This is a genomic window from Burkholderia sp. Tr-20390 (assembly GCF_017104595.1).
Lineage (GTDB): Bacteria > Pseudomonadota > Gammaproteobacteria > Burkholderiales > Burkholderiaceae > Burkholderia.
Map to the genome: position 1 here is coordinate 1 of NZ_JAAGPC010000013.1, position 57,671 is coordinate 57,671.

At 65.7% G+C, this 57,671-nt stretch carries 45 protein-coding genes (1 of these 45 running past the window's edge); 24 read left to right on the plus strand and 21 right to left on the minus strand.

All coding sequences use genetic code 11. The features are described from left to right. Positions 1–84: 84 nt before the first annotated feature. The gene (locus G3N98_RS05995; protein WP_241025776.1) at positions 85–1,419 is read left to right on the plus strand and encodes an MFS transporter; all 1,335 of its coding nucleotides are present in this window, start codon (positions 85–87) and stop codon (positions 1,417–1,419) included. A gap of 161 nt (positions 1,420–1,580) precedes the next feature. Here the strand turns inward: G3N98_RS05995 and G3N98_RS06000 are convergent, their stop codons facing one another. Then, positions 1,581–1,880, minus strand: coding sequence for a type II toxin-antitoxin system RelE/ParE family toxin (locus tag G3N98_RS06000; RefSeq protein ID WP_089475599.1), 300 nt, complete (start codon positions 1,878–1,880; stop codon positions 1,581–1,583). Then, positions 1,877–2,134 (minus strand): type II toxin-antitoxin system ParD family antitoxin, encoded by a 258-nt coding sequence (locus G3N98_RS06005; RefSeq protein ID WP_206147656.1) that lies wholly within the window; start codon positions 2,132–2,134, stop codon positions 1,877–1,879. Before G3N98_RS06005 ends, G3N98_RS06000 begins: the two co-directional genes overlap by 4 nt. A gap of 230 nt (positions 2,135–2,364) precedes the next feature. On the opposite strand from G3N98_RS06005, the gene G3N98_RS06010 reads away from it, so the two are divergent. The 3 genes from G3N98_RS06010 (at position 2,365) to G3N98_RS06020 (ending at position 4,268) form a co-directional block, all read left to right on the plus strand. After that, complete coding sequence (locus G3N98_RS06010) at positions 2,365–3,084, plus strand: hypothetical protein (RefSeq protein WP_206147579.1); 720 nt, start codon at positions 2,365–2,367, stop codon at positions 3,082–3,084. A gap of 75 nt (positions 3,085–3,159) precedes the next feature. Continuing rightward, entirely contained in the window at positions 3,160–3,918 is a 759-nt protein-coding gene (locus G3N98_RS06015) for a hypothetical protein (protein WP_241025770.1), read from the plus strand. Next, on the plus strand, positions 3,915–4,268 hold the full coding sequence (locus G3N98_RS06020; RefSeq protein WP_206147580.1) for a hypothetical protein: 354 nt from the start codon (positions 3,915–3,917) through the stop codon (positions 4,266–4,268). The genes G3N98_RS06015 and G3N98_RS06020 overlap by 4 nt, the downstream gene beginning before the upstream one ends. 169 nt (positions 4,269–4,437) lie before the next feature. On the opposite strand, the gene G3N98_RS06025 is transcribed toward G3N98_RS06020, so the two are convergent. After that, on the minus strand, positions 4,438–5,313 hold the full coding sequence (locus G3N98_RS06025) for a LysR substrate-binding domain-containing protein (RefSeq protein WP_206147581.1): 876 nt from the start codon (positions 5,311–5,313) through the stop codon (positions 4,438–4,440). A 213-nt stretch (positions 5,314–5,526) separates the two neighbouring features. Between G3N98_RS06025 and G3N98_RS06030 the strand changes: the two genes are divergently transcribed. The 8 genes from G3N98_RS06030 (at position 5,527) to G3N98_RS06065 (ending at position 14,538) form a co-directional block, all read left to right on the plus strand. Continuing rightward, positions 5,527–6,465 (plus strand): LysR substrate-binding domain-containing protein, encoded by a 939-nt coding sequence (locus tag G3N98_RS06030; protein WP_175016719.1) that lies wholly within the window; start codon positions 5,527–5,529, stop codon positions 6,463–6,465. 313 nt (positions 6,466–6,778) lie between these two features. Next, positions 6,779–8,203, plus strand: a complete 1,425-nt coding sequence (gene aldA, locus G3N98_RS06035) for an aldehyde dehydrogenase (protein WP_206147582.1) — start codon at positions 6,779–6,781, stop codon at positions 8,201–8,203. Positions 8,204–8,336: 133 nt separating this feature from the next. After that, positions 8,337–9,668 carry an MFS transporter gene (locus G3N98_RS06040; RefSeq protein WP_241025771.1) on the plus strand — a complete coding sequence of 444 codons (1,332 nt, stop codon included), beginning with the start codon at positions 8,337–8,339 and terminating at the stop codon, positions 9,666–9,668. Continuing rightward, complete coding sequence (locus G3N98_RS06045) at positions 9,665–10,882, plus strand: mandelate racemase/muconate lactonizing enzyme family protein (RefSeq protein ID WP_206147584.1); 1,218 nt, start codon at positions 9,665–9,667, stop codon at positions 10,880–10,882. Before G3N98_RS06040 ends, G3N98_RS06045 begins: the two co-directional genes overlap by 4 nt. A gap of 15 nt (positions 10,883–10,897) precedes the next feature. Further along, the gene (locus G3N98_RS06050; protein WP_206147585.1) at positions 10,898–12,565 is read left to right on the plus strand and encodes a GMC family oxidoreductase N-terminal domain-containing protein; all 1,668 of its coding nucleotides are present in this window, start codon (positions 10,898–10,900) and stop codon (positions 12,563–12,565) included. Positions 12,566–12,644: 79 nt separating this feature from the next. Next, positions 12,645–13,043, plus strand: coding sequence for a methyltransferase domain-containing protein (locus G3N98_RS06055; protein WP_206147586.1), 399 nt, complete (start codon positions 12,645–12,647; stop codon positions 13,041–13,043). A gap of 1 nt (position 13,044) precedes the next feature. After that, positions 13,045–13,233, plus strand: a complete 189-nt coding sequence (locus G3N98_RS06060) for a hypothetical protein (RefSeq protein WP_206147587.1) — start codon at positions 13,045–13,047, stop codon at positions 13,231–13,233. A 372-nt stretch (positions 13,234–13,605) separates the two neighbouring features. Then, complete coding sequence (locus G3N98_RS06065) at positions 13,606–14,538, plus strand: MBL fold metallo-hydrolase (protein WP_206147588.1); 933 nt, start codon at positions 13,606–13,608, stop codon at positions 14,536–14,538. 154 nt (positions 14,539–14,692) lie between these two features. On the opposite strand, the gene G3N98_RS06070 is transcribed toward G3N98_RS06065, so the two are convergent. The 3 genes from G3N98_RS06070 to G3N98_RS06080 all read right to left on the minus strand — a co-directional run bounded on the left by G3N98_RS06070 (position 14,693) and on the right by G3N98_RS06080 (position 17,602). Next, positions 14,693–15,514, minus strand: a complete 822-nt coding sequence (locus G3N98_RS06070) for a betaine/proline/choline family ABC transporter ATP-binding protein (RefSeq protein ID WP_206147589.1) — start codon at positions 15,512–15,514, stop codon at positions 14,693–14,695. 14 nt (positions 15,515–15,528) lie between these two features. Continuing rightward, positions 15,529–16,494 carry a proline/glycine betaine ABC transporter permease gene (locus G3N98_RS06075; RefSeq protein ID WP_206147590.1) on the minus strand — a complete coding sequence of 322 codons (966 nt, stop codon included), beginning with the start codon at positions 16,492–16,494 and terminating at the stop codon, positions 15,529–15,531. Between the two features lie 70 nt (positions 16,495–16,564). Further along, positions 16,565–17,602: an ABC transporter substrate-binding protein gene (locus G3N98_RS06080; protein WP_206147591.1), complete on the minus strand. Its 1,038-nt coding sequence runs from the start codon at positions 17,600–17,602 to the stop codon at positions 16,565–16,567. 571 nt (positions 17,603–18,173) lie between these two features. Here G3N98_RS06080 and G3N98_RS06085 point away from each other — a divergent pair. From G3N98_RS06085 to G3N98_RS06095, 3 genes are all read left to right on the plus strand, one after another. Then, a complete protein-coding gene (locus G3N98_RS06085; protein ID WP_089473999.1) occupies positions 18,174–19,325 on the plus strand; it encodes a porin in 1,152 nt (383 codons plus the stop codon). Between the two features lie 327 nt (positions 19,326–19,652). After that, positions 19,653–20,462, plus strand: coding sequence for an OXA-1043 family class D beta-lactamase (gene blaOXA / locus G3N98_RS06090; RefSeq protein ID WP_206147592.1), 810 nt, complete (start codon positions 19,653–19,655; stop codon positions 20,460–20,462). Further along, entirely contained in the window at positions 20,459–21,598 is a 1,140-nt protein-coding gene (locus G3N98_RS06095) for an acyltransferase (RefSeq protein WP_206147593.1), read from the plus strand. The genes blaOXA and G3N98_RS06095 overlap by 4 nt, the downstream gene beginning before the upstream one ends. A gap of 121 nt (positions 21,599–21,719) precedes the next feature. Here the strand turns inward: G3N98_RS06095 and G3N98_RS06100 are convergent, their stop codons facing one another. From G3N98_RS06100 to G3N98_RS06125, 6 genes are all read right to left on the minus strand, one after another. Beyond that, a complete protein-coding gene (locus G3N98_RS06100; protein WP_206147594.1) occupies positions 21,720–22,460 on the minus strand; it encodes a hypothetical protein in 741 nt (246 codons plus the stop codon). 33 nt (positions 22,461–22,493) lie between these two features. Then, a complete protein-coding gene (locus G3N98_RS06105) occupies positions 22,494–23,885 on the minus strand; it encodes an alkaline phosphatase (protein ID WP_089497877.1) in 1,392 nt (463 codons plus the stop codon). A gap of 32 nt (positions 23,886–23,917) precedes the next feature. Then, the gene (locus tag G3N98_RS06110; RefSeq protein WP_206147595.1) at positions 23,918–25,351 is read right to left on the minus strand and encodes an alkaline phosphatase; all 1,434 of its coding nucleotides are present in this window, start codon (positions 25,349–25,351) and stop codon (positions 23,918–23,920) included. A gap of 154 nt (positions 25,352–25,505) precedes the next feature. Continuing rightward, positions 25,506–26,096 carry a methyltransferase domain-containing protein gene (locus tag G3N98_RS06115; RefSeq protein WP_206147596.1) on the minus strand — a complete coding sequence of 197 codons (591 nt, stop codon included), beginning with the start codon at positions 26,094–26,096 and terminating at the stop codon, positions 25,506–25,508. Between the two features lie 510 nt (positions 26,097–26,606). Then, complete coding sequence (gene poxB / locus G3N98_RS06120) at positions 26,607–28,328, minus strand: ubiquinone-dependent pyruvate dehydrogenase (protein WP_206147597.1); 1,722 nt, start codon at positions 28,326–28,328, stop codon at positions 26,607–26,609. 244 nt (positions 28,329–28,572) lie between these two features. Then, entirely contained in the window at positions 28,573–29,073 is a 501-nt protein-coding gene (locus tag G3N98_RS06125) for an Lrp/AsnC family transcriptional regulator (RefSeq protein WP_206147598.1), read from the minus strand. A 197-nt stretch (positions 29,074–29,270) separates the two neighbouring features. On the opposite strand from G3N98_RS06125, the gene G3N98_RS06130 reads away from it, so the two are divergent. Continuing rightward, complete coding sequence (locus G3N98_RS06130; protein ID WP_206147599.1) at positions 29,271–30,287, plus strand: 1-aminocyclopropane-1-carboxylate deaminase; 1,017 nt, start codon at positions 29,271–29,273, stop codon at positions 30,285–30,287. A gap of 76 nt (positions 30,288–30,363) precedes the next feature. Here G3N98_RS06130 and G3N98_RS06135 read toward each other — a convergent pair whose 3' ends face one another. The 8 genes from G3N98_RS06135 to G3N98_RS06170 all read right to left on the minus strand — a co-directional run bounded on the left by G3N98_RS06135 (position 30,364) and on the right by G3N98_RS06170 (position 41,338). Further along, complete coding sequence (locus tag G3N98_RS06135) at positions 30,364–31,503, minus strand: polysaccharide pyruvyl transferase family protein (protein ID WP_206147600.1); 1,140 nt, start codon at positions 31,501–31,503, stop codon at positions 30,364–30,366. After that, positions 31,500–32,630, minus strand: coding sequence for a glycosyltransferase (locus G3N98_RS06140; RefSeq protein WP_179257704.1), 1,131 nt, complete (start codon positions 32,628–32,630; stop codon positions 31,500–31,502). Before G3N98_RS06140 ends, G3N98_RS06135 begins: the two co-directional genes overlap by 4 nt. Before the next feature lie 46 nt (positions 32,631–32,676). Further along, positions 32,677–33,720: an EpsG family protein gene (locus G3N98_RS06145; RefSeq protein ID WP_206147601.1), complete on the minus strand. Its 1,044-nt coding sequence runs from the start codon at positions 33,718–33,720 to the stop codon at positions 32,677–32,679. A gap of 31 nt (positions 33,721–33,751) precedes the next feature. Further along, positions 33,752–35,908 (minus strand): glycosyltransferase, encoded by a 2,157-nt coding sequence (locus G3N98_RS06150; protein WP_206147602.1) that lies wholly within the window; start codon positions 35,906–35,908, stop codon positions 33,752–33,754. Continuing rightward, positions 35,905–38,130 carry a polysaccharide biosynthesis tyrosine autokinase gene (locus tag G3N98_RS06155; RefSeq protein WP_206147603.1) on the minus strand — a complete coding sequence of 742 codons (2,226 nt, stop codon included), beginning with the start codon at positions 38,128–38,130 and terminating at the stop codon, positions 35,905–35,907. The genes G3N98_RS06150 and G3N98_RS06155 overlap by 4 nt, the downstream gene beginning before the upstream one ends. Next, on the minus strand, positions 38,127–38,588 hold the full coding sequence (locus G3N98_RS06160; RefSeq protein WP_206147604.1) for a low molecular weight phosphotyrosine protein phosphatase: 462 nt from the start codon (positions 38,586–38,588) through the stop codon (positions 38,127–38,129). The genes G3N98_RS06155 and G3N98_RS06160 overlap by 4 nt, the downstream gene beginning before the upstream one ends. 52 nt (positions 38,589–38,640) lie before the next feature. Then, on the minus strand, positions 38,641–39,708 hold the full coding sequence (locus tag G3N98_RS06165; protein ID WP_241025772.1) for a polysaccharide biosynthesis/export family protein: 1,068 nt from the start codon (positions 39,706–39,708) through the stop codon (positions 38,641–38,643). Positions 39,709–39,826: 118 nt separating this feature from the next. Continuing rightward, on the minus strand, positions 39,827–41,338 hold the full coding sequence (locus tag G3N98_RS06170; protein ID WP_346779069.1) for an undecaprenyl-phosphate glucose phosphotransferase: 1,512 nt from the start codon (positions 41,336–41,338) through the stop codon (positions 39,827–39,829). Between the two features lie 771 nt (positions 41,339–42,109). Between G3N98_RS06170 and G3N98_RS06175 the strand changes: the two genes are divergently transcribed. From G3N98_RS06175 to G3N98_RS06210, 8 genes are all read left to right on the plus strand, one after another. Next, positions 42,110–43,804: a ShlB/FhaC/HecB family hemolysin secretion/activation protein gene (locus G3N98_RS06175; RefSeq protein ID WP_241025773.1), complete on the plus strand. Its 1,695-nt coding sequence runs from the start codon at positions 42,110–42,112 to the stop codon at positions 43,802–43,804. Between the two features lie 172 nt (positions 43,805–43,976). Beyond that, positions 43,977–47,381, plus strand: a complete 3,405-nt coding sequence (locus tag G3N98_RS06180; protein WP_206147614.1) for a filamentous hemagglutinin N-terminal domain-containing protein — start codon at positions 43,977–43,979, stop codon at positions 47,379–47,381. Between the two features lie 911 nt (positions 47,382–48,292). Continuing rightward, complete coding sequence (locus G3N98_RS06185) at positions 48,293–49,303, plus strand: fimbrial protein (protein WP_206147615.1); 1,011 nt, start codon at positions 48,293–48,295, stop codon at positions 49,301–49,303. Between the two features lie 253 nt (positions 49,304–49,556). Then, positions 49,557–50,252 (plus strand): POTRA domain-containing protein, encoded by a 696-nt coding sequence (locus tag G3N98_RS06190; protein ID WP_206147616.1) that lies wholly within the window; start codon positions 49,557–49,559, stop codon positions 50,250–50,252. Between the two features lie 341 nt (positions 50,253–50,593). After that, the gene (locus G3N98_RS06195; RefSeq protein WP_346779070.1) at positions 50,594–51,190 is read left to right on the plus strand and encodes a fimbrial protein; all 597 of its coding nucleotides are present in this window, start codon (positions 50,594–50,596) and stop codon (positions 51,188–51,190) included. A 60-nt stretch (positions 51,191–51,250) separates the two neighbouring features. Then, positions 51,251–51,970, plus strand: coding sequence for a molecular chaperone (locus G3N98_RS06200; protein WP_089473975.1), 720 nt, complete (start codon positions 51,251–51,253; stop codon positions 51,968–51,970). Between the two features lie 115 nt (positions 51,971–52,085). Then, on the plus strand, positions 52,086–54,575 hold the full coding sequence (locus tag G3N98_RS06205; protein ID WP_206147618.1) for a fimbria/pilus outer membrane usher protein: 2,490 nt from the start codon (positions 52,086–52,088) through the stop codon (positions 54,573–54,575). A gap of 75 nt (positions 54,576–54,650) precedes the next feature. Continuing rightward, complete coding sequence (locus G3N98_RS06210; protein WP_206147619.1) at positions 54,651–55,664, plus strand: fimbrial protein; 1,014 nt, start codon at positions 54,651–54,653, stop codon at positions 55,662–55,664. Between the two features lie 197 nt (positions 55,665–55,861). Here the strand turns inward: G3N98_RS06210 and G3N98_RS06215 are convergent, their stop codons facing one another. Next, on the minus strand, positions 55,862–57,671 hold the 3' portion of the coding sequence (locus tag G3N98_RS06215; protein WP_206147621.1) for an ATP-binding protein. 1,205 nt of this gene lie beyond the right edge of the window; only the last 1,810 of its 3,015 coding nucleotides appear in the window; the start codon falls outside the window, past its right edge — the gene reads right to left on this strand; it ends in the stop codon at positions 55,862–55,864.

The following is a 57,671-nucleotide window of genomic DNA, read 5'->3' on the forward strand; positions in this document are numbered from 1 at the left end:
TCCCGCGCGCGCCGCGGCGTGCCCGATAACAATCCAGGAGGCAGCTTGACTCAAGCCAACGTTCAATCCGGCACCGCACGCGCGTTGCCGCTGTCGCGTGGCGCCGATGCGCCGCACCGCCCCGTCGCGCTCGACGACGTGCCGCTCAACCGCTTCCACGTGAAGATCGCCGGCCTGACGTTCGGCGCGCATTTCACCGAGGGCTACACGCTCGGCACGATCGGCTACGCGCTCGCCGCGCTCGGCAGGCAGATGCCGATCGACGCGTTCTGGATGGGGATGATCGGCAGCTCGGCGCTGATCGGCATCTTCTTCGGCAGCCTCGTGTTCGGCTGGCTGTCCGACCGGATGGGCCGGCAGAAGATCTTCCTGACGAGCTTCGTGATCATCACGGCGGCCGCGTTCGCACAATGCTTCGTCACGTCGCCGCTCGAACTGTGCGTGCTGCGCGTGCTGATCGGCTTCGGGATGGGCGGCGACTTCACGGTCGGCCACGCGATCCTCGCCGAATTCTCGCCGCGCAAGCATCGCGGTGCGCTGCTCGGTTCGTTCAGCGTGATCTGGACGATCGGCTATGTCGCCGCGAACGTGCTCGGCCTCGCGTACAGCGACGTCACGCCCGACGCGTGGCGCTGGCTGCTCGCGTCGGCGGCGTTGCCCGCGCTGATCGTGCTGGTGCTGCGGATCGGCACGCCCGAATCGCCGCGCTGGCTGCTCGGCAAGGGCCGGGAGAAGGAAGCACGTGCGATCGTCGCGAAGCATTTCGGGCCGCACGTGATGCTCGATGGTTCGACCGAGCCGCATGCGCATGGCGGCTTCGCGCGGCTGTTCCGGCGTGACCTGATCCGCCGCACGATGTTCAACTGCGCGTTCTTCGTGTGCCTCGTGATTCCGTATTTCGCGATCTACACGTTCCTGCCGACGATCCTGAAGACGATCGGCCTCGCTGAAGGTTTCGGCGCCGACCTGCTGCTGAACGGCTTCCTGGTGCTGGGCGCGCTGATCGGCATCTGGCTGACGATCCGGCTGTCGCGGCGCGGCTTCCTGATCGGCTCGTTCGCGGTGACGTGCGCGTCGCTCGTCGCGCTGGCGGTGCTGCCGTCGTCGGCGGCCCTCGCGATGATCGTCGCGTTCGCGATCTTCACGCTGACGATGTCGGCGTTCAGCAACCTCGTCGGCGTGTTTCCGCCCGAGTGCTTCCCGACCGAAGTGCGCGCGAGCGGCGTGGGGCTCGCGATCGCGTGCAGCCGGCTCGGTTCGGCGATCGGCACGTTCCTGCTGCCGGTCGGCATCGCCACGCTCGGCTTTCACGCGACGATGTTCGCGTTGGCGGGCGTGCTGCTGGTGGGGATGATCGTGTCGATCGCGTGGGCGCCGGAGACGAAGCACCTGACGCTGGAGGAGGCGTCGGGGCATTGATGAGGGCGGCGGGCTGCGTGGCCGCCTGCTTCATCGCGCTCGATCGAGGCTTTCGTATCGACACGCCGCTGATACGCTGCGGCGATGCTGCGCTCGATTCGAACGAACCCGGCCGTGGCCGGGTTCGTTCATTTGAGACGCGATGCGATGCGCACGTTCGTTCAGAACAGGATCGATGCGTAGTCCCGCGCGCCGTGCAGGACGTGAAGAATGTCGATCCGCGCAGGCGAATCGCCGACGACCCGATAGAAGATCTGGTAGTTGCCGTACGCGCGGTGCCGCACGCCGTGACGCTCGTAGCGCGGCACCAGCGGAAACGCCAGCGGCATCGCGGCCAGGCTCAGGCATTTATCGCGAACCTCCCGCACGAACGTTACGGCGCGTTGCGGGTTGTCGCGTGCAATGTAATCGGCGATCGCTTCGAGTTCGGCAATCGCAAAGTCGGACAGGCGCACGGTCAGGCCTGCCGATCCGCCTGGGCCCGATACTTCACCTCGAGACGATCGAAGACTTCCGCCGCATCGGCGCCGCGTCCGGCTTCCACATCGGACAGGCTGCGCGCGATCACAGCGTCCAGCGCGTTCAGCTGTGCCTCGCGATCCTGGATGAGGCGTACACCTTCGCGAAGCACTTCGCTCTTGGATCCGTAGCGGCCTGATTCGACCAGCTTCGCGACGTAAGCCTCCAGTTGCTGCCCGAGTTCCGCACTGATCATGTCGACCTCCCGACCGGATTGAATTCGATCCATCGAGCGTATCGCGCCTATCAACTATTATCAAGAAGAGGGTCTCCCAAAGATCGGCGCGAATGCTTTCGACGTGCCGATCGGGGCGGATGGACGGAACCGGACACGCTTCAGGCAGGCTGCTCTGGCGCCGGACCTTCATCCGGTTTTCGTGCGCACTCGTGTAGCCTTACCGGACCCTCACCGTGCGAGCAGCGATCATGATTGAAGACATCGTCACGCCACAACCTGGCCTGAAGGTCTACCCGCCAGACGCCGACGTCTTTGCCGAGCCGCATGCCGCACTCGCGCGCCACCTGCATCCGCTGATATCGATCGACCTGTCGACGGTCAATCCGTCGTGGGAGGGCTGGATCCACCTGCTCAGCCCCGTCGAGCCGTACGACGGGCTCGTCGGGCAGGACACGGCCGCGTATCACAACGACTATCTGCGCGCGAACTGGATCGGGTTCCGGCTCGACGAGAACGACCGCTACACGCTGCTCGGCGACCCGCGCTACTTCTATCTGGAAAACCCGCCGGGCGCGCATGACGCGGGCTATCGCGCGGAACTGGAGGCGCACTACGCCGAGCAGCAGGCCAGCATCGAAACCGCGCGCCAGCGGTTCGCCGAATACGGCGTGCTCTACTCGTCCAACCAGTACGCGCCCGACGAGCGCGATTTCAGCCAGGAAAAGCCGTGCAACCTGATCGACCAGCTCGGCGGAACAGTCGGTTGGGGCAACTGGGCGGGCACGTCGGATTTTCCGGTCGACGACCGCAATCCCGACGATATCCGGCCGCTCGGCCCCGACGGTGCGCGCTTTCGCTTCGTCGCCCGCGTCACCGGCTGGGAATACCGCGCGATGGGCGCGGACTCGATTCTGCTGTTTTACGAGCCGGCCAGCCGCGTGGCGCTGCTGACGTTCGACTGGTCGTAGGGCGGGCGGGACGGGCGGGCGCTCCGTCTCGTGATTGGCCGTTTGGCGGACTCTGTCTGCCGGATTCGCGCCGATATGCTGGGTGCTTTCCATTCATTGCCGGAAGCCATGCCCGCTCAACCTGTCGATCTCGGTCATGTCCTGCCGTACGAGACGACGTACTTCGACGATCGGCTCACGGTCGATCGAAACGACCTCGATATTTCCGCGTTGCTTGGGGTGAGCGGCAGCGTCTCCGACGAACTGCTCGTTTCGTTGTGCGGCGCGCCGGCCGGGTCGGACATTCAAGCCTATCTCGACAGCGCGGACAGGCTGACGTTCGCCGTCACGCACCCGACATTGATCCGATCGGAGAATCGCGTCTCCGTGCTTCAAACCCGGGACTCGTCCGTACTCGAATTGGGATCCATCGATCTTGTCGATAACGCTGTCGCCGGACTCGGTGCAGCGATGCTATGGCGAATCGTTAGAGCGTGCGATAGGTTGAAGATTGCCCGGATCAGCGCGTTCGGGATAGGCGGTCGCAAAGCCGCGCCGGAACCCGGCGGGCCGCGGCTCTCCGGATACTACGCATGGCCCAGGTTCGGCTTCGATGCGCCCATTCCAAATCGGCTCGGTGACGAGGCTGCGCTGTTCCAGTATTTCCCCGGATATCCGGTCGGGCTGGCCGATCGGTCGCTTCGGTCGCTACGTGCACTCTACGCAACGCGATTCGGGCGGGACTTCTGGCGCGTCGCCGGGTCGCATCGCTGGATGACATTCGAGGTTGCCCCGCATGGCCATTCAGTGCTGACGCTGCAGCAATACTTGATCGAAAAAGGAATTTACGAATGACTCAAAAACGCCATCCGATCACGGGCTTCCGATTCGCGAAGCAAATAGCCAGGCGCAGCCGCACGACGAACGAGAATCGCCCCATTCGTCTCTCGGAAATCCGGCTGCTCATCGGCGAACTCGTCGCGAGCGCACGCCATCACGGTCAAGCGCCCGTGGCGCTGACATCTGCCGCCGAATACCCCGCGCAACCGGCCGGCAAGCCGGTATCACCGCCACAAAGAAAAGTCTTCGACGTCGGACCGATCGATCACTCGAAGAGCACGTTGCAGATCATCTCGATGGCCGATGCCGAAGCCCGCTGTCGCCGGGAAACACTCATGCACTTCGGACAGGATCCCGACCTGTAACCCGCGGCAATGGAGCGCAACCGCACGGCTCGGTTCAACGACGATCTAGCCAGTCTTCAGCTCGTAACGATCTTTGACAGACGCCCAGGCAGGAAGCACTGCGCGACCGACGCGGACTGATCCGATTGTTTCCACAGAACGATCAGCCGCATCTCAGCAACGAGGCCCCCTACCCCCGCCTCCCCGCCTGCTCCCGCAACCACGCGGCAAACGCGATCACCGGCTCGACCGCCACACTCTCCGGCTCGACATCGAGCCAGTACCCGAACGGCCCGATCGGCTGCACCGGCGACAGCCGCACGAGGCTGCCCTCGCCGATCTCCTCCTCGATCATGTTGAGGTCGACCACCGCGAGCCCCGCGCCCTTGCGCGCCGCGCGGATCGCCTGTTCGAGCGTCGAGAACTCGATGCCGTCGCCGATCCGCGCCGGCGGCACGCCCGCCTGCTCGCACCAGTCGGCCCACAGCGTCAGGCGCTTGCCTTCGTGCAGCACATGCAGCGACGGCAACCGGCCCAGCAGCACATCCAGCGCATCGCCGCGATAGCGCGGCGCGCCGACGAGCGCATGCCGCTCCATCATCAGCAGCTCCGACTGCATCCCGGCCCGCGCCGCGCGCCCGAAGCGGATGTGGCAATGGCAATCGTCATCCGGCTCCGTGCGGATCGACAGCTCGACGTCGGGCAGCGCCTCCGCGAGCGTGCCGAGCCGCGGCGAAAACCACTGCGTCGCGAACGTCGGCGGCAGCGACACCGTCAGCCGCCGCTTCGCACCCGGCCGCGTGGCGGCGATTTCGCCGACGCCCCGTTCGATCGTGTCGAACGCCTGCCCGATGAACGGCAGCAAGCGCTCGCCGGCATCGGTCAGGCGCACGCCCTTGTGATCGCGCTCGAACAGCCGCGCGCCGAGCGCTTCCTCGAGCAGCCGGATCTGCCGGCTCACCGCCCCTTGCGTCACGCACAGCGAAACCGCCGCGCGGTTGAAGCTCAGGTGACGCGCGGTCTCCTCGAAAAATCGCAGTGCGATCAACGATGGCAGGCGTCGCATGATGTGTGTCCCCTTCGTTCGTATCGTTCGTATCGTTGCCGGCCGGCACCGCCGGCCCGCCTGCGGGCAGCCTTGTCACGTCGAGGCACGCCAGCCGCCCTACCGTCAAACCCCCGCGCCCAACGTCGCCGCCATTCAGCGACCCCGCGCCCGCGCCGCCCGCCTACAATAAGCATCCCGCACCAAACACGACACCGCCCCGTGAGACGCAAGATGCCGGCGCTGAATGCGCTGAAAGCCTTCGAGATGGCCGGCCGCACCGGCAGCTTCACGCGCGCGGCCGAGCTGCTCAACGTGACGCAGAGCGCGGTGAGCCGCCAGGTTCGCCAGCTCGAGGGCCAGCTCGGCGAAACCCTGCTCGAGCGCCGCCATCACCAGCTCGAACTGACCGCGGCCGGCCGCGTGCTGCTGCGCGCGCTGCAGCAGTCGTTCGACAAGATCGAGCTGACCGTGCGCAGCCTGCAGGAAAAAACCCACCTGAACCGCCTGCGCGCGAACGTGCCGCCCACCTTCGCCGCGCGCTGGCTGATGCCGCGCCTCGGCCGGCTGCGCGACGCGCATCCCGAATTCGAGCTGAGCCTCACGACCCGCATCCACGACAGCCTCGGCGAATCGCGCGTGCTCGACTGCGCGATCCGCTTCGGCGACGGCGAATGGGACGGCTTCGACAACGCACTGCTGATGCAGGAGCAGCATATCGCCGTCTGCGCGCCCGCGCTGTATGCGCGGCTGCGACAGGACGGCACGCCGATCGACCTGAACCGCTTCACGCTGCTGCACGTGCTCGCCACTGACGACCAGCGCTACCTGACCTGGCAGCACTGGCTGAAAGCAGCCGGCATCGCCGACGTCGACACGCGCGGCGGCTACGAATTCGACCTGCTCGACCATGCGATCCGCGCGGCGATCGACGGCCTCGGCATCACGATCGCGGACCGCCACATGGTCGCGCGCGAACTCGCGACCGGGCAACTGATGCAGGTGCTCAACGTGCACGTCGACGGCCACCAGTCGTACTGGTTCGTCACGCGGCCCGAGCAGACGAACCTGCCGCACATCGTCCAGTTCCGCGACTGGCTGCAGCAGGAAGTGTGGCTCGCGAAGCGCCATCTCGAACCGTCGTCGCCGCTGCCGCAAGTGCCGCTGGCCTAGCACGCGTCCCTCCCCGGCCACCCTCCACCAACCGCCGCGGGCGACACCTTACCGGCTTCCACGCCCGTCCGCACTCGGACCAGTCGGAAAATACGACAGCCCTCCGCCCGCTCCCCCACGGGCCCACGCCACGGCAGCCTTGCCGGACGGGCGACTCCGGCCGATTCGCCGAGTAACGTGCGTTTTTCTCATGTTCGACGCGAAAATAAGTCGTTTGTCGTGCGCTAAACGCATGAACAGAATGGCCGCTATCCCGTGCCACGCGTGTCGCCACTCGAAGCGATCCGCCTGCATTCATCGGAGGAGTCACTTCATGCGCACCGAACGCAACTACGTGAACGGCCGTTTCGTCGCCCCGGAAAGCGACACGTTCATCGTCGTCCACAATCCCGCCACCGAAGCGCCGTTCGCGCGCGTGCCGGCCGCGACACCGGCCGACGCGCTCGCCGCCGTCGACGCCGCGGCCGCCGCGCAGAAGGCGTGGCGCACGCGGCCGAGCGCCGAACGCGCCACGTACCTGCACCGCTTCGCCGACGCATTGACCGCGCGTGCGCCCGAGATCGGCGCGGCGCTCGCGCAGGAATCCGGCAAGAGCGTCGAGGACGCGTCGAACGAAGCCGTCTACGCGGGCCAGATCACGCGCTACCACGCCGAGTGGGCGCGCCGGATCGAGGGCGAGATCATCCCGAGCGACACGCCCGACGAGAACCTGTTCCTGCAGCGCGAGCCGATCGGCGTCGTCGCCTGCCTGATCCCGTTCAACTACCCGGTCTACACGCTGCTGCGCAAGGTCGCGCCCGCGCTGATTGCCGGCAACACCGTGGTCGTGCGGCCGAGCAACCACACGCCGGTGTCCGCGTTCGAGATCGCGAAAGCCGCCGACGATGCGGGCTTCCCGCCGGGCGTCGTCAACATCCTGACGATGGATCACGCGACGGCCGAAGCGCTGTGCACGCATCCGGCCGTCGGGATGATCACGCTGACGGGCAGCGTGAACGCGGGCCGCAAGGTGCTCGACTACTGCAAGGCGAACATCGCGAAGCCGTCGCTCGAACTCGGCGGCAAGACGCCCGCGATCATCGAGCCCGACGCCGACCTCGAACGCGCGGCCGCCGCGCTCGTCGCGTCGAAGACGACGCACTGCGGCCAGCTCTGCACGGCCATCGAACGCGTGTACGTGCACGACAGCGTGCACGACCGCTTCGTCGCGCTGCTGAAGGAGAAGATGGCGGCCGTGCGCATCGGCGACCGTGCGGAAGACGCGTCGCGGATGGGCCCGCTCGTCAGCGCATCGGCGCGCGCGCACATCCACGGGATGGTCGAACGCGCGATCGCAGCCGGCGCGACGCTCGAAACCGGCGGTGCGATTCCGGCCGGCCCCGGCTTCTTCTACCCGGCCACGCTGCTCACCGGCGTGCGGCAGGACATGGAGATCGTGCAGGAGGAAACCTTCGGCCCGATCATGCCCGTGCTGCGCTACACGACGATCGACGAAGCGATCGGGTTCGCGAACGACCACCAGTTCGGCCTGTCGTCGGTGCTCTACACCGAGCGCTACCGCACCGCGATGACCGTCGCGAACGCGATCGAAGCCGGCGAGCTGTACGTGAACCGCACGCCGGCCGATCCGTACCAGGGCTTCCACGCCGGCTGGAAGCGCTCGGGCCTCGGCGGCGACGACGGCAAGCACGGGATGCTCGAATTCACGCAGACGCGCCTCGTCGTCATGAAGTACTGACGTCGCCACGCCAAACGCACCGTTTCCGGCGCGCGCACTCAAACACCACGCCGCGCGCGCCGCCCCTGACCCAACCAGAACATAAAAAATCTGCAGGCCTCCGCCTCAAGGATGCCTGATGGAGGAAGACATCATGCCGACCCAACCGTCGACACCCGCCGCGTCGCTCGCGTTGCAGGACAAGGCGCTCGACGCCCACGCGTCGCAGCATTCCCGCGCGCAACGCTACCTGCAACTGCTGCTGCTCGTGATCGCCGCGGGCGCGATCTACCCGATGCTGTATCTGCGGCAGGTGTACCAGCCGACGATGCTGCAGTTCTTCCGTATCGACGACGTGCAGCTCGGCTACCTGTATTCGTCGCTCGGCACGATCTTCCTGATCAGCTATTTGCCGAGCGGCTGGCTGGCCGACCGCCTGTCGCCGCGCTGGCTGATCTGCTTCTCGCTGCTCGCCACCGGCGCGCTCGGGCTCGTCTACGCGACCGGGCCGTCGTTCGACCTGCTGGTGCTGATCTTCGGCGGCTGGGGGCTGACCACCGGCCTCACGTTCTGGGCGGCCGTGATCAAGCGCGTGAACATGATCGCGGGCCCCGACGAACAGGGCCGCTTCTTCGGCCTGCTCGACGGCGGCCGCGGCCTCGTCGAGGCACTGCTCGCGACGATCGCGATCACGCTGTTCGCGTACGTCACGCAGGCACGCGGCGGCACTGACGCAGCCGGCTTCAAGCTCGTCGTCCACCTGTACGCGTTCTTCTGCATCGCGCTCGGCGTGTTGCTCGCGCTGGTGAAGGATCCGTCGAGCACGGGCGACCGTGCCGCGGCCACGAAGCGCGCCAAGGGCAACGTGCTGACCGACCTGAAGACGCTCGCGGCGATCCCCGAGCTGTGGCTCGTCGCCGCGATCGTGTTCTGCGGCTACCAGGTGTTCTGGGCGACCTACAGCTTCTCCGCGTACCTGCACGAAGGCAACTTCGGGCTCAGCGCGACGGCGGCCGGCTTCATCACGACGCTCAAGCTGTGGATGCGCCCCGTCGGCGGCATTGGCGGCGGCTTCCTCGGCGACCGCGTATCGAAGGTGTCCGTGCTGTTCTGGGCGCTGGTGCTCGCCGCGCTGTCGCTGGTCGGGCTGATCGCCGCACCGGCACACAGCCCGCAGGCGATGCTCGTCGTGCTCGTGCTGTTCATCGGCATCCTCACCTACGCGATCCGCGGCCTGTACTGGTCGCTGCTCGACGACTGCAAGGTGCCGACGCATTGCGCGGGCCTCGCGATCGGCCTGATCTCGGTGCTCGGCTATTCGCCCGACGTGTTCGTGCCGCTGATCAACGGCTACGTGACGCAGACCTACCCGGGCGCGCACGGCTACCAGCTCTATTTCGGCTATATCGCGGCCATCGCGCTCTGCGGCGCGGGCGCCGCCGCATTCCTCAAGTACCGCCTCAATCGCATCCAGGAGTCCGCATGAAGATCGTTTCGCTCGAAACCCATATCGTTGCCGTGCCGCCGCCGCATGTCGGCGGGATGTACTGGATCTTCGTGAAGCTGAAGACGGACGACGGCATCGAAGGCGTCGGCGAGATCTACTCGGCGACGTTCGGCCCGAAGGCGATGGCGCCGATCATCGACGACGTGTTCGAACGCCATCTGCTGAACCGCGACCCGCACCACGTCGAGCGGCTGTTCCGCCAGGCGTATTCGAGCGGCTTCACGCAGCGGCCCGATCTCACGATGATGGGCGTCGTCAGCGGCCTCGAGATGGCGTGCTGGGACATCATCGGCAAGGCTGCGGCCAAGCCCGTGTACGAACTGCTCGGCGGCAAGATCCACGAGCGGCTGCGCTCGTACACGTACCTGTACCCGAAGAACGCGAAGGGCGAATACGACTACGACGATCCCGACCTCGCCGCCGAATGCGCGGCGGAGAACGTGAAGCTCGGCTTCACGGCCGTCAAGTTCGACCCCGCCGGCCCGTACACCGCTTACTCGGGCCATCAGCTGTCGCTCGAAGTGCTCGACCGTTGCGAGCTGTTCTGCCGACGCGTGCGCGAAGCCGTCGGCAGCAAGGCCGACCTGCTGTTCGGCACGCACGGGCAGATGGTGCCGTCGTCGGCGATCCGGCTCGCGAAGCGGCTCGAGAAATACGACCCGCTGTGGTTCGAGGAGCCGGTTCCCCCCGGCCAGGAAGAAGCGATCGCGCAAGTCGCGCAGCACACGTCGATTCCGATCGCGACCGGCGAGCGCCTGACGACCAAGTACGAGTTCCACAAGCTGCTGCAAGCCGGTGGCGCATCGATCCTGCAACTGAACGTCGCGCGCGTGGGCGGCCTGCTCGAAGCGAAGAAGATCGCGACGCTCGCCGAAGTGCACTACGCGCAGATCGCGCCGCACCTGTACAACGGCCCGGTAGGCGCGGCCGCGAGCATCCAGCTCGCGACCTGCACGCCGAACTTCCTGATCCAGGAAAGCATCATGACGTGGGGCGGTTTCCACGCGGAAGTCGTGAAGACGCCGATCCGCTGGGAAGACGGTTACATCATCCCGTCGACCGAACCGGGCCTCGGCATCGAGCTCGACATGGACGTCGTGAAGCGCCACACGCCGTACACCGGCGAACGGCTTCACCTGCAGATGGGCGAACACCCCGTCGACGTGAAGGATCTCGCCCCCGCGAAGGGCTGAGCGCAAAGGACAGACATGAGCTACGACTACATCATCGTCGGCGCGGGCTCGGCCGGCTGCATCCTCGCGAACCGCCTGAGCGAATCGGGCCGGCACTCGGTGCTGCTGCTCGAAGCGGGCGAGCGCGACGCGTCGTTCTGGTTCAAGGTGCCGGTCGGCTTCACGAAAACCTACTACAACCGCCGCTACAACTGGATGTACTACAGCGAGCCCGAGGCGCAGCTCGCCGACCGCAAGCTGTACTGCCCGCGCGGCAAGGTGGTCGGCGGATCGGGCTCGATCAACGCGATGGTCTACGTGCGCGGCCAGCGCAGCGACTACGACGACTGGGCGAACGCCGGCAATCCGGGCTGGGCGTACGACGACGTGCTGCCGTACTTCCGCAAGCTCGAAACCCACGCGGCCGGCACGACCGATCCGCAGCATCATGGCTCGACCGGGCCGATCCACATCACGTCGATGAAGGCCGACGTGCATCCGATCGTCCACGAATTCCTGAAGGGCTGCGGGCAACTGAACCTGCCGCGCACCGACGATTTCAACGGCGCGCGGTTCGAAGGCGCGGGCATCTACGACCTGAACACGAAGCACGGCGAGCGCTGCTCCAGCAGCTTCGCGTACCTGCGCCCCGCGCTGGGCCGCGCGAACCTCACGCTGCGCTCGGGCGTGCTCGTGCGGCGCGTGACGTTCGACGGCACGCGTGCGACCGGCGTGGTCGTCGCGGGCGAACACGGCGACGAGACGCTCGTCGCCGCGCGCGAGGTGATCCTCGCGGCCGGCGCGGTCGATACGCCGAAGCTGCTGCAACTGTCGGGCGTCGGCGATCCGTCGCTGCTCGCGCGCCGGCGCGTGCCGCTCGTGCATGCGCTGCCGGCGGTCGGCCGCAACCTGCAGGACCACCTGTGCGTGAGCTTCTACTTCAAGGCGAACCGGCCGACGCTGAACGACGAGATGGGCACGCTCATCGGCAAGATGAAGATCGGCTTGCGCTACCTGCTGACGAAGCGCGGCCCGCTCGCGATGAGCGTGAACCAGGCGGGCGGCTTCTTCCGCGGCACGGACGATACGCCGGAGCCGAACCTCCAGCTCTACTTCAACCCGTTGTCGTACCGGATTCCGAAGAGCGATCGCGCGAGCATCAAGCCCGAGCCTTATTCGGGTTTCCTGATCGCGTTCAACCCGTGCCGGCCGACGAGCCGCGGCACGATCGAGATCGCGTCGAACCGCGCGGAAGATGCCGCGAAGATCCACATCAACGCGCTCACCACGCAGAAGGATCTCGACGAAGCCGTGCAGGGCAGCAAGGTGATCCGGGCGCTGATGCGTGCGCCGGCGCTGAAGTCGATGACCGTCGAGGAGATCTCGCCGGGGCCGCAGGTGGATTCCGACGAAGCGATGCTGCAGTACTTCCGCGAGCAGTCGGGTTCGATCTATCACCTGTGCGGCTCGTGCGCGATGGGGCCGGACGCGGCGACGTCGGTGGTCGATGCGTCGCTGCGCGTGCACGGGCTGCAGGCGCTGCGGATCGTCGATGCGTCGGTGTTTCCGAACATCACGTCGGGCAACATCAACGCGCCGACGATGATGGTCGCGGAGAAAGGCGCGGACCTGATCCTGGCGGATGCGCTGCGCGGCGACAGGACGGGCACGCAGGCCGGCGAACGGGAAACCGTCGCACACTGAAATGGTGGCCGCCGTGTTTTCCCGGGTGCCGCGCATGCGGCACGCCGTTTGCTCTCAGGCAAACCGGAAGGAAAACGCCATGACCACTCATCTCGGGCAACCCGGCCGGCCGCGCGGCCTCGTCGGATGGATCGTCGGCCGCATCATGCGCCGCTACAACCGGCCGGACAACGTGTGGACGCTGTCGCTGCTCGCGATCGGCGACGGCGAGCAGGCCCTCGAAGTCGGGTTCGGCCCCGGCGATGCGATCAGGCTCGCCGCTGAAGCCGCCCCATCCTGCCGCATCGCCGGGGTCGATCATTCCGCGACCATGCTGGCCGCCGCCAGGCAGCTGAATCGCGTGTTCATCGAGCAAGGCCGCGTACGGCTCTCGCTCGGCTCCGTCGACGCGCTTCCGTTCGCGGACGACGCGTTCGACAAGGTCTTCTCGATCAACTGCATCTACTTCTGGGCGCAACCCGGCGCTCGGCCTGGGTGAATTGCGCCGCGTCGTCAGAAGCGGTGGCATCGCCGCGCTCACCGTACGCGACATCGAGCGTGCGCCGTACGACGCGTACCGGCCCGACACGCTGGCTCGCCTCATGACCGAAGCCGGCTTCGCATCGGTTGTCATCCATCGCAACGGGGTACCGTCGCATCCGCTCGCTTGCGTGCTCGGCACGAAGTAGCGGCCGCACGTCGAAACCGGCGACGCTCGCCGCTCGCCGGCGAAGCGCATGCGCGTCCGGCCCGATCACCACCGGCGCAGCGTGCAGCCGCCCTGCAACCGTCCGCGGATAGGAAGCGTCGCGGTCGGTGAACGGCGCGTCGATCCATCCGCCCCTCGCCTGGCCCGTCGCTTCCCGCCCGTCGTCGATTGTTGCCGGTCGAACAACATGATGTGTGCGCTCCCGGTGCTTCCGCCTTTCATCCCCCTGACTACAATCCTTCTCACGCCGGTTGAAAGTCGAGCGAAGCGAAACGCGCGAAATTCGTGGTCGTGCTCGTGACCCGCACCCTGAAGTGCGACTTACCCCACTTGATGAATAGGACTATTGATGATGATCGAAACCACCCGCAATGTTCAGCCGGTTATCTCCGACCTCGGCAAGAAAGGTTCAGGCGAACTCGTGCCGTCCCGCTACGCCGTCCGCGTGGGTGACGTCGACGTCGTGCTGATCAGCGACGGCATTCTGCCGCTGCCGACCTCCACCATGTCCACCAACGTGAGCGAAGCGGACCGCAACGCCTGGTTCGACGGCCGTTTCCTCCAACGCGACATGTTCGACTGGGCGCTGAACATCGCGCTCGTGCGCAGCGGCGAACGCCTGATCCTGATCGACTCCGGCGTGGGCGACGGCTTCGAATACTTCACGCGCGCCGGGAAGTCGGTGATGCGTCTGGAATCGGCCGGCATCGATTTGTCGGCGCTCACCGATATCGTGATTACCCATATGCACATGGATCACGTCGGCGGGCTGAATGTCGACGGCGTCAAGGCCAAGCTGCGCCCGGACGTGCGCATTCACGTGTCGGCCGCGGAAGTGGCGTTCTGGAAAAATCCGGACTTCAGCAAGACGGTGATGCCGGAAACGGTGCCGCCGGCCCTGCGCAAGGCGGCCGAGAAGTTCGTGACGCTCTACGGCGAAAACATCGTCCAGTTCGACCAGACCGTGGAAGTCGCCGCAGGCGTGTCGGCGCGCGTGACGGGCGGGCACACGCCCGGGCACTGCGTCGTGGACATCGCATCGAACGGCGAGAAGCTGACGTTCGCGGGCGATGCGATCTTCGAAGTCAACTTCGATCATCCCGAGTGGCAAAACGGCTTCGAGCACGATCCTGAAACGGCTGCCGCCGTGCGTATCGCACTGTTCAATGAAGCCGCCGAGACCGGCGCGCTGCTGGCCGCCGCGCACGTCGCGTTTCCGTCGATCGGTCATATCGCCAGGAACGGCGACAGATTCCGGTTCGTGCCGGTTCTGTGGGATTACTGATTACTGGTTACGGATCGGCGCTCGACGATCACGACGAAACCGCCGCGTATCCACGGGACTCGCGGCGGTTTTTCGTGGACGATTACGTGTCGTCGCCGTGGCGCCGGAAAAAAAGCACGCCGCCTGTCTCGGCGTGCCGTTCTTCATGCCGCCGTCAATTCACACTCGCGCGCTTCTCCACGAACCGCCGCACATAATCATCCGCCGGCCGCGACAGGATATCGTCCGGCGTCCCGACCTGCACGAGCGTGCCGTCGCGCAAAATCGCGATGCGATCACCGATGCGCAGCGCTTCGTCCAGATCGTGCGTGATGAACACGATCGTCTTCGCGAGCGTCGCCTGCAGTTCGAGCAGTTGATCCTGCATCTCGGTACGGATCAGCGGATCGAGCGCGGAAAACGCCTCGTCCATCAACAGCACGTCGGTATCGGCCGCCAGCGCGCGCGCGAGCCCGACGCGCTGCCGCATCCCGCCCGACAGCTCGTCCGGATAGTGATCGCCATAGCCGTCGAGCCCGACCTTCGTCAGCCAGTTGCGCGCGGCCTCGGCCGCATCGTGCCGCTTCTCGCCGCGCGTGCGCAGCGCATACGCGGCGTTGTCGAGCACGGTCTGGTGCGGCAGCAGCCCGAAGTTCTGGAACACCATGCTGACCTTGAAGCGGCGCAGCTCGCGCAGCCCGTGCGCGTCGAGCTGGATCACGTCGCGGCCGTCGATCACGATCTCGCCGGCCGTCGGCTCGATCAGCCGGTTGAAGTGCCGCACGAGCGTCGATTTTCCCGAGCCCGACAACCCCATGATCACGAAGATCTCGCCCGACTCGATGCCGAGACTCACGTCGTTGAGCCCGACGTTGCAGCCCGTTTCGGCCAGCACGTCGGCCTTGCGCTTGCCCGAGCGCAGCAGGTCGAGCACGCGCGCATGCGCGGCCTGCGGCCCGAACAGCTTGTATACGTGTTTGACGTCGATGGTCGCCATGTCTGTCTCCGTTCCTATGCCCGCGACGACTGCGTCGCCCGATTCGAATCGACGCCCGCCGACTGCGCCTTGCGCGGCAGCCGGTACGGCACGCGCGACGCGCCCTTCTGCCGGCGCTGCTGCGCGAGCCGCCGCCGGGCGCGGCGCTCCTGGCCGAAGCCCTGGCTGATCCGGTCGATCACGATCGCGAGAATCACGATCGCGAGGCCCGCCTGCGTCCCCTTGCCGACGTCGAGCGTCTGGATGCCCGCGAGCACGTCCTCGCCGAGCCCGCGCGAGCCGATCATCGACGCGATCACGACCATCGACAGCGCCATCATCGTCGTCTGGTTGATGCCGGCCATGATGCTCGGCCGGGCGAGCGGCAACTGCACGTTGACGAGCAATTGCCAGCGCGTCGTGCCGAATGCGCGCGCGGCTTCCGTCACGTCCGGATCGACCTGGCGGATGCCGAGATCGGTCAGGCGGATCAGCGGCGGCAGCGCGTAGATGATCGTCGCGAGGATCGCGGGCACCTTGCCGAGGCCGAACAGCATCAGCACCGGGATCAGGTACACGAAGCTCGGCAGCGTCTGCATCACGTCGAGCACCGGCAGCAGCATCCGCCGCAGCCACGCGCTGCGCGACGCGAGGATGCCGACCGGCACGCCGATCGCGACCGACAGCACCGTCGCGACGAGCATCAGCGCGAGCGTCTGCATCAGCTTGTCCCACAGGCCGAAGCAGCCGATGGCGTAAAGCAGCAGCATGAAAAGCACGCCGAGGCCGATGCGGCGCGTCGCGTTCCACGCGATCGCGCCGACGACCAGCAGCACGAGCCACGGCGGCGCCACGCGCAGCGCGCCTTCGAGCGGCACGAGCAGGTAGCGCAGCACCAGTACGCTGAAATGATGGAAGCCGTCGCCGTATTGCGCGACGAACGTCTCGAGCGCGCTGTTCACCCAGTCGGCGATCGACAGGTGCAGAAAGAAGCCGTTCATGTTGAGTCTCCGTCGCGCCGCGAAGGCGCGTGACGGCGGCGGCGGGCGCGGGCCCGCCGCCGCGCGCAGGTTACGCGCCCTTCAGGCTGCCGGCGATCTTCTGCGCGACGTCGGCCGGCACCCACTGCTTCCACATGTCCTGGCGGGTCTTCAGGAACTGCGTGGCCATCGCCGCGCCGTCGATCTTCTTCGTGGTCATCTCGAGGATCGTCTGGTTCAGGAAGTCCATCGGGAAACGCACCTTGCCGAACACGCCGACGAGATCGGGGTTCGCATCGGCGAACGGCTTCGACACGCCGACCGTCAGCCGCGACACCATGTACGACGACGCGCACTGATGCGTGCTGCTCTCGTCGCGCAACGTCTTCCAGCATGATTCGTTATAGGCCGGCATCTTCAGCGCGGTGAACTTGTATTTCGCCATCAGCGCGGCCGGGCCCCAGTAATAGAACACGATCGGCGCGCCACGCTGGTACGCGGACGCGATCGCCGCGTCGAGCGCAGCACCCGTGCCCGGATGGAAGTTCGTGTACGACTGGTCGAGCTTCAGCACGCGCAACAGGCGCGTGTTCACGCGCTCGCAGTCCCAGCCCGTCGGGCAGTTCAGGAAACGGCCCTTGTCCGGTTCCTCCTCGTCGGCGAACACCTGCTTGTACTTCGGCAGATCGTCGACCGACACGAGCCCCGGCGCGACCGGCTTGATGTTGCGCGCCGGATCGCCCTTCACCACGTAGTCGGGCACGAACCAGCCTTCCGTCGTGCCGCCCGGCAGCGTGTCGCCGATCAGCTTCACGGCGCCCGACGAGACGGCCTTCGCGGTGATCTCGCTGCGGCCCGTCCACTGCTCGGCCCAGATCTGCAGGTCGTTGCGCGCGAGCGCCGTTTCGGTGGCGGCCGTGCTGCCCGGCACGACGTCCGTCTTGCAGCCGTAGCCCTTCTCCATGATCTGCCGCAGCACTTCGGTCGCGAACGACCCGCTTTCCCACGTGATGCCCGCGAAATGGACCGTCTTGCCGTCGGTGCACGCGCCGCCGGCCGCGTGGGCGGCAGGCGCGGACAGGATCGCCGCGGCGGCGAGAAGGACCGTTTTCAGTCGTCGAATCTGCATGGTGGGTCGTCTCCAAATCGAATCTGTTGTTTGTGCGTCGCGGCATGCGCGGCGACCGGCGAAGCGTGAACGTATCCACGTCCGGTCAGCCTGCATGTTTCCGCCGCCAATTTGTTTAGGGAAACGAGTAATTCCGATCATTGCAATCGGCGGCGTCGATCGATCCCTGGGCGCGCTGTCAGGCCCGCCGGACGGGCCTCGCGGCCGATTTTCCGAGCCCGTTCAAGACCCGGCGCGGGCCGCGCCGCCTCCGCGTTCGGCCGTTGCGCGGCCGGCGTTGCAGCGCGGCACGCCACGCCCCGTTTCGACTGTCGAAACGGCCTGTCGCGACCCCATTGGCGAACCCGATCCCATCCATCGAAATTACTCGCTTTCGGTTCCTTGCCGGCTTGGGAAGAATGCGCGGTGTCATCGGAGGAGACACGACCCGACGCTGCCGGTTGCCGCGCCGCCGCGCCATGCGCGACCCGGCGCCGCGCGCGCTGCATCGGGTCGCCCCGGATGACGGGGCGCGCCTCGCCGGACGCGCTCACGACAACCGATACCAGCTGGATATCACGGAGATCTCTCAATGAAAAAGACCCTGACGGCGCTCGCCGTAACGGCAACCTTCGCGGCCCCCGTGTTCGCGCAAAGCAGCGTCACGCTGTACGGCGTGATCGACGAAGGCCTGAACTACACGAACAACGTCGGCACCGGCCACGTCTACGAGATGGCGAGCGGCTACGCGCAGGGCAGCCGCTGGGGCCTGAAGGGCAGCGAGGATCTCGGCGGCGGCATGAAGGCGATCTTCCAGCTCGAAAACGGCTTCGACGTGAACAGCGGCCGGCTCAACCAGGGCGGCCGCATGTTCGGTCGCCAGGCGTACGTCGGCCTGAGCCAGGCGCAGTACGGCACGCTGACGTTCGGCCGCCAGTACGACTCCGTCGTCGACTATCTCGCGCCGACCACGGCCAACGGCAACTGGGGCGGCTACCTGCTCGCGCACCCGTTCGACAACGACAACACCGACAACTCGTTCCGCCTCGACAACACGGTGAAGTACGCGAGCCCGAACTTCGGCGGCTTCCAGTTCGGCGGCGCATACAGCTTCAGCAACAGCACGAGCTTCTCGGACAACCGCGCGTACAGCTTCGGCGCGCAGTACCAGAACAACGGCCTGCTGATCGGCGCCGCGTACCTGCAGGCGAACCATCCGGGCAACGGCTCGGCCGGCGCGATCACCGCGAACGACGCGAGCTACATCGCCGAGCGCATGCGCGTGTTCGGCGCGGGCATCAACTACACGTTCGGCCAGGCGACGGTCGGCTTCGCGTACACGAACTCGAACTACAAGAACCCGACCGGCAACGGCTACCTCGGCACGCCGGGTGCGATCATCGCCCCGGGCGCGACGGTCAGCGCGATCAAGTACCAGAACTTCGAGGTGAACGGTTCGTACCAGATCACGCCGGCGTTCATGGTCGGCGCGCAGTACGTGCTGTCGCTCGAGAAGTACGACGCATCGACCGGCAACGCGAAGCCGAAGATCCACTCGGCCGGGCTGATGGCCGACTACAACCTGTCGAAGCGCACCGACGTGTACGTGCAGGCCGCGTACCAGCACATCGCCGGCGACAAGACCAACTCGATCCTCGACAACGCGTTCATCCCCGGTACCGACGCGCCGTCGTCGACGTCGAACCAGGTGGCCGTGCGCGTCGCGCTGCGCCACAAATTCTGATGTAACCCGGTTCTCCGTTCTTCACGCGACACCCGCGCGGGTCTGCCCGAGGTGTCTTTGCCCGCCCGCAAGCGCAAGCCTGCCGGCGGGTTTTTTCATGGTTCGTCGCAACGCGCGACCGACCGATGTCGCCGGCATTGGTAGAAAGCGTGCGCTTGTCCCGTCAACCGTGACAGGTCAACGAATGACCATCCGTCGATACACTGTGTGCTTCCGCGACGGCCGCCATCCCCACGATCCCCGATGCCGGCCGCCGCCTTCCTTGCGCACGGCCCGCCGCTATCCGCCCGCACCGCGCGCTTGCCGCCCATCCCCGAGGAGTGTCACTTGAAGCACTGGCGCCGCGCGCTGTTCACCTTCGCCGCCGGCCTCCTGGCCGCCGCGGCTTCCGATGCCCGCCCGATCTGCACCGTCGTCGCCGACGCCGCCACCGGCCAGATGCTCGTGCAGCAAGGCGACTGCGCGACCCGCGTGACGCCGGCGTCGACGTTCAAGGTCGCCATCAGCCTGATGGGCTTCGATGCGGGCGTCCTGAAGGACGCACACACCCCGACGCTCGACTTCCACGCCGGCTACCCCGACTGGGGCGGCGCACCGTGGCGCGAGCCGACCGACCCGGCGCGCTGGATGAAGCTGTCGATCTTCTGGTACTCGCAACAGGTCACGCAGGCGCTCGGGCAGGCACGCTTCCAGCAGTACACGACCGCCTTCGGCTACGGCAACGAAGACGCGACCAGTCCAGCGGGCGAACTGAACGGTGTGATGGGCGCGTGGGTCAACGCGTCGCTGCGCATCTCGCCGCTCGAGCAGGTCGCCTTCATGCGCAAGATCGCGAACCGGACGCTGCCTGTCAGCGCGCACGCGTACGACATGACCGAGCGCATCACGCTGATCGACACGCGGCCCGACGGCTGGGTCGTGCATGGCAAGACGGGTACCGGGTCGCCGGGGCGCAAGTACGATGCATCGCACGCGTACGGCTGGTTCGTCGGCTGGGCGGCCAAGGGGCCGCGCAAGGTCGCGTTCGCGTACCTGATCCAGGACGACGAGCGGCAGACGCCGAACGCCGGCCTGCGCGCACGCGATACGTTCCTCGCAACATTGCCGGCCCTCGCCGAACCGGGCAGGCCGCAATGAGCACCGGCCCGCGCAACGCGCGGATCGACCTGCTGCGCGGCGTGTCGATCGTGCTCGTCCTGCTGCATCACTTCAACATCCCCTATTCGCTGCGCGACACGTCGCTGGCACGCGTATTCGGTTGGGATGCCGTGCATGCGATCGCGCGCAACGGCAACTACGGCGTGACGATGTTCTTCGTGATCTCCGGCTACCTGATCACGTCGAATGCGCGCCGCCGCTGGGGCAGCCTCGGCGCGGTCGACGTGCGTGCGTTCTACGTGTCGCGACTCGCGCGCATCGTCCCGTGCCTGGTCCTGCTGCTCGCGCTCGTCAACGGCCTCGCGGCGGCCGGCGTGCCGATCTTCCAGAACCATGCGCCGGAGGGCATCGCCGTGTCGTTCTGGCTCGTGAATCTCGCGTCGCTGACATTCTGGATGAACGTGCTGATCGGCGCGTACGGGTGGGTCAACTACGCGCTCGGCGTGCTGTGGTCGCTGTCGGTCGAAGAGGTGTTCTACCTGTCGTTTCCGCTGCTGTGCATCGCGTTGCGCCGCGATGTGCGGCTCGTCGCGTTCTGGGCGGCCATCGCCGCGATCGGGCCCGTGTACCGCTTCACGCATGCCGGTGATGAAGGCGGGTTCCTCTACGCGTACTTCGCGTCGTTCGACGGCATCGCGATCGGCTGCTGCACCGCGCTGCTGGCCGAGCGCGTGAACGGGCGGCGGCTGGCCGCGCCGCTCGTGCAGTGGCTCGTCGCAGCGGCGATGGCCACGCTTTATCTGGCGTGGCCGATCGCTGAAAGCCATGTCGCCGGCGTCACCGCGATGGCGCTCGGCACGGCCGTGCTGCTGATCGGCGCGCACGTCGACGGCGAGCGCGTGCAGGGCCGCCTGCTCGCACCGCTGGGCCGGGCAGGCAAGCTGAGCTACGAGCTGTACCTGTTCCACCTGATCGTGCTTGGCGGGCTGCGCACGGTCTGGCCGCCGTCGGCCACGCATGGCGACGCGAAGCTGGTGTTGCTGATCGCGTATCTGGTGTTGTCGGCGGCGCTGAGCGCGGCGATCGCGCGCGGCTATGCGACACCGCTCGACCGCTTCATCAAGCGCGTCGCGTCGCGGCCTTCAACGCGCGTGCCGGACGGCGCGCGCTTCTAGCGTGTCATCGGCAATGGCTGCCGGCCAGCCGCAAAAAAATCGGCCAGGGCCCGGCCGCATCGCTTGACGATACCGGCCGGCCTGACCGCAAGCCCCGCGTACAGACGGTCGACCTCGTCGATCAGTCGAGATAATCCGCATATTCCTTGCGCGTATAGCTGGCGAGCGCCTGCCACGGCAACGTCTCGCGCCGCGCGGCCGCCGCCGGTGTCAGCGTCAGCTTGCGCACCACGCGGCCGTCGGCGCTCCGGTACTCGACCGACAGCGGCGCCTGCAGCGTCTCGCTCCACAGGATCCGGTTCACGCCGCGCGCGCCGGGCGTGTCGACCGCCTGCTCGTACCAGCGGGTGCCGGGTACGTCGCCGCGCTTCGCCGCCGCGAGCCGCTTCAACCGCGACGGCGGCGTGACGTAGTACGCGTTGTCCCACGAGCCGTCGAAGCCCGTGGTTTCGTACTCGGCCGGCGGCACGCTGACGACCGTCCGGTTCGCCGCGTCCACGTACTCGATGCGCGCCGTCTTGCCGTCGTACGTCACGTGCCGTGCGGCTGCCTGGAAGTTGAAGTGCTTGTGGCCCGCGTGGGCGGCGGCCGGCTGCATGCCGGCGCGAACGCCCGCGTCGTGGTCATGGTCGTGATCGTGATCGTTACGGTGACCACCCGCCGCCGCGACGGGCATCACGCGTTCGACCCACACGTGCCCGTCACGGCGCACCATCCGTTCGCGATACATCGTCGTGCGCGTCACGCCGTCGGCCGACACCGTGCGGCTCTCGTGCAGCAGCACGGCGTCGAGATCGGCCGCTGCAACGGCCGGCAGCGCAACCCACCCGCAGGCGAGCACGCAGAGAAGCTGACGTTTCATCGGGCGTTCCCGTTCCTCATGCAGTCAACGGATTCAGAAACCGAACGCCGAGCGCACGAGACCGAACACCTTCGTGTTGTCGATCGTGCCCTTGAACGCCTTCGCGTCCGCGCCGTCGGCGAACAGCATCACGTCGCCGCCGCCATGCGTCTCCGAGCCCGCGCTGCCCATCCGCACGCCGACTTCCTGCAGATACGCCTCGTTCGTCGCGGTGGCCGAATCGACCGACGCGCGCACGTTCGGCCGGTTCGCGCCGTTGCCGAACACCAGCGTCGTGTAGGTGTTGCCGTCGGCGTCCTTGCTCGGCTGGCCGTCGCGATAGTTGCGGCTGATGTCGAGAATCGGGTTGCCGCGCTTCGAATAGCCGTTGATCGTCATCGTATGGTCGTGGTCGGCCGTCACGACGATCAGCGTGTTCGACAGGTCGACCTTCGACAGCGCGACGCGGATCGCTTCGTCGAACGCCGCCGTGTCCTCCAGCGCACGCTTCGCGTTGGTGCCGTGCAGCGCGTGATCGATCCGGCCGCCCTCGACCATCAGGAAGTAACCGTTCGAATTCTTCGACAGCACGTCGATCGCCTTCGACGTCATCTCGGCGAGGCTCGGCTGCGTCGGCCCTTCGCCCTTGCCCGCGACGCGGTCAAGTTCGTACTCGAGGTGGCTCGTCGAACTGAAGAGACCGACCAGCTTGCCGTTGCCGGCCTGCGCGAGCTGATCGCGGGTCGCGACGACCGTGTAGCCCTTCGCCTTCATCTCGCCCAGCAGGTTGCGCCCGTCCGCGCGGCCGCGCTTGTTCGCCACCGGATCGAACGGCGTCCAGTGGTTGCGGCCGCCGCCCATCAGCACGTCGACGCCGTCGCCGAGCGCCGCGTTGTAGCCCGCGCCGCCCGGCGCCGCCTGCGCGGCGATGTCGTACTGCGCATCGCGATGGCAGATGTGCGAATAGGTCGCGGCGGGCGTCGCGTGCGTGAGTTCGGTCGTCGTGATCGCACCCACCGCCTTGCCGCGCGCCTTCGCCAGCTCCAGCAGCGTCGCGACCGGCTGGCCGTTGCCCGGTGCGCAGTTGTTGACGGTCTTGTTGCCGTTGGCGTCGCTGCCCGGCGCGACCGCGCGCGTGTCCGACGACATCGACAGCACTTCGTTGTTCATCTTCACGCCGGTCATGTACGCGGCCATCGACGGTGCGCTGTCGGTCGTCTGCGCGTCGTTCGAGAAGGTCTTGACGCGCGCGGTGCGGGCCAGCTTCTCCATCGTCAGTTGTCCCGACTCACCGACCTTGTAGATCCGGCTCGCCGTCACGGTCGTCGGCCCCATGCCGTCGCCGAGAAAGAAAATCACGTTCTTCGCCTGGCCGGCGGCCTGCGCCGCGCCGCACGCGAAACCCGCGACGGCCAGCGCCGCCGCGATGCACTTGATGGTCGACATCCTGTATTCCCCTGTACCCGTATGGTCGGCGCTCACAGCTGCACCGCGTTGCGCACCAGCTCGAAGACCTTGTTGTTCTCGATCACGCCGTGGAACGCATCCGCGCCGCGGCCGATCGCCCCGAGGAACACATCGGTGCCGCCGTGCGTCTCGCTGCCCTTGTCCATGCGCACGACCGCCTCCTGGCGATAGTCGTCGGCGCCCGTCACCGCGTCGGTGAGCGCCGTGCCCGCGCGGCTGCCCTGCACGCGGTTCTCGCCGTTGCCGAAGCCGATGATCGTGTACGGCGCGCCGTCCGCGTCCTTCGCGACCGCGCCGCTCTGGTAGCTGCGCAGCACGCCGAGCACGCCGGGCTTGCCCGCCTCGGTCTTGCCCGTGCGCGCCGCATAGCCGTTCAGCACCAGCGTGTGATCGTGATCGGCCGTCACGACGATCAGCGTGTTCTTCAGGTCGGGATCGGTCTTGCGCACCTTGTCGATCGTGGCCTTGATCGCGTTGTCGAACGCGACCGTGTCCTGCAGCGCGCGCTTCGCATTGGTGTCGTGCAGCGCGTGGTCGATCCGTCCGCCTTCGACCATCAGGAAATAGCCGTTCGGGTTCTTCTGCAGCACGTCGAGCGCGCGCGTCGCCATGTCGGCGAGGCTCGGCTCCTTGGTTGCACCGCGATCGAGGTCGTAGCTCATGTGGCTCGACGCGAACAGGCCGACCAGCTTGCCGCCCTTCGTCGCGTCGGCGGCCAGCAGGTCGTCGCGGTTCTGCGCGACCGCATAGCCCTTCGCCTTCAGCTCGTTGACCAGGTTGCGGCCGTCGGTGCGCTTGCCGCCGCCGTCCTTCGGCACGAAGAATTGCGTGCCGCCGCCGAGCACGACGTCGACGCCGTCGCCCAGCGCGCCGTTGTAGCCCGCACCGCCCGGCACGAGCTGCGCGGCGATGTCGTTCTCGGCGTCGCGATGGCATACGTGCGCATACGTCGCCGCGGGCGTGGCGTGCGTGACGCGCGTGGTCGTCACGACACCGGTGGCCAGCCCCTGCGCCTTCGCGATCTCGAGCAGCGTCGCAGCCGATTTGCCGTTGTTCGCGCCGCAGTTGCCGGTGAGGCTCGCGGTCGGCTCGATCGCCTTCGTGTCGGGCGACATCGAGATCACTTCGTTGTTGGTCTTGACGCCGGTCATGTACGCCGACATCGACGGTGCGCTGTCCGTCACCTGCGCATCGTTGGAATAGGTCTTCACGAACGCGGTTTCGGGCAGCGTGTCGATCGTGAGCGCGCCGTCTTCACCGACCGCGTAGATGCGCGCGGCCGTCAGCGTCGTGATCCCCATGCCGTCGCCGAGGAAAAAGATCACGTTGCGCGCGGCCGCCTGCACGGGGCCGGGCGCCGTGCTGGTCGGGCCGTCGTCGCTGCCGCATCCGGCCAGTGCAAAGGCGCCCGCGCACAGCAGCGCCGCCAGTTTGATTCGATTCATGTTGCCAGCTCCCCCCGCCATTGATGCTTTCGAAATGAAAGGCGATGGTAGGAACCTGATGTGACGGCAATGTGAATGGAAATTGGAAGGATTAGAAGGATTTATGAAAGGCGAGAGCGAGGCGCCACGAGCGAGCGCCCCTTGTGAGGCGACGTCATTCCGCGTGTTCGGCGGCGGCGCTGCGCACGGTCACGATGCGCGCGGGCGGTATGTTTGCCCACACGATCCGGCTGTCGCAGGCAACAAATGCCGAGTCGCCGAGCGGATGACGGCCGGGTGGCCTCAGGTCGTACGTGAACTGGATCATCACACCGTCGGCCGACAGCACGCGATGGCACTGGTCGACGATGGCCGCCACGTCCTGGCGCGGCAGCGTGCGCAGCGGCAGGCACGACACGATCGCGTCGACGCGTGCATCGGTCGGCAGCAGCCGCTCGAGCTGCCGCGCATCGCCCGACACGATCGTGATGCCTGGAAAGCGTCGCCGCAGATGCTGGACGAACGCCGGCGATCGCTCGACCACGACGAGCCGCCGCGGCGCGACACCGCGTTCGAGCAACGCCGCCGTGATCGCGCCGGTGCCGCCGCCGAGTTCGACGACCAGCCCGTCGCCGTCCGGCACCGCATCGGCCATTTCGCGCGCCAGCTGCCGCGAACTCGGGCACAACGCGCCCACCGCGGCCGGACGGCCGACCCACTCGCGCACGAACAGTGCCGAGACACGCCACGCGTTCGGCCACATCATGCGCAGGCCTCCAGCGGTTGCACCGTCGGCCGCGACGTGCCGATGGCTTCGTGGAACAGGGCTACGGCGACACGGGGGTTGGGCATGCGCATCCTCCTGGACGAAGCGGTCCGTCGCAGGAAGCGCGACGTTCAAATCGATTCTAGGAAACGCAAACTTAAGACGACGTGAAGATTGTCCCTGATTCCGCTGATCAATTCGCGCCAGATCGGCCGGCGTGTGTCCGTTCAGCGGTCGATGCGCGGCTGGAAATGCGCGGGACAGCGAGCGCCGACGATTCTGCTCTGCTGCAGTGCGGTATCGATCGCGGCGAGATCGTCGACCGTCAGCGTGCCCGTTCGCTCAGCGCGTCGCGCGCATCAGGATGTTCGCGAACGGCAGGCCTTCGTCGTCCTCGTCGCGCCGCGAAATTTCGTCGAAGCCGAGCTGTGTGTGACGAACGTACTCCCGGCACGTCCATCGATGCGTTACGCCGCGCGCGCTGCCCGCTGCATCGCGCGCGGCACCGCATTACCGCAGGTTGGTTCTCGCCAGCTCGACGATCTCGTCGCCGCGCCCGCTGAGGATCGCGCGCAGCATGAACAGGCTGAAGCCCTTCGCATGCGCGAGTTCGATCTTCGGCGGCATCGCGAGCTCGTACTTCGACGTGACGACGTCGACGACCGCCGGCCCGTCATGCGCGAACGCCATGCGCAGCGCTTCCTCGACGTTCTCCGAATGCTCGACGCGCACGCTGAAGATGCCCGCCCCCTTCGCGATCGCCGCGAAGTCGGTCGGGCTCAGGTCGACGTTCGTGTCGAGATAGCCGGCCGCCTTCAGCTCCATCGACACGAAGCCGAGCAGGCTGTTGTTGTACACGACGATCTTGATCGGCAGCTTGAGCTGGCGTGCGGTCAGCAGATCGCCGAGCAGCATCGACAGCCCGCCGTCGCCGGACAGCGACACCACTTGCCGCCCCGGATGCGCGCCCTGCGCGCCCAGCGCCTGCGGCATCGCGTTCGCCATCGAGCCGTGATTGAACGAGCCGTGCAACTGCCGCTTGCCGTTCATCGTCAGGTAGCGCGCGGCCCACAGCGTCGGCGTGCCGACGTCGGCCGTGAAGATCGCGTCTTCCGCCGCGACTTCGTCGACGATCTTCGTCAGGTATTGCGGATGGATCGCGCGACCCGGCGGCTCGGCCACCGCGAGATCGTCCAGCCCCTTGCGCGCCGCCGCATAGTGCTTCAGCGCGTTCTCGAGGAAACGCCGCTGCGTCTTGCGCGTCAAGCGCGGCAGCAGCGCCGCGATCGTTTCCTTCACGGTGCCGACGAGGCCGAGCGCGAGCGGCGCGCGATGGCCGAGCTGCGAGCCCTTCCAGTCGATCTGCGCGACCTTCGCGTTCGACGGATAGAACGGCCGGTACGGGAAATCCGTGCCGAGCATCAGCAGCGTGTCGCACGATTCCATCGCGTGATAGCCCGAGCTGAAGCCGATCAGCCCCGTCATCCCGACATCGAACGGGTTGTCCCATTCGACGAACTGCTTGCCGCGCAGCGCATGCACGACCGGCGCGCCGAGCGTGTCGGCCAGCGCGACCACCTCGTCGTGCGCGCCTTGCGTGCCGCTGCCGCACAACAGCGTGACCGCGTCGGACGCATTGAGCAGCGCCGCGAGCCGGTCGAGATCGGCATCGGCCGGCAGGATCGACGGCGGCGCCGCTTCGCTCCACGCCGGCGCCTCTTCCGGGCCGTCGCCGAGCGCGATGTCGCCCGGCAGCACGATCACCGCGACGCCGCGCTCGTCGATCGCGGTGCGCATCGCGCGCGCGAGCACGCGCGGGAACTGCGACGCGTTCGTCACGAGCTCCGCGAAGTGGCTGCATTCGCGGAACAGCTCCTGCGGATGGGTTTCCTGGAAGTAGCCGAGGCCGATCTCGGTCGACGGAATGTGCGCGGCGATCGCGAGCACCGGCTGGTGATTGCGGTGGCAGTCGTACAGCCCGTTGATCAGGTGCAGGTTGCCGGGGCCGCAGCTGCCCGCGCACACCGCGAGCCGCCCGGTCGACGCGGCATCCGCGCCGGCCGCGAACGCGGCGCTTTCCTCGTGCCGCGTATGCATCCAGCGGATCGAGCCGATCTGGCTCAGGCTGAACGACAGGCCGTTCAGGCTGTCGCCCGTCACGCCCCAGATGCGCTCGACGCCGGCTGCCGCCAGCGTCTTCGCCAGATATTCCGCCATCGTCTGTTTTGCCATGCTGTCCTCGCTCGTTGATGGGTCGTCACACGAATGAATCGGCTGCGGTGCCCGCCTTCGCCACCGAACGCGACGAGCATACGCGATCGCTTCGCACCGCGTCGTGAAGGTGCGACGCGCCGGCGCGCGGGTCGTTCGGTCCCTTTCGGCGGTGTCGGGCGACTGTCGCCGTTTCGTCGGCAAATGGACGAGCCGACGGGGATGCCAGGCGCCAGTCCAGCGCGCATTCGTCGCACACGCGTATTTACAACGGCAGCGCATGCGTCGACAGAATCTCCTTGAGCACCATGAACGAGCGCACCTGCCGCACCCCCGGCAGATACAGCAGCTGTTCGGCGTGCAGCCGGTTGAAGCTGTCGTTGTCTCGTGTGCGCACCAGCATGAAGTAGTCGAATTCGCCGGTCACGACGTGACACTCGACGCACCCCGACACTTTCTGCGCGGCCTTCTCGAACGCGGCGAACGCTTCGGGCGTCGAGCGATCCAGCACGAAACCGATCACGACCAGCATCCCCGCACCGAGCGGCTTCGGGTCGAGCAGCGCGACGATGCCGCGGATCAGCCCCAATTCCTTCAACCGCTCGACGCGCCGCAGGCACGCCGGCGCGCTCAGCTTCACCTTTGCCGCGAGGCTCACGTTGGAGATCGACGCGTCCTGCTGCAATTGGCGAAGGATCGCGCGGTCGATGCGGTCGAGCGCCGGAGCGGTGTCGGCGGGCGATGCGCTGCCTCGATCTAATTTCATTGCGTCATCCTCCTTCTTCACGAATCGAAATTGCTTATCGCGTTCTCATATCGTCGATAACGTAGGCCGTCGCAATTGATTTCGCAAGCTCATTTCTCGCGCTTCTGCCTATCATTTTTCTGGTCGGAACACGGCCTCCCGGCCGCGCCCGCACGATTCCGTTTCCCGCCCTGTCCACCGCTTTCCGGAGCCCGCCGATGAACCTGCAACGTTTCCCCCGTTATCCGCTCACGTTCGGCCCGACACCGATCCAGCCGCTCAAGCGCCTGAGCGAGCACCTCGGCGGCAAGGTCGAGCTGTATGCGAAGCGCGAGGACTGCAACAGCGGCCTCGCGTTCGGCGGCAACAAGACGCGCAAGCTCGAATACCTCGTCCCCGATGCGCTCGCACAGGGCGCGGATACGCTCGTGTCGATCGGCGGCGTGCAGTCGAACCAGACGCGCCAGGTCGCGGCCGTCGCCGCGCATCTCGGGATGAAATGCGTGCTCGTGCAGGAGCACTGGGTCAACTACGACGATCCGGTGTACGACCGGGTCGGCAACATCCAGCTGTCGCGCATGATGGGCGCGGACGTGCGGCTCGTGTCCGACGGCTTCGACATCGGCATTCGCCGCAGCTGGGAAGAAGCGATGGAGCGCGTGCGGCAGGCGGGCGGCAAGCCTTACCCGATTCCGGCCGGCTGCTCGGAGCATCCGCTCGGCGGGCTCGGCTTCGTCGGCTTCGCGGAAGAAGTGCGCGCGCAGGAGGCGCAACTCGGCTTCAAGTTCGACTACATCGTCGTGTGCTCGGTCACGGGCAGCACGCAGGCGGGGATGGTCGTCGGCTTCGCGGCCGACGGACGCGCCGACCGCGTGATCGGGATCGACGCGTCGGCCACGCCCGAGCGCACGCACGAGCAGATCACGCGTATCGCGCGGCACACCGCCGAACTCGTCGATCTGGGCCGGCCGATCACTGAAGCGGACGTGGTGCTCGACACGCGCTACGCCGGCCCCGAATACGGGCTGCCGAACGATGGCACGCTCGAGGCGATTCGACTGTGTGCGCGGCTAGAGGGCATGTTGACTGATCCGGTATACGAAGGGAAGTCGATGCACGGGATGATCGACAAGGTACGGCGTGGGGAATTCGAGCCGGGGTCGAAGGTGCTGTACGCGCACCTCGGCGGCGTGCCGGCGTTGAGCGCGTATAGCGAGATTTTCCGGAACGGGTGACGGGCACCGGAGGAGCGATGCCGGATCGGCAGGGGCAAATCATGCCTCTGCCGACCTCGGGAAACCCGACGCATCGTCAGTCGTTCAACCCAGCCACGGTACGAATGAAACCGGTAAATACGCGACGGTACCGCTCCGCACGCCGATAACACGCTTCGCCGACGCCATCGCTCGACGCCCCCATCAGCGCATGAACCGCAGCCACGCAATCATCCGGGGCCGGCATTGGATCGCGCGGCCCCGGCAATCGATGGTCGTCCAGAAAATCCGCGCATTTGCGCTGATAGCAGAACAGCAATACCGGTACGCCGTAAACGTGCCCCGAAATCGCCCCATGCAACTTTGATGTCACGATGCACGACGCCGATGCAAGGACGTCGATGATCGACTCGATCGAATCGGCAAAGCGGACGTCATCGAATTGCATCGTCTGCGGCGTGTAGCGCTGGCGTATCGCGTCGGCCACCCGCGCACTGTCATCATCCAGCGCGACGAAGCGCACACGGTCGAAACGACCGCTCCGATCAGCGTCGCGCAAGATAGCCACCGCATGCTCGACATACCCTATCAGATGCACGGCAACGATCAGCGTGCGCGACTCGCCGACGCACGAAGGCCGGTAGAGCGCCGGCAACGCGAACGCAAGGTCGCCAAGCAGCACCGCAGGATGCCTGACCACGGAATCGCGTAGTTCCTTCAGCGATGCCGCGTCGCGCACTGCAAGCGCGTCGAGCCGCGCCGCGAGGTCGAGAAACTGCCGGCGCCGCCCGCTGTCTTCGAACGGCCCCAGCGAGACACCAAGCGCAGCGACCGGCTTGCGCATCAGCGCTCCCCCGAAGACGATCAGGCACGCGAATGCCAGCGACGCATGCGCGCCGAACAACGAGCCGCCGCCGAATGCCGCGACATCTGCCCGCACCATGGCCGCACAATACGTCGCGAAGCGCGCAATCGTTCCGATCCGGCCGCCGTGCCCGAAGTAGCGCGAAAACGGCCTCCATCGCCATGCCGCGCTTAGTTCGGGCTGAACCGGTGCGCCGACGAGCATCGGTTGTATGCCGCCCGCGCGCTCGGCCATCCGTTGCAACACATAGCCGAACAGGTCGTCACCGAAATTGCGGCGTCCGTAAAAACCGAAGAATGCGATCCGCACCGCACGCCGCCGTGTCGCAGGAACTCGCGTGTCCATTTGCGTGAATTGCGACGTTTCGCTCATGGCGTTTCCTCGCGCCATCCCCGACGCAACGGCGCACGCGACGCGCGGCGCCCACCCGCGGCGTCGTAGAGTGCGTCGAATCCCCGCACGAACCGTGCCGCGCCAAAGCGCAAGAACGTGCGTGCGCGAGCCGCTTCGCCCATACGCCGCCGCAATGCGGCATCCTGCAACAGCAGTTCCGTGTAATGCAGCAATTCGTCATCGTTGTCGACAAGGAACCCGGTCACGCCATGTTCGACGATGTCCCGATTGCCGACGATGCGGCTCGCCACGGCTGGCAACCCCATCGCTTGCGCCTCGATCAACGCGATCGGCATGCCCTCCCACAGCGACGGCAGGACATACACATCGCTGCGCGCCAGCGCATCGCGCATCGCATCCGGCGCAATCCAGCCAGACTGCTCGACAGGAGCATCGGCAAGCCACCGGCGAACCTGATCCGCAGCGCCGTCTCCAAGCCACGTGCATCGCACGTCATGCCGGCCGGCGAGCGATTTAGCAAGCTGTGCGAATCTCCAGGGCGCCTTCTGAAAAGCGACGCGGCCGGACGTGCAGACTACGGCGGTGCGGCGCTCGGGAACGTCGCCCGCTTCGCCGAATCGGCTCAGGTCAATCGCATTGTCGACGACGTGAACGCGCTTGCGCGACAACAGCATCGCTGCATAACGCGCCTCGCTGCGGGAGCACGCAACCAGCGGGCCGCCGATGGCGTGCAGGATCCGCTCGATCCCGATCAGCAGCCGCACTCGCCGGCTCGAAATGTCTCGCCGCAGGAACGCGAACCCGTGCGGCGAGTACAGGGTTCGATTTGCACTACCAAGCAGACGTGCAGCCATTCGGCCAAGCGCTCCGGCCTTCGACGAATGAAGGTGGATCACGTCGGCACGCAAGCGCCTCAGGCAAATTGCGACCCGAAGCAGCGCGAGCACGTCGCGGGGGCCGATCGAGGTCGACATCGGCAGCACGCGACGCTCGACCCGGGAATCGAACCACGTATCGAGCACATCGGACGACGGCGTATCCGGTCGGACCGAATGCACGACGATCACCTGATCGCCGGACGCGGCCTGTGCGTTTGCGAGAAGCGCAATGCAATGGAGCACGCCACCGCCGAGCGCCTCCGTCATGTGCACGATTCTTCTGGGAGAGGATTTCATTGGTCAGCTCTTCTGTTTATGGGTAGATCGCTTCGAGTGCCGGCATCACGCGATACGGCAAAAACGGAGATGCGCCGCGTCCGGCTTCGTCGAGCATGTTGTTGGATCGGCCCGCCAGCGCGACGAGCCCGATGAGGAGAAGGCACGTGGCAAGTGCCTGCGACATGCGGCCGTTCGCGGGCCGGTACTGACGCAACATCACCACGGCCATCAGGAATGTGAGCAGCAACTGGAAGCGGATACCCGCATAGCTGAGCCGCGTGAGTCCGTAGAACGCCACTTCCAGCCCGACCAGCAGCCAGAAACCCGTTCTGGGCACGGTGAACTCGGCGCGAAAGCGCCATAGCGTGGCAAGCATTGCTGTCTGCAACAGCACGAACAGCAGGCCCGATGACGCATTCGGTGCAGTCATCCCCGCATACAGATCGGTCTTGTCGCCGAGATAGGCCGGCATCGCGAGTGCAGCCACGAATGCACACAGCACCCCGAACATCAGCACCGGGCCCTGCCCGCGGCGCGTTACCGCGGGAAACAGGACGAAGAGCAGGATCGACGAGTAATGCGTGCCTGTGCCCAGCAGGGTGAAGGCGACATAGCGCCAAGGCCGAGCGTGTGCCGGTATGCGCGTCGCGAGCAGGAAAAGCGCGGCCGCGAGCCCGAACCGCATCACGTTCATTGACAGTTCGTAGAACATGCCCGGCACGATCAGCAGACCACCAAACCACGCGCCGTATCGTGCGCCTCCGAGCGCCCAAAGCATGATCAACGCAATCAGCAGCGAGACGCCGTTGACGACAAACCGAGGATCGGGCCAGATGGACCAGAGCAACCCGGTCAGTGCCAGGAAGATCGGCTCCGATCCGTAGCCGACGCCCGCTTCCAGTCCGGAAAAGGCGGTGTAGTAAGCTGCGGTGTCGGTACCGGCGTGCCCGCGCAGCGCGACGAGCGCGACCATCGGCAATGCGGCGGCCAGCAGCACCGTCCGGCTCGTACCGCCATAGGTCGCGCACAGTGCAATGCCGAAATAGAAGATCGCAAGCGGAACGAGATAATGGATCATCGAACGCTCCGCTTCGACAACATGCGCCAAGTCATACGAACCTGCCCGACAACGCGCATCGCCGCAGGTACTTCGCGAAGCTCAGCACCGCATAGACACACCACTCACCGACACCGATCGCGCCGACTCGGCGGAAGTGCCGATAGTTGTGTTGCTCGCCCTGCTGGATCTTCCACAGCTGGCCGCTCAGGCCGCCTGCGCCAAATTGCGCCTTATAGACATGCGACAGCGGCATATCGAACAGATAGGCACCCCCGCGCTCGACCAGCACGAGCTGCAGCAGCATGAAATAGTCTTCGGCGTGACGCTTGCGCTCGTCGAAACGGGCCGCGATATCGGCGCGCACCATCACGCTCGATGGCGTGAAGCGGTTCGAGAACAGGACGTCTCGGCGCGATACCGGCACGGGCGCGCGATATGCCGCACGATCGTCAGGCAGCGCTGCGCCTTCATCGAGCCGCTGCACCGGATGGCCCGTGATCGCCGCTTCGGGACAAGCATCCATCCAGCCGCACTGGCGCGCGATCTTGTCGGGATGCCACGTATCGTCGGCATCGAGGAACGCGACAAAACGCTGCGTCGCGAAACGCCAGCCGATATTGCGTGCAACACCCGGACCGCCGTTGCGCGGCAGCGCGATCACGCGAACCCATTCGTCGCCGTATTTCGAACGCAGGCTGTCGATACAGGCAAGCGTGTCGTCGGGGCTCGCATCGTCAACCAGGATCAGCTCGGCGGGCCGCCACGTCTGCGCGTGGACCGACGCCACCGCCCGCTCGAGCGTCGCGACGCTGCGATGGCACGGCACGATCACGCTGACCGGCGCGACCGGCGGCCGTGCAGATTCGGGCGACGCGCCGCACGTCCCGACCGGCGTCCCAACGGATCCGGTCGGGACGTACGGCGACTGCGCAAAAGCCAGGCAACGCCGTCCCGCCGCCAGCGCCAGCACACACCAGAGCGCCTCGCCCGCGATCGCCGCAGCCACGGCACCGGCCAATCCCCAGACCGGCATCAGGCACGCACCGAGCCCGATGTTGACGACGAGCGCGGCGAACGCACATCGATTCCGAATCGCGATGAAATCGCGCGTGGTCATCACCGACGATGCACTGGTCGTCACGAACCGAAGCGGCGCGCAAAGCGCCATCCATTGCACGAGCGGGACGACGTCGCGATAGCGCTCACCGAATGCGAGTGGAACGACGACGGGCGCCAGCACGGCGAGCACCGCGCCCACTGCCACGCCGGCCAGCACCATCCAGCGATTGCCGGCACGAAACGCATGCCGCAGGCGCGCCGGGTCCGTCGCCGCCCAGCGGTGCAGGCGCGGCATCAGCAGTTTCTGGAACAGCACGGCGGGCAGCAGGTAGACCGCGGCCATCGTCGTGACGACGACGTTGTACGCGCTCACGTCGCGTGGCCCGAGCACGACGGCCGCGACAATCAGGCCGCCCTGCGCATAGGCGAAATACAACAGGCTCGCGATGCCGAACGGAAATGCCTGCCGCGCAATCTGTGCGACACCGGGTGCCGGTTCGACCGGAGCGCTCGTCTCCGTCCCGCCACTGTGACCGTCGAGCACAGCCCGCTCGTTGCGCAGCACGCGAATCGATCGCCACGCGCCGAACGCCATGCAGAGGGCAATCGCGCCGAAAGCGATAGCGACGGGCATCGCGCCCGCATGCAGCCAGCCGGCCAGCAGCGCGACGCCGAGCCTTACCGCATGCTGGACGAGCTGCCATGCGCTCACCCATGCAAACCGGCCTTCGAGCTGATATCGCGCGCCGCACAGCTCGATTGCACTCTGGCCGAGCAAGGCCGGCAGCATCCACAGCAACAGGTTTGCCGTGCCGCTTTCGTGAGCGCCAATGCACGCCCACGCAGCGACCGCTGCCGTGGTCACGGCCGCAGTGATGCAGATGAAACGCAGCGACGCAGGTACCCAGCGGGCGGCGCGCGCACCTTCCATCCCGTATGCGCGCAGCCAGAATGCCGGCACGCCGAACCCGATCGCCGGCGCGGCAATCGTCACGACGGCCAGGGCCGTCGAGAAGTGACCGTACGTTTCGACATCCCATGTGCGCGCGAGCACGGCCTGCACCGCGAATGCCAGCATCGCCGCACCGCCCGCGCTCAGCACGAGCAGCGCGAGCGCCGTCGCATCCCGTCGCGCTGCGCCGCTCATGACCGAACCTCCTGCACGGTCTCTGCATCGCGGCCCTTCGAGGCACCATACCGATAGGTCGCGTATTTCATGCCGTAGCGGAACCGGCCGGCATGCGGATCAATGCCGTTATGGATCACGCCGTTCACCTCGACACCGACGTGGCGCAAGCGACGTGCTGCCTCCTGCAATTCGCCACGCTCGGTACGCCCGGCGCGGGCGACCACGTACACATTGCCGGCGGCAAACGGCGCCAGCAGCGTCGCGTCGGTCACCAGCAGCAGCGGCGGGCTGTCGATCACGACGACGTCATAGCGGCCCGCCAGTTCGGCCATGACGGCCGGCAGCGTCCCGGCATTGAGCAGGTCGGCTGCATTGCGCCGGCCTACGCCGGACGCCATGAAGTCGAGATTGGAATGATCCGTCGCACGAATCGCGTCATCGACCGGCGAATCGCCCGCGAGCACGTCGGCAAAACTGGCCTGCGCGGCGCCGAACATCGCGTCGAGCCGGCCGCGCCGCAAGTCGCCGTCGACGAGCAGCACGCGCTGGCCAACCGCCGCGGTCACCAGCGCGAGATTGGCCGACACGAACGACTTGCCGACGCCAGGCGTGGGCCCCGTGATCAACACGACGTTGTTGCCGGACCTGCGCATCGCAAACTGCAAGGTGACCCGCAGGCTGCGCAATGCCTCGATCGCCGGATCGTCGGGATCGCGACTCGCGAGTGGCCGCAAGTCGGTGCCGCGAGCGGCACGCCAGCCACGTCTTCCACTCACGCGCGGCACGGCGGCCACTACCCGCAAGCCGGTTGCGTCCTCGAGTTCCGCCGGATCGGACGGTGCCCGGCACAGCAGCCCGCGCACGTAGGCAGCCGCCATCGCGAGCAGCGCGCCCAGCAGGCAGGCGCCCGCGATGCCGAGCACCCGCCGGAAGCGGATCGGTCGCTGCGGTTCCTCGGCCAGGTCCAGCACGCGGACGTTGCCGATCCGGCTCGCCCGCAGCAGCTTCAGCTGCTCGATGTTGTCGAGCAGGCCGACGTAGAGCTGGCTGTTCACCTTCACGTCGCGCTCGAGCCGCACGAGCTCGCCCTGCCGCTTCGGCAGTTGCGCGATCCGGGTGCCGATTTCATTTGCTTGCGCGCCGAGCACGGCGATCTGCTGGTCGAGCGACACGACGGATTCATGTTCCGCCGTAAAACGGCTCAACAGTTCGGCACGCTTCTGGCGCAACTGCACGCGCTGCGTCTCGTTGTCGGCCGCTGCCTGCAGGATCGCCTGCGCATCGCCCGCGACGTCGACCGATCCCAGCTTGCTGCGCAAAGCCGCGAGCCGCGCCTCGGAATCGTCGAGCGTGCGCCGCAGTTCCGGAAGCTGGCGTTCGAGAAAATCGAGCGATCGCGCCGCCTCGGCGGCCTTGCGCGCGGCATTCTGCTCGACGTAGAACCCGGCGATTTCGTTGAGCGTCGCCGTGATCCGGCGTGCGTCCGCGCCCCTCAGCCTGACACTCAGCACGTTCGAATCCTTGCCCGCCTCAGCCACGCTCAACGCGTCCTGCAAGCGCACGATCGCGTCGAGCCGCGCATGCCGGACAAGCTCGAAGCGCGTGCCCGGCGCTCCTTCAATCGCATCGATCTTCAATGCGACCGGCCCGCTCGCGCCGCCGAATCGCATGTGCTGCCCGACCTCGCCGGTCACTTGCCCTTCGAGCCCCGGCCCCGACAGCGCATAACGTCCTCCCGGCAGCACGACGAGGTCGTACCGGTTGCCTTCGAACCGGGACGGCACGTCGAACAGGTCGATCGCAACATGCGCGTCACCCCATGCATAGCCGCCCCATCCGGCCCCGCCCGACGACGCTCCATCCGCCATCATTCTCGCCAGCGCATCGCCGACCACCGGGAAACGCATCGGTCGCGCATCGATGAACAGACGCTGCCGGTCGACGGCACGCGCGACGACGAAGCGCGATCCGAGCACGCGCTTTTCCGTCTCGGCGGAGGTCTTGATGCCGAACATCGACGACAGGTCGCCGAACGCCGAACGCGCCATCGAATCCGTGCTGCTATCCTCGACCTGAACCAGAATGTCGGCCTGATAAACCGGTGCCGACAGCACGGCCCAGCCGACACCCGCGATCGTGACCGACGCGAAGACTGCCGCCATCGTCCGGCGATGCATCAGGAACGTATCGAGCAACGCGGCGAAATCGAACCCGACTTCCGGTGCAGTGGCCCTCGTCATTGCCATCCTCCCGCACGGCGTCGGCCCGCATAGCCGAGATGGGCGATCCAGTCGGCCAGACCGGACGCGAGCAACGCGTAGCACGCGTGGAAGCGCTCGCGCGATTCGCCGACGGGGTCGAACACGTCGACACGATCGAACTCACGGACGAGAAACACCTTGCCGCGCGCGAACGGATGACGCGCTTCTAGCTCGCGGCGTTGTGCCACGGTCATCACGAGAATCAGGTCGGCGACCCGGCACATCGCGTCCGACAGGCGCACCGCGCGATGGCCGGACAGATCGATGCCATGCGATCGCAGCACCGCGACTGCTTCCGGCGCGGCCGGATGGCCGACCGGCGCATCGAGGCCGGCCGACGTCACCGCCACCTCGGGCAGCAAGCGGGCGAACAGGCCGGCGGCCATCGGGCTGCGGCACAGATTGCCGGTGCAGACAAATAGAACGTGAGCGATCATGAATTAGGAATGCGTAGTAGATGTCATGAAATTTGCACGGCACCACGGTGCGTCACTTCGTGACCAGTCCGGCCGTCAGGCCGGCATTGATGGCGGGCAGCAACAGGTTCAGCACGCGGCTCGCACGCACCAGATTGTTCGCGTCGACGTAGACGACATCCTTCGGCTGCAGGTCGAACTCCTTCGCAACGAGCATCGAGACCGGCGACGTGCCATCGAGATGGAACACCTGCGGCTGCTCGTCGAGCGAGCCGCGGATCACATACATCTGCGCGGCATCGGCCGAGCCGGGATTCAGGCCACCGGCCTGCACCAGCGCGTCGGCGAGCGTGATGCGCCCGTTTCGATCCGGCGTCGCGGCGACCGGCTTGCCGACCTCGCCAATCACGTAGACGAAGCTGTCGTTGCGCGACGCAACGCGCAGCAGGTCTCCCGGCTTCAACGCAACACGCGCGGCACCGGCATGCCCGGCCGCCGGTTGCGTCAGGTCGAGCGTGTACGACGTGCCCGCGCGGATCAACTCAATCCTGCTGCGATCGGCCGAATCGCTCAAACCGCCAGCGCGACCGATCGCGTCGTAAAGCGTCGTCGGCACGTCGTTCAGCGACAGCACGCCCGGATTGCGCACCTCACCCTCGACGAACACCTGGCGCGACCGGAACGACGCTACGCCGAGCGTGATTTGCGGATCGCGAAAGTAGCGGGACAACGCAGCCGCGACGCGTTCTCGAGCCTGCTCCGGCCGCAATCCAGCGACCTCGATCCGTCCTGCATATGGGAACGACAGTGCGCCGTCCTGATCGACGACGAAGCCAGCGACCGGATCGGCATCGCGCAGGGCGCCAGGTTGCTGCGGCCCCTGCGCGGCAGCCAGTTCGGGATGGTTCCAGACGACGATCCGCAGCACGTCACCGGGACCGATCGTGTAGGGCGCAGCCGTTCCGGCGAGCGAGCGCGACACGTCGACCGACGCCTGCGCAGCGTGACCACGCATCTGCCGGACGCGACCGAGATCGAGTTCGACGATCGGTGCATGCCGATCCGTTTGCGCGCCATTGCTGTCCGTGTCGACATAGGGCACCTGCGGATTCTGCGCATCGGCCGGTGCCGTCATTCGCATGCCAGGCGCGTAGGCGCAACCTGCCAGCACGGCACCCGTCAGCCATGCGACCGCGCAACGAGCTATCGGCCGGACACGGGCGACCAGCACGACGCGCGTGCATGCAGAAAGAGTTCGATCAGTACGCATTGCCGTGTGCCTTTACGTTAAGCAGCGTGGCCAGCACGATGCGCACATCGAACGCGATCGACCAGTTCCGCAGGTAATACAAGTCATGCTCGATCCGTCGCTGCATTTTTTCGATGCGATCGGTCTCGCCTCGCAAGCCGTTGACTTGTGCCCAGCCGGTGATACCGGGCTTGACCCGATAGCGCTGGATATAGCCATCGACGAGGTCCTGATAAAAGACGTCGTGCTCCACCGCATGCGGTCGCGGGCCGACCACCGACATATCGCCGGTCAGCACGTTGAAGAACTGCGGAAGTTCGTCCAGACTCGTCCGTCGCAGCCACGCGCCGACGCGTGTCACGCGCGGATCGCCTCGCGTCGCCTGCCGGATTTCTCCCGGAGCGCCCGCGTCGTGCACGCGCATCGTTCTGAACTTGTAGATCGTGAATGGCCGCCCGTACGCGCCCATCCGCTGTTGCCGGAACAGCACCGGGCCGGGCGACGACAGCTTGACCGCGATCGCGACAACAGCCATCAGCGGCGCAACCGCGAGCAACGCGAAACAGGCGAAGGTGCGATCGAAGATCGCCTTGCCGGCCAGCGCCTGGGGCGACAGCGGTCGCACGACAAGATCGAGCGCAGGCGCAAACGTGAGATTCGTCCGGTACGAACCGAACGGCGCCATCTCCGACAGATCCGGTACGAAACGGATGTCCACGAGATCCTTGCTGAATGCGCGAACGATCGCACCAACGCTATCGGCCGCCGAAAGGGGCAACACGATCCAGACTTCCTCGACGCGCTCGCGACGGACGCACTCGACGAAGCTCGTCAGATCACGGTGAACGTTCGTGGTGCCAGCATCGACCACCGGCGCCAGTGCCCTGTCGAATATCGCGGCAACGCGCACTCGCGAATTTGGGTCCTGTTCGGCGCGCCGTGCATATTCGAATCCATGCTCGCCCTGCCCGACGACGGCAACAGGTCGACGCGTTGCACGCGACGAGGCTGCGCGTCGGCAGAGCCAGCGCCGTATGCCGAATGACGTTGCATACCCGATCGCGGCAAGGACGAACCAGCCCACCACCCAGCCCGGCATGGGCATGGACATGCGCTGCCCGCCGATCCGCGCCGCGAAGGCTGCACCACCGGCCAGCACGACCAACAACCCCGTAACCGCCAACCGCACGCGAAACCGCTTCACGCGGTGCGCGGGTTCGCCACGCAATAATTCCGACGAGAACAGGATCAGCATGAACGGCATCAACAGCGCGATCAGCATCGCATCGGACTTCGAGTACGACGAGCCATCGGTCCATTGCTTAGCCGCCGCAGCGGCGGCCGCGAGCAGACACACCTCTATCAGCCGACGCCAGATAGCTCTTCCGCTGACGAATCGGGTACTCCGAGCATGATCGAACGAACGCATAAGACCTGGTCGATTCTCCATAGAAGCAGATCGACGGCACCGGCACGGACAATTCCACGCGTCACACCGCCGCGGCCGACGAACGACCCTCATCCGCAGGAAAACCACTCCCCACTATTTAGGATGACGTATTTACATCGTTTCAAAGAGTCACCAATCAACATCAAACATCATCAGATAGTCGATCTAGATAGCGAAACTCAGAGATTCGAAATGACCCACCATGCAGGCCCCCTCCTTAAACTCGTTGCCTATCACCACGGTGAAGTACGAATACTGCCACCATGGGCGCACTCGAAAAATCGGACAGATACTAAATTGGTTGATTTATTAACTTGTCTTGTCCCAATCCATGGAAAACCAATCTCGCCTACTCAACAGCAAGTTAATCGTCAAGCATCTGGGGGTGTAAGCGACGCGGGAGACCTTCTTCTTCGGTCTACTTCAGGATCGCTGCATCGCATCGAAAATCCGGTTTGATCACAACCGCTTGCAGCCCCCGTTGCGATGATCTCCGCACACAGACCGGCACCCAGGAATTGGGCGAGCTGCATTTCCGAGAAACGTCATCTATCGAGAAACACACACTGTCAGTACGAGTCATTGAAAAATCTGACAGAACCGAATAACCCGCCCGCATCACTCGTACTTGTTCCATATTCATCCCGGGAACCGTTTCGTAACATCGTCGGCGTTCCAAACGGCCGGGCGAGAGACCACGCATCGGCCGACAGGCCCATCCGTTCGAGGTCGAAAATTCGCTCTGTCCGTTCCCTGATCGCCGTGACCGGGCCTCCCCCGGCGCCGGCGCAAGCACCCACTTCTCCCCACACCACACCATTGTCCCTGCGCCGTGTCCGGCCGTTGCGCCAATCCGGGCACACTGCCGGAAAGCTGGCCGGCCCATTCCGCGTCGCGTGCCTGACCGGCCTCGCGCTGTCGCTTCACGGTGTCGCGCATGCGCAAGTCCAGATCCCGAACGCAGGGCAGTCGCTACGCGACGTCGAGACGGTCCGCCCGGCACTGCCCGCCCCCGCCGCGCCCGACCTTGCGATTCCCGCACCGGGCAACGAATCCGCGCCCGCTACGACTGACGGCCCGCGCATATCAGTCAGCGCGTTCGACATCGAAGGCAACCACGCGATCGACGCCGCACCGCTACACGCATTGCTTGCCGATCTCGTCGGCCGAGAGCTCGACTTCGCCGCGCTGAACGAGGCCGCCGGCCGGATCACCGCCTATTACCGCGAGCGTGGCTACGTGCTGGCCCGCGCCTACCTGCCGCATCAGGACATCGAGAACGGCGTCGTCCGCATCGCCGTCGTCGAAGGCCGCTACGGGCACGTCGAACTGCACAACCGCTCGCGCGTACTCGCCAGCGTGCTGCGCCAGCCGCTCGGCACCGTGCAGGCAGGCGACACCGTGCGCGGCGCGGATCTCGAACGCGCGCTGACCCTGCTCGACGAACTGCCCGGCGTCGCCGCGAAAGGCACGCTGCGTGCCGGTCAGGAACCCGGCACGACCGACCTGCTGATCGATGCCGAGCGCGGCCCGTTCGCCACCGGCTCAATCGAACTCGACAACTTCGGCGATCCGGTCACGGGCCGCTATCGCGCCACCGGGGCCGTGACGGTCAACTCGCCGCTGCGGCTCGGCGATCAACTGTCGCTGCGCGGCCTCACCAGCAATACGAACCAGCAGTACTACCGCGCGATGTACCAGGTACCGGTCGGTCCCGCGTCGACGCGGATCGGCGTCGCCTTCTCCGACATGGGCTACCGGCTCGGCAAGGAAATGCGCCCGCTCGGCTATCACGGCCGCGCGAGCGTGCGCAGCGCGTTCGTCACGCAGCCGCTGCTGCGCAGCCGGCGCGCAAGCGCCAGCGCGCAGGTGATCTACGAGAACAAGCACCTGCGCGACGACTACGGCGTATTCGAACTCGTCAGCGACAAGCGCGTGGATCTGTGGTCGTTCTCCGTCACGGCCAACAGCAATGACGACCGGTTCGGCGGCGGCCGCAACGTGTTCTCGGCCACGCTCGGCATCGGCCGGATGAGCGGTAACGATCCGCTCGGCATGAACCGGTATTCACACACGCTCGGCAGCTTCGCGAAGCTCAACGTGAATGCGATGCGGCTGCAGGCGCTCGGCTCGCGGCTGCAGTTCTACACGCAATTCAGCGCCCAGCTCGCGTCGCGCAATCTCGACTCGTCGGAAAAATTCAGCCTCGGCGGCCCATACGGCGTGCGCGCTTACGCACTCGGCGCGGGCAGCGGCGACCAGGGCTGGCAAGCGAGCGCCGAGCTGCGCTATCTCGTCGCGCCCGGCTGGCAGGTCAGCACGTTCGTCGACACGGGCCGGATGCAGATCAACAAGCAGCCGTGGATACGCGACGAACTCAACACGCTGCAGCTGTCCGGCACGGGGGTCGGCGCGAGCTGGTACGGCGCCAGCCGGCAAATCAGCGTCACCGCCGCGTGGCCGCTCGGCAATGCGAGCCGCACGCAGTCGATCACGCGCGCGCCGAGCGTCTGGTTGCAGGCCGCTCAGTATTTCTGAGCGGCTGGCGATGTGGTCCGGCGGCGGCTTCGCGTCAGCCGGACCGCACCGGCGGGCAGCGTCACTGCCCGCATCCGAAGGGGCGGATCCCTCCGCCCATTTGCTTCGATTCGTCGCGCACACGGGCGGTGTCGTGCCGGCGAAGCGAACCAACCACGAGGAAACAACAACGATGAACAAGACCTACGCATTGGTATGGAACGGCGCACAGCGCTGCTGGACCGCAGTCGGGGAAACCGCGCGCCGTCGCGGCAAGGCGAGCGGCGGCAAGCGCGCCGCCATCACCGCCGTGTCGCTGATCGGTTTCACCGCGCTGCCCGCGTTCGCGCTGCCGTCCGGCGAAGCGATCCTGTCCGGCAAGGCCGACATCCTGCGCACCGAAGACGGGCGCGCGATGACCGTCAATCAGCACACCGACAAGCTCATCACCAACTGGCAGGACTTCAGCGTTGGCGGCGGCGAGCGCGTGTCGTTCCATCAGCCGGACAGCCAGTCCATCGCGCTCAACCGCGTGATCGGCACGAACGGCAGCCGCATCGATGGGCAGATTTCCGCTAATGGCCGCGTGTTCCTCGTCAACCCGAACGGTGTGCTGTTCGGCTCAGGTGCACAGATCAACGTCGGCGGGCTCGTGGCGTCCACGCAAAACCTGTCGGATGCCGACTTCCTCGCCGGCAACTACCGTTTCTCCGGCTCCTCGACGCAATCCGTCATCAACAACGGCACGATCACCGCCGCCGACGGCGGCAGCGTCGCGCTGCTCGGTGCGCGCGTGGCCAACAACGGTGTGATCCAGGCGAAGATGGGCCGTGTTGCGCTCGGTGCGGGCAATGCGTTCACCGTCAACTTCGACGGCAGCGGCCTGCTGAACCTCCAGGTCGACGGCGGTGCCGTCGATGCCCAGGCATCCAACGGCGGCCTGCTGAAGGCCGACGGCGGTGAAGTGCTGATGACCGCGCGCGCGGCCGGCAACCTGCTCGACGCGGTGGTCAACAACACCGGCACGATCGAGGCCCGCGGCCTGAACGCGCGCGGCGGCAAGATCACGCTCGACGGTGGCACCGTGAACGTCGCCGGCAAGCTCGACGCGAGCGCGGCCGAGGCCAACGCGCCGGCCGGGTCGGTCGTCACGCGTGGCGAGCGCGTGAACGTCGCGACCAACACGAAGGTGGATACCCGTGCGGGCAACACGGCCGGCACCTGGACCATCGAGGCCGCCAACGCCGGCGTCGGCGGCGATGGCGGCTCGATCGGCGCGGACACGCTATCGCGCAATCTCGGCACGACGAACGTCGCGCTGACCAACACCCGCAACGACCTGACGGTCGACGGCCCGGTCACGTGGACCAACGACAACGCGCTGACGCTGACCGCAAAGAACGGCAACGTGAACCTGAATCAGGCGATTTCGGCCAGCGGCACGAATGCAAGCCTGCTGCTGAACGCCGCAAACCGGATCAACGTGAACGATGCCGTGAAGCTCACCGGCCGCAACGCGCATCTCGAGCTGAATTCGAAGAACGGCCATGTGTTCGCGAACGACAAGGCCGTCGTTACGCTGTCGGGCGACAACGCGTCGTACCGCTCGAACGGCGAGGACTACAAGGTCTTGCACACGCTCGCCGACCTGCGCAACGTCGATGCGAACCTGGGCGGCCGCTACGTGCTCGGCAACGCCATCGACGGCATGAACGCGGGTTTCCGCAGCATCGGTGGCGACTATTCGTCGTTCTACGGCAAGTTTGACGGCCTCGGCAACACGATCAGCCGCCTCAACATCACCAACCCCTATGCGAGCATGGTCGGCCTCTTCGCCATGAACAGCGGGCGCATCGCGAACCTGTCTTTGCAGAACATCACAGCGACGGCGCTGACCCCGCGCTTCGGCATGCCGGTCTCCATCGGCGCGCTGGCCGGCTGGAACCTCGGCGAGATCTCGAACGTGACGGCGCAGAACGTCAACATCTCGGCCAACGGCTACGCATACATCGGCGGCCTGGTCGGCTCGAACTACAGCGGCACGATCGATCGCGCACGCGTGAGCGGCAAGGTCGAAGGCGACCGTGACACCCTCGCGATCGGCGGGCTGGTCGGCGAAAACAAGTCGGTGTTGTGGCCGCAGTCGCCAGCGGCGAAGATCAGCAACAGCCACGCCGACGTCCGTGTCGTCGCCGCACGCAGCAACGGCATCGGCGGCCTCGTCGGGTTCAACGACGGTGTGATCGCCAACTCGTCGAGCGCGGGTAGCGTCATCGCCAACGGCAATTTCGGCAATGCAGGCGGTCTGGTCGGCGTCAACCAGAAAGGCGGCGTCATCGGTGGTTCGTCGTCGTCCGCCATCGTGACCGCCGGTCACCACACCAACGCCGGCGGCCTCGTCGGTCTCAACGACGGCGATATCGACGCGTCCCGCGCTGACGGCGACGTCGTGGCGGGCGATTCCGGCTCGGCAGGCGGGCTCGTCGGGCACAACGGCGGCCGCATCGCGGATTCGCTGGCGAATGGCAACGTGAAGACGGGCACCTCGAGCCGCGCAGGTGGTCTGGTCGGGCTGAACACGGGTGTCATCGCACGCGCCACGTCGAACAGCCACGTGCTGGCCGGGAGGAACAGCGCGGCGGGTGGCCTCGTCGGCCACAACACCGGCACCGGCGACATCCAGGCGTCGATCGCGCGCGGCAACGTGCAGGTCAACGGCAAAGGCACGCTGGGCGGGCTCGTCGGCATCAACGAAGGGTTCGTCGATGCGTCCATCGCCGAAGGCACGGTGATCGCCGGCAACGACAGCATCGCGGGCGGCCTCGTCGGTGAAAACGCCGGCAAGATCGCCAAATCCAGCGCATCGGGCAAGGTCGTGGCCGGCAACGGCGGCGTCGTGGGCGGTCTGGCGGGCAGCAACACCGGCACGATCGTCTCGTCGCGCGCGACGGGCGACGTGCTGACCGGCAACGACAGTGCCGCTGGCGGCCTCGTGGGCGTCAACAAGGGCAGCGTCGATCGCTCGGCCGCAACCGGCAACGTCACGGCCGGTGCACGCAGTCTTGCCGGCGGCCTGATCGGTCGTAACACGGGCACCGTGCTGGCATCGAACGCGTCCGGCAACGTGAAGGCCGGCGCGCAATCCGACGTCGGCGGCCTGATCGGTCGCAGCGAAGAGGGCCGCGTCGCGAAGTCGCTCGCATCGGGCGATGTCGAAGCGGGCGACAACAGCGCGGCAGGTGGCCTGATCGGCCGTGTCGGCGGCACCGTCGACGCGTCCCATGCCAGCGGTTCGGTGCGTGCCGGCGCGTACAGCCAGATCGGCGGCCTCGCCGGCGTCAACGGCGGCAACATCAGCAAGTCGTTCTCGAGCGGCACCGTCTCCGGCGGTCGTTATTCGCACCTGGGCGGGCTGGCCGGCGTCAACCTCAGTAGCATCGACCGTTCGACGACGGAGAGCCGCATCGCGTTCACGAACGGCTATGGCCAGAACTACGGCGCGCTTGCCGGTATCAACTACGGGACGCTGAGCCGCAATCACGCGAGCGATAGTGGCGTGGCACTGGTGGGCAGCAACCTCGGCGTGTTGAAGGACTAAGCGGGAAGGAAGGAGGCCGGCGTCGTACAGGACGACGATGTTTCGGCCTCCATCTCGACCCGCAGGCGGATCCGGCATCGTCCGGATCCGGTTACGCAATGGCGTGACCGGTCACCCCATGCTGCGAACCAACATGGAAAGGGGGAACAGCGAGAAACGACTTCACTGGCAATCGATCACGAGCGAGTCGATCCAGGCAGGTCAGCGGCAGTTGCCATCCCGCGATCAAGTTTCGTCGTGTGAAGTCGAACCGGCCGGCGAAGCCGTTCGTCGACGCGAAGGGAAATTGAAGCTGTTTCGACCAGCGCACGATCGGCCTTACGCCGTCGCTGTATGCCTTTACGCATGCACAAGTCCGGGTGCCCAATGCCGGCCGTCATGGACTGTCGAACAACAGCACGCTCGAAGCAACTCGATCGCTCGGGCGGCTCGAAGGCATGCTGACTGATCCGGTCTAAGCAGGCACGTCGATAGATGGAGAATTTGGATCGCCGGCGAGCTTCTCTCATCGATCCTGGCCCAATTCCAAAGAGAATTAATAGGACACGAAATGGATGGGCCATACCGAAATTAGTACACGTACCAAATACAAGGTCAGGCAACACAAATAACATTGCTCCGCAAAACAAGCGGTTGATTCAGATCTCAACACCGACACCTCAAAACACTGCGCTATACGAGCCGTCGTGGCAGGCCACGCGTAGCCAACCAGTTTCGTGTGGGTGAGCAGCCAAGAATCATCAAAATGCCAAGATCACGTTACTCGAGACCCAGCTCGCCCCGGGTTTGATCGAGCATCGACGTGCTGTGACCGCGCCTTGCTGGAGGTAGGTGACTCCGCACAAATATGGTCGCCCTCGAACAATACGGAACGGACAAACCAATCAAGTACAGGATGCCAGCTACTTGCCATGACACTCATCAAATTCAGCCTGATACTTCTGGCGTCGACCTTGCCGCTCAGTGCATTGGCAAAATGTACCGCCGTAACGACGGACGGCCGCGACTACTATATCGTCAAGGTACGAGGGTTCGAGCCTCCGCCGTTCAGTCCGGGTGACATCCCGATCGGCGGCGTCATTTATGAAGCGCAAGCCACTGGGCTGACGTTTACCAATGCGGTCTATCCATGGAGCCCTCAATACAAGTGCCCTGAAGGCATGCTCACCTATAACAACGGCGTTGGCACACTAGGCCCCAACAATGTCTATCCGACAGGCATCCCGAATGTCGGGATCCGAATCATTGACTATGCGAAGCGCCCCTTTCCATTCAGAGAAGGTTCCTGGGTCAGCTACGATGGGTACTGGAACACGAACTACGCTCCGACGATTCAATTGATCAAGACGGGAAACGTCACGGAAGGCGGAGTATTGAACGGCGCATACGCTCGCTATCAAAACACGAATGCCTCTGGCCAGATTCTTGTCGAGTACCAATATTCCAAGCCCGTCCTCGTCACCCCCAAGGTTCCGACCTGCACCGTCACGACGCCGCGCATCCCCGTCCGGATGGGGTCGACACTCGCCACGACCACCTTCAAGGGAGTCGGCACGACCGCGCCACCGTTGAACTTTTCGATCGGCCTTTCCTGCTCCGGAGGCGATACCGGAACGGCGGCCAACGCGTACGTCACACTGACCGATACCACCAAGCCCGGCAATCGATCCACGACACTTTCGCTATCGTCGGATTCGGATGCGGCCGGCGTCGGCATTCAGATCCTGAAGGATGACGTCGTACTCGGCTACGGCCCCGACTCCTCTGCCCTCGACAACCCGAATCGATGGTGGGCCGGCCGCGTGAAGCAAGGCGAGGCGGGCATGGTCATCCCGCTTCAGGCGCGTTACGTACAAACCGAGCAACGCATCAGGGCAGGTATCGCGAATGCCAATGCGTCGTTTACGATGAGCTATCAGTAGAACGGAACGGCCGTCAGACAATGGCGCGTTGTCGTGCGATCGATGACACGACAACTGCGCTCACCCGCATCCTCCGACTGAAGACGATCACTCACATCCCGGCACCGGCAGCCGAGTTCGGCACTGTCACTCTCCATTGACGGTACGGTGACCCCGTACCATGCCAACCGGATATGCGCCACGCCCACTTGCCGGTATCGCCCCGTCACTTCCCCGCGTCGCGCTCGCACAAGTACCGAGCGCCGGACAGTCGTTGCGCGACGTCAAGGCCGCCCGCCCGAAATTGCCAGCACCGACGACACCCGATCTCGCAATTTCGGGGCAAAGCGATGCACCCGTTCCCACGTCGGCAGTCAGCCCGCGCATCGCGGTCAACTCATTCGACATCGACGGCAACCACTCGATCGACGCCGCGCAATTGCGTGCATTGCTGACCGACCTGGTCGACCGCAATCTCGACTTCGCCGCATTGAAAGAGGCCGCCGACCGGATCACCGCCTGTTACCTCGAACGCGGCCACGTCTTCGCGCACGCGTACCTGCCGCGGCAGGAGATCACGGCGACGGCGCTGACCCCGCGCTATGGCATGCCGGTCTCCACCGGCGCGCTGGCGCGCTGGAACTTCGGCGAGATCTCGAACGTGACGGCGCAGAACGTCAACGTCGCGACCAACGGCGTCGCGTACATCGGCGGCAGCATCAGCAAGTCGTTCTCGAGCGGCACCATCTCCGGCGGCCGCGATTCGAACCTCGGCGGGCTGGCCCGCGTCAACCTCGATCGCATCGAGCGTTCGACGACGGAGAGCAGCATCGCGTTCACGAGCGGCTATGACCAGACCTACGGCGCGCTTGCCCGTATCAATTACGGGACGCTGAACGGTAATCGCGCGAGCGGGAACGAAAGCGGCGTGGCGCTCGCGGGAAGCAACCTCGGTGTTCTGAAGGACTAAGCGCCGAGATAAACAGGACCGGCGTTGTGCGATACGACGCCGGCCCTCGTCGCCACCATTACGGTATATCGAAACAGGCACCGCCTGCCCCCGGGTCATCGACATCGATACGGCCTTGTTTGATCGAGCGATCGACTTCGGCGCCCACTCAATCGTCAAATCCTTTTAAAGATCAATCCATTGCGGTCGGTTTAAAACATCCATTAATCAATTTTCGTACTAGTAAATCCTCCATCAAAAAATAACTCGTACACGTCCTAAAGACCAATTCCCCCCCAAAAAATATCATTGATTCCGCTCTGACAAGAGTTAATCCCATTCCCGAATCAACGGAGAAAATCGTGACTTTCAGCAAGCACATCCTGGCACTCACCGCCATCGCAGCAACGTTCGCAGCCGGTTCCGCCATGGCGGCCGACGGCACCATCTCGTTCACCGGCAAGATCACGGCAGCATCGTGCTCGATCACGGGCGGCTCCGGCGCCAACGTGTCGGGCGGCAAGGGCGATCAAAACATCGCCGTCAACCTCGGCACCGTGAGCTCGGACTCGATCCCCGACGCGGAAAGCACCAACATCGCGGCAGGCACGTCGATCAACCTGAATCTCGACTGCGGCAACACCGCGCAAGACCTGACCACGGTCAAGGTCAAGTTCGACCCGATGTCGGGTTCGGGCGTCGACGCCAAGAACAACATGCTGCTGAAGGTTACGGGCGGCGCGGAAGGCGTCGGCATCGGCATGTACGACACCAGCAACAAGCTGTTGAACCTGGCGGCCAACGAGACGTTCGACGCACCGCTGGTCAAGGGCGGCACGGCTGAAGCACCGGTCTACACCGCATCGCTGAACATGCGTGCCGGTTACGTCAAGAACGGCGCCACGTTCAAGTCGGGCGCCGCGAACGGCACGCTGCCGTTCACGCTGACCTACGAGTAAATCCCTCCATCCGGTGGCGGCGCGGTGTGTTGCCCGCCACCCTTCACGCTCCAATCAAACATGAAGAGATCGATCATCGCCGCACTGATCGCGGCTGGCTCGCTTTTGTCTGCTTCGATGCCGTCCCATGCCGGCATTTCCCTGTCCGCTACGCGCGTTGTCTATGCACAGAAGGACAAGGAAGGTGCGGTGACGGTCAAGAATCAGTCCAGCGACGACGTGATGATTCAGTCGTGGCTGGAAAGTCAGAGCGACAAGCAGGACGACCTGCCGTTCGCCATCACGCCTTCGCTCAGTCGCCTCAATGGCGGCAAACAACAGATCCTGCGCATCTTCTACGCCGGGCAGGGCCTGCCGGTCGACCGGGAGTCCGTGTTCTGGCTAAACGTTCAGGAAATCCCGCAAAAGGCGAAGGACGACAACACGCTGCAGATCGCGGTACGACAGCGCATCAAGCTGTTCTACCGCCCCACCGAGCTGGCCGGGAAGCCCGCAGAGGCAGCGAAACAGCTCCAGTGGCGCTGGACTGTCGAAGGCGGGAAAACACAGCTCGAAGCGGTCAACGACAGCCCGTACTTCGTGTCGCTGGCCAAGGCGAGCGTGCATATCGGTACACGAACTTACGCGGTCACCACCGAAATGGTCCCGCCAAAATCGAGCAAACGCATGGCGATCAAGGAATTTTCCGGCCACGCGCCGGCATCGGGCACCCGGGTTGAATTCGATTCGATCAACGACTTCGGTGCCTCCGACAGCAATCAAGCGGAAATCGCCAGATAGCAGCCGATCGGAATCGGCGTCACCCGGCAATCCAAATGTTCAATACGTTGTACTAATTTAATAGGGCGAGCATTTCTGAGGGCTTGGCAGAGTAGGAAAGGCACGCATTCTGGGCATGAATACTACCGTTAAGAAAATCGTCGAAGCCTGCCGGGAAGCTTCCTGCCTGATGGCGATCGGGATGCTGGTCGCCCCCGCCGCCTCGCAAGCAGCAGAGTTCAATGATCAGTTCCTGAAGAAAGGCGATGCGCCAGTCGAGCTCAAGTATTTCGAGCGTGGCAGCGCCGTACCGCCGGGCACCTATGACGTCGACGTATCGCTGAATCAGCGCCGCGCCACGCGGCGCTCCATCGTCTTTACTGCCGATGCATCGGGTGAAGTGCGGCCGGTCATCACGTTCGGCCTGATCCGCGATCTGGGCGTCGACATCACACGCCTCGAGCGCGAAGGCAAACTCGAAACCGGCCTCGCAGACAACACGCCGCTCGATCTCGGCAAAATCGCCGATGGCGGCTCGGCGAGCTTTGACGTAGGCACGCTCGCGCTCGACATCAGTCTCCCGCAAGCGTATGTGCCCGGCGAGGCACGCGGTTACGTCGATCCGTCGCTGTGGGACGATGGCGTTACCGCGGCGTACACCAACTACCAGGCCAACTTCAGCCACGACACCGACACCGGCTACCGCAGCGACTATTACTACCTCGGGTTGCGCAACGGTATCAACATCGCCGGCTGGCGCCTGCGCAACGAATCGTCGCTGACGGGCCGCAATGGTTCGCCCACCCGCTTCACGGCGAATCGCAGCTACGTCGAACGCGATCTGCGCGGCATCAAGGGCACGTTGTCGGCGGGCGAGGTGTATTCGTCCGGTGAAATCTTCGACAGCGTCCGCTTCCTCGGCGTCCAGGTCAACTCGGATACCGGCATGCTGCCCGACAACGAAGTCGGTTATGCCCCGGTCGTGCGCGGCATCGCGCAGAGCAACGCGGTGGTCGAGGTTCGCCAGAACGGCTACGTGATCTACTCGACCACGGTTACGCCGGGCGCGTTCGAATTCAAGGACATCTATCCGAGCGGCTCGAACGGCGACCTCGAAATCAAGATCATCGAGGCCGACGGCAGCATTCGCACATATCGGCAGGCATATTCGTACCTGCCGGTGATGATTCGCCGCGGCTCGATGCGCTACGCATTCTCCGCCGGCCAGTATCGCGGCTACGGCCAGGCGCGCCCGACATTCGCGCAAGGCACGCTGGTCTATGGCGTCTCCGACAACCTGACCGGCTATGGCGGCCTGCTCGGCGCGCAAAACTATGCGGCCGTCGCGCTTGGCATCGGCTACAACTCGCGATTCGGCGGTATGTCGTTCGACATCACGCACAGCCAGTCGAACGCACCCGGCCGCAAATCGAGCGGCCAGAGTTTCCGGTTCCTCTTTTCGAAAACGCTGAAGTCGACCGACACGACGTTCACGATGGTCGGCTATCGCTACTCGACCGATGGCTATCGCACATTCAGCCAGCACGTCGACGACGTCGACCAGCGGCAAGGCATGGGCCTGAGCCGGCAGAAAAGCCGGATCGACCTGAACATCAACCAGTCGCTCGGTCGGCAAGGGTCGCTGTACGCGAGCATCGGCGAGACGAGCTACTGGAACCGCGGCGGCACGAGCCGCAACATCCAGCTCGGCTACAGCGGCGCGCTGAAGAATCTCAGCTACAGCGTCGCGGTGGCGCGCACGATGGAAAGCGGGCCGTTCGGGCAATCCAACACGCAGTTCACCGCGTCGCTCAGCATTCCGATCGGCGGCGGCGTCCGTTCGCATCGCGCATTCGCGAACGCCGTCACGTCGACACAGGGCGATACGAGCGTCCAGGCAGGCGTGACCGGCTTCCTGAACGACAGCAACACCGTGAACTACTCGGTCCAGGCGGACTATCGCAAGGACATCGGCGGATCGGGCGGCGTCGGCCTCGGCTGGGACACGCCGACGACCAAGCTGAGTTCCAACTACAACCAGTCGGGCCACAGCCGCCACGTCGACGTCGGTGCCACCGGCTCGATCGTCGCGCATCGCGGCGGCATCACGCTCGGCCAGCCTGTCGGCGAAACGTTCGCTATCGCGGAAGTGCCTGGCGTGCGCGGCGCGCAGTTCTCGTCATCGTCGAGCGTCAGCACCGATCGGCGCGGCTACGCGGTGCTGCCGTACATGCAGCCGTACCGCTACAACTGGGTCAGCATCGATACGGCGAGCCTCGGGGCCGACACGGATCTGATCGACAACTCGAAGCCGGTGGTTCCGACCCGCGGCGCAATCGTCAAGACCCGCTTCTCGGCAGAAACGGGCCGGCGCATCCAGTTCGACGTCACCACGAGCGAGGGCGGCCAAGTGCCGTTCGGTGCCACGGCCTACGACGAGAACGGCAAGGTGCTCGGCATGGTCGACAACGCGTCGCGCGTGCTGGTGTTCGGCGTCAAGGATCAAGGGCGCCTGTCGATCCAGTGGAGTCAAGGCAAATGCGAGGGCGACTATGCATTGCCGCCGCGAAACACCGTGCAATCGTACGAGCGTGTTTCGATGAGTTGCCGGATGGCAGGACGCTGATTGCTGCCGAATCGGCCTGAGCGACGGAGCAATCCGGCGCTGACAATCACATGGAACATTTGTTAGGAAATCATCATGCGTCAATTCATCCTGGCAGCGGCCCTGTTCGGCGCGGCCGTCTCTCCGGCAATGAGTGCCTCCAGCAGCTGCTACATCACGGACGATAATACCGGAATCAACCTCGGCCAGAAGCCCGTTGTCTATACAATAAACGGCTACGCAACCCCCGAGTTCAATCCGTCGGTTCCTGCAGGCACGGTTCTCGACTCACGAGAAATCAGCGTAGCAGGTGGAAACTATACAGCGTGGTGCAGCGTCAAGAATGTGCTCAACGGTCGACTGGGCGCCACGGCCGAACCGGTGTACAACACGTATCCGACCACGGTCGCGGGTGTGGGAGTACGCATCCGCTTTGCATCCTCCGCCTCGTGGTGGCCGTCCTCCTTCAACGCCAGCCTCCCGTGGATCAAGATAGCCGCAGAGCCGCTCGTCGTCGAATTCGTCAAGACCGGCCCCATTACGAGCCAGGGCCGACTCCAGGGAGAAATCGGCGGAACCTGGATCCAGGATGGCGCATTTCAGTTCATTTCGTATCGCATCAACGGCTCGATCTCCATCACGCCGAAGGTACCCACTTGCTCGGTCGCAACGAAGAAAATCGACGTTCAGCTCAGCCCGTCCGGCAACGGCTTCACGACACGCGACTTCAACGGCGTTGGCAGCACCACGCCCGAGCGGGATTTCAGCATCAAGCTGGATTGCGCCGGAGGAGACGACGGCACGTCGACGAATGCTTATGTCACGCTCACGGATAACTCGAATCCCGGCAACCTGTCGAACGAGCTGTCACTTTCGCCAGATTCCGATGCATCGGGGTTCGCGGTCCAGGTATTGAAGAACGGTGCGGTGTTGAGCTTCGGTCCCGACTCCAGTGCTGCCGGGAACCCGAATCAATGGAAAGCCGGTAACATTCCGCAAGGCATGGGAAGCTTCACCATTCCGCTGACAGCACGGTACATCCAGACTGCAGCCAAAGTGAAGGGCGGTATCGCCAACGCGGTCGCGACGTTCACGATGAGCTATCAGTAACGATCGACACGGTTGTGCCGCAGTCTCCCTTCCGAGCAGACGCTCCGTGTCTCGGAAACAGTACGGCTCACGCCCATGCATCGTTACGGCACGATGTCAGTGCCCTCCTTCCGCGCCCCAACCCAAACCGCCGCCTCCGCTCGGAGGCGGCGACACTTCTCAAGCTGCTGCGAGCACATCAGCGATCCGCTGACGCATCAGTCCTGAAGCCGTGACAGCGCACGGTCGATTGCGTCCTGGAAAGCGGGCCAAAGATCGTTCAGCGCCACTGCGCCGCTTTCGATTACCGCAGCTTCCACTTGCGCACACGCATCACGCGCTTCGGTGTCTCCAGCCAACGCAAACCCGCCGCGCATCGAATGCAGTTCGACTTTCATCGAATCGACATCGTTGCTCAACCGAGCCATGGCTAGCGCGGACATCGATTCCAGCGTCGCCATGCACAATGTCCGCCGGATCTCTTCGGTCACGACCGAACCTGCCTGCGCCTCGCACGAATCGCGCCCGGTCGCGTTTCGCGCGACAGCAGCATCGCTATGCCGTCGCAACACTGCGTCGAGCACGTCAATCGATAGCGGTTTGAGCACCACCTCGGCCACACCGACCTGCAGGCAGCGGTGCCGATCTTCATCAGTCGCATGCGCGGTCATTGCGATCACCGGCACCTTCGCCCCCTGCTCACGCAGGAAATTCGCCAGCGCGAAGCCGTCGAGCTGCGGCATGCTCAGATCGGTCAGCACGATGTCGAACGGCTGCTCGAAGTACGCACGCATCGCTTCGACACCGTTCTCGACGATCGTTGCGTCGTAGCCGAGCGCGTCGAGCTGGTCCCGCAGCAGCGCGCGACTCGCCGGGTGATCTTCCGCCACCAGCACGTGCAGCGGCGGCACGTCATCGCGCGGATGCGGCGCCTGCCCGGCGTACGTCGCGTCCGGCTCGCATTCGACGCCCCGCCAGCCGGCCGGTGCATCGGACAGCGGCAGCGTTGCCACGAACGTCGAACCGTCGCCCACCCGGCTCTCGACCGTCAGTTCACCTTGCATCAATCGCGCGATGCGGCGGCACAGCGGCAGCCCCAGCCCGGTGCCGCCGAATCGGCGATAGATCGATGCATCAGCCTGCATGTAAACATCGAACAGCGTCGGCAATGCGTCATCGGGAATCCCCACGCCGGTATCGCGCACGGCGATCTCGACACAGCCGGCGCCCTTGCCGCTGCGCGCGAGCCGTGCGTCGATCGTGATCGCGCCGCGCTCCGTGAACTTGATCGCATTGCCGACGAGGTTCGACACGAGCTGGCGCAAGCGCGTCGGATCGCCGACGTACCCGTCGGCCAGTTCAGCCGCGGCATGGCACTCGAGCGCCAGTCCCTTCGCTTCGGCGAGCGGCCGGAAGATCGCCGCGACGTCCTGCAGCACGCGCCGCAGGTCGAACGGGATGTGCTCCAGCGCCATCTGGTTCGATTCCACCTTCGACAGGTCGAGCACGTCGTTGATCACGTGCAGCAGCGTATCCGACGACGACACGATCGTCTTCAGGCGGCGCCGCTCGACCGCCGGCAGTTCCGCCCGCTCCATCAGCTCCAGGTTGCCGACGATCGCGTTGAGCGGCGTGCGGATTTCGTGGCTCATCGTCGCGAGGAAAGTCGATTTCGCCTTGTTCGCGTCGTCCGCGGCCACGCGCGCTTCGCGCAGCTTGTCTTCGGTCAGCTTGCGGGCCGTCACGTCGGTGAGCGTGCAGAGCAGCACGTCGACACCACGGAACTTGGTACGGACGACATGCGCCGCGAGATAGAGCGTCTCCTGCCCGGCGTGCTCGACCGCCAACTCCTGCTGCATGACGAAGTGCCGGTCGCTCGCGCCAGCCGGCTGCCGTTCGCGATACGCCTGCCAGATGCGGTTGCCGAGCGGCAGCCCCGTTACGCCTTTGTCGTACGCGAGCGCGGCGTCGTTGCGCACCATCGTGTCGCCGTCGGCCGCCGACAGCAGCAGCAAGCCGGCTGGGGCC

Excerpts from the sequence above, each read along its gene's own strand:
- G3N98_RS06005 (WP_206147656.1), bottom strand. The coding sequence starts at position 2,134 with ATGATCAGTGCGGAACTCGGGCAGCAACTGGAGGCTTACGTCGCGAAG.
- G3N98_RS06010 (WP_206147579.1), top strand. The coding sequence starts at position 2,365 with ATGATTGAAGACATCGTCACGCCACAACCTGGCCTGAAGGTCTACCCG.
- G3N98_RS06015 (WP_241025770.1), top strand. The coding sequence starts at position 3,160 with ATGCTGGGTGCTTTCCATTCATTGCCGGAAGCCATGCCCGCTCAACCT.
- G3N98_RS06020 (WP_206147580.1), top strand. The coding sequence starts at position 3,915 with ATGACTCAAAAACGCCATCCGATCACGGGCTTCCGATTCGCGAAGCAA.
- G3N98_RS06025 (WP_206147581.1), bottom strand. The coding sequence starts at position 5,313 with ATGCGACGCCTGCCATCGTTGATCGCACTGCGATTTTTCGAGGAGACC.
- G3N98_RS06030 (WP_175016719.1), top strand. The coding sequence starts at position 5,527 with ATGCCGGCGCTGAATGCGCTGAAAGCCTTCGAGATGGCCGGCCGCACC.
- aldA (WP_206147582.1), top strand. The coding sequence starts at position 6,779 with ATGCGCACCGAACGCAACTACGTGAACGGCCGTTTCGTCGCCCCGGAA.
- G3N98_RS06040 (WP_241025771.1), top strand. The coding sequence starts at position 8,337 with ATGCCGACCCAACCGTCGACACCCGCCGCGTCGCTCGCGTTGCAGGAC.
- G3N98_RS06045 (WP_206147584.1), top strand. The coding sequence starts at position 9,665 with ATGAAGATCGTTTCGCTCGAAACCCATATCGTTGCCGTGCCGCCGCCG.
- G3N98_RS06050 (WP_206147585.1), top strand. The coding sequence starts at position 10,898 with ATGAGCTACGACTACATCATCGTCGGCGCGGGCTCGGCCGGCTGCATC.
- G3N98_RS06055 (WP_206147586.1), top strand. The coding sequence starts at position 12,645 with ATGACCACTCATCTCGGGCAACCCGGCCGGCCGCGCGGCCTCGTCGGA.
- G3N98_RS06065 (WP_206147588.1), top strand. The coding sequence starts at position 13,606 with ATGATCGAAACCACCCGCAATGTTCAGCCGGTTATCTCCGACCTCGGC.
- G3N98_RS06070 (WP_206147589.1), bottom strand. The coding sequence starts at position 15,514 with ATGGCGACCATCGACGTCAAACACGTATACAAGCTGTTCGGGCCGCAG.
- G3N98_RS06075 (WP_206147590.1), bottom strand. The coding sequence starts at position 16,494 with ATGAACGGCTTCTTTCTGCACCTGTCGATCGCCGACTGGGTGAACAGC.
- G3N98_RS06080 (WP_206147591.1), bottom strand. The coding sequence starts at position 17,602 with ATGCAGATTCGACGACTGAAAACGGTCCTTCTCGCCGCCGCGGCGATC.
- G3N98_RS06085 (WP_089473999.1), top strand. The coding sequence starts at position 18,174 with ATGAAAAAGACCCTGACGGCGCTCGCCGTAACGGCAACCTTCGCGGCC.
- G3N98_RS06095 (WP_206147593.1), top strand. The coding sequence starts at position 20,459 with ATGAGCACCGGCCCGCGCAACGCGCGGATCGACCTGCTGCGCGGCGTG.
- G3N98_RS06100 (WP_206147594.1), bottom strand. The coding sequence starts at position 22,460 with ATGAAACGTCAGCTTCTCTGCGTGCTCGCCTGCGGGTGGGTTGCGCTG.
- G3N98_RS06105 (WP_089497877.1), bottom strand. The coding sequence starts at position 23,885 with ATGTCGACCATCAAGTGCATCGCGGCGGCGCTGGCCGTCGCGGGTTTC.
- G3N98_RS06110 (WP_206147595.1), bottom strand. The coding sequence starts at position 25,351 with ATGAATCGAATCAAACTGGCGGCGCTGCTGTGCGCGGGCGCCTTTGCA.
- G3N98_RS06115 (WP_206147596.1), bottom strand. The coding sequence starts at position 26,096 with ATGATGTGGCCGAACGCGTGGCGTGTCTCGGCACTGTTCGTGCGCGAG.
- poxB (WP_206147597.1), bottom strand. The coding sequence starts at position 28,328 with ATGGCAAAACAGACGATGGCGGAATATCTGGCGAAGACGCTGGCGGCA.
- G3N98_RS06125 (WP_206147598.1), bottom strand. The coding sequence starts at position 29,073 with ATGAAATTAGATCGAGGCAGCGCATCGCCCGCCGACACCGCTCCGGCG.
- G3N98_RS06130 (WP_206147599.1), top strand. The coding sequence starts at position 29,271 with ATGAACCTGCAACGTTTCCCCCGTTATCCGCTCACGTTCGGCCCGACA.
- G3N98_RS06135 (WP_206147600.1), bottom strand. The coding sequence starts at position 31,503 with ATGAGCGAAACGTCGCAATTCACGCAAATGGACACGCGAGTTCCTGCG.
- G3N98_RS06140 (WP_179257704.1), bottom strand. The coding sequence starts at position 32,630 with ATGACGGAGGCGCTCGGCGGTGGCGTGCTCCATTGCATTGCGCTTCTC.
- G3N98_RS06145 (WP_206147601.1), bottom strand. The coding sequence starts at position 33,720 with ATGATCCATTATCTCGTTCCGCTTGCGATCTTCTATTTCGGCATTGCA.
- G3N98_RS06150 (WP_206147602.1), bottom strand. The coding sequence starts at position 35,908 with ATGAGCGGCGCAGCGCGACGGGATGCGACGGCGCTCGCGCTGCTCGTG.
- G3N98_RS06155 (WP_206147603.1), bottom strand. The coding sequence starts at position 38,130 with ATGACGAGGGCCACTGCACCGGAAGTCGGGTTCGATTTCGCCGCGTTG.
- G3N98_RS06160 (WP_206147604.1), bottom strand. The coding sequence starts at position 38,588 with ATGATCGCTCACGTTCTATTTGTCTGCACCGGCAATCTGTGCCGCAGC.
- G3N98_RS06165 (WP_241025772.1), bottom strand. The coding sequence starts at position 39,708 with ATGCGAATGACGGCACCGGCCGATGCGCAGAATCCGCAGGTGCCCTAT.
- G3N98_RS06170 (WP_346779069.1), bottom strand. The coding sequence starts at position 41,338 with ATGAGGGTCGTTCGTCGGCCGCGGCGGTGTGACGCGTGGAATTGTCCG.
- G3N98_RS06180 (WP_206147614.1), top strand. The coding sequence starts at position 43,977 with ATGAACAAGACCTACGCATTGGTATGGAACGGCGCACAGCGCTGCTGG.
- G3N98_RS06185 (WP_206147615.1), top strand. The coding sequence starts at position 48,293 with ATGACACTCATCAAATTCAGCCTGATACTTCTGGCGTCGACCTTGCCG.
- G3N98_RS06200 (WP_089473975.1), top strand. The coding sequence starts at position 51,251 with ATGAAGAGATCGATCATCGCCGCACTGATCGCGGCTGGCTCGCTTTTG.
- G3N98_RS06205 (WP_206147618.1), top strand. The coding sequence starts at position 52,086 with ATGAATACTACCGTTAAGAAAATCGTCGAAGCCTGCCGGGAAGCTTCC.
- G3N98_RS06210 (WP_206147619.1), top strand. The coding sequence starts at position 54,651 with ATGCGTCAATTCATCCTGGCAGCGGCCCTGTTCGGCGCGGCCGTCTCT.